The organism is Segatella copri (assembly GCF_019249795.2).
In the GTDB taxonomy this organism is placed as follows: Bacteria; Bacteroidota; Bacteroidia; order Bacteroidales; family Bacteroidaceae; genus Prevotella; species Prevotella copri_B.
In genome coordinates this window covers 2,688,015-2,745,685 of sequence record NZ_CP156891.1, presented here as the reverse complement: position 1 = coordinate 2,745,685, position 57,671 = coordinate 2,688,015, and the positions used below count along the sequence as shown (strand labels likewise).

36 protein-coding genes and 1 tRNA gene (2 of these 37 cut by a window edge) are annotated in these 57,671 nt (G+C 45.2%); 17 read left to right on the top strand and 20 right to left on the bottom strand.

Features of this window, described 5'->3' with window-relative positions:
- The 5 genes from KUA48_RS11380 to KUA48_RS11360 form a co-directional block, all read left to right on the top strand.
- On the top strand, nt 1–805 hold the 3' portion of the coding sequence (locus KUA48_RS11380; RefSeq protein ID WP_153072855.1) for a FimB/Mfa2 family fimbrial subunit. It extends 95 nt beyond the left edge of the window; 805 of the gene's 900 nt are visible here — the last part of the coding sequence; its start codon lies beyond the left edge, outside the window; the stop codon is at nt 803–805.
- A 165-nt stretch (nt 806–970) separates the two neighbouring features.
- Entirely contained in the window at nt 971–2,479 is a 1,509-nt protein-coding gene (locus KUA48_RS11375) for a TolC family protein (RefSeq protein ID WP_118201479.1), read from the top strand.
- Between the two features lie 28 nt (nt 2,480–2,507).
- Nucleotides 2,508–3,491 (top strand): HlyD family secretion protein, encoded by a 984-nt coding sequence (locus tag KUA48_RS11370; RefSeq protein WP_118150782.1) that lies wholly within the window; start codon nt 2,508–2,510, stop codon nt 3,489–3,491.
- Nucleotides 3,492–3,496: 5 nt separating this feature from the next.
- Entirely contained in the window at nt 3,497–4,660 is a 1,164-nt protein-coding gene (locus tag KUA48_RS11365) for an ABC transporter permease (protein ID WP_218432591.1), read from the top strand.
- Nucleotides 4,660–5,922, top strand: a complete 1,263-nt coding sequence (locus KUA48_RS11360) for an ABC transporter permease (protein ID WP_218432589.1) — start codon at nt 4,660–4,662, stop codon at nt 5,920–5,922. The genes KUA48_RS11365 and KUA48_RS11360 overlap by 1 nt, the downstream gene beginning before the upstream one ends.
- 144 nt (nt 5,923–6,066) lie before the next feature.
- Here the strand turns inward: KUA48_RS11360 and KUA48_RS11355 are convergent, their stop codons facing one another.
- The gene (locus tag KUA48_RS11355; protein ID WP_022120906.1) at nt 6,067–7,167 is read right to left on the bottom strand and encodes an Mrp/NBP35 family ATP-binding protein; all 1,101 of its coding nucleotides are present in this window, start codon (nt 7,165–7,167) and stop codon (nt 6,067–6,069) included.
- Nucleotides 7,168–7,336: 169 nt separating this feature from the next.
- On the opposite strand from KUA48_RS11355, the gene KUA48_RS11350 reads away from it, so the two are divergent.
- Nucleotides 7,337–9,469: a glycosyl hydrolase 115 family protein gene (locus KUA48_RS11350; protein ID WP_218432587.1), complete on the top strand. Its 2,133-nt coding sequence runs from the start codon at nt 7,337–7,339 to the stop codon at nt 9,467–9,469.
- A gap of 371 nt (nt 9,470–9,840) precedes the next feature.
- Here KUA48_RS11350 and KUA48_RS11345 read toward each other — a convergent pair whose 3' ends face one another.
- The 14 genes from KUA48_RS11345 to KUA48_RS11280 all read right to left on the bottom strand — a co-directional run bounded on the left by KUA48_RS11345 (nt 9,841) and on the right by KUA48_RS11280 (nt 35,851).
- A complete protein-coding gene (locus KUA48_RS11345; protein WP_153079366.1) occupies nt 9,841–10,857 on the bottom strand; it encodes a branched-chain amino acid aminotransferase in 1,017 nt (338 codons plus the stop codon).
- Nucleotides 10,858–11,169: 312 nt separating this feature from the next.
- On the bottom strand, nt 11,170–12,060 hold the full coding sequence (locus KUA48_RS11340) for a carbohydrate kinase (RefSeq protein ID WP_117586455.1): 891 nt from the start codon (nt 12,058–12,060) through the stop codon (nt 11,170–11,172).
- Between the two features lie 47 nt (nt 12,061–12,107).
- Nucleotides 12,108–13,259, bottom strand: a complete 1,152-nt coding sequence (locus KUA48_RS11335; RefSeq protein WP_153072859.1) for an MFS transporter — start codon at nt 13,257–13,259, stop codon at nt 12,108–12,110.
- Between the two features lie 163 nt (nt 13,260–13,422).
- The gene (locus KUA48_RS11330) at nt 13,423–15,141 is read right to left on the bottom strand and encodes a DUF4980 domain-containing protein (protein ID WP_218432586.1); all 1,719 of its coding nucleotides are present in this window, start codon (nt 15,139–15,141) and stop codon (nt 13,423–13,425) included.
- 434 nt (nt 15,142–15,575) lie between these two features.
- Nucleotides 15,576–18,053 (bottom strand): LamG-like jellyroll fold domain-containing protein, encoded by a 2,478-nt coding sequence (locus KUA48_RS11325; RefSeq protein WP_218432585.1) that lies wholly within the window; start codon nt 18,051–18,053, stop codon nt 15,576–15,578.
- 126 nt (nt 18,054–18,179) lie between these two features.
- Entirely contained in the window at nt 18,180–19,379 is a 1,200-nt protein-coding gene (locus KUA48_RS11320) for a DUF4960 domain-containing protein (RefSeq protein ID WP_218432577.1), read from the bottom strand.
- A 31-nt stretch (nt 19,380–19,410) separates the two neighbouring features.
- Complete coding sequence (locus KUA48_RS11315; RefSeq protein ID WP_218432572.1) at nt 19,411–21,084, bottom strand: RagB/SusD family nutrient uptake outer membrane protein; 1,674 nt, start codon at nt 21,082–21,084, stop codon at nt 19,411–19,413.
- 27 nt (nt 21,085–21,111) lie between these two features.
- The gene (locus KUA48_RS11310; protein WP_218432570.1) at nt 21,112–24,132 is read right to left on the bottom strand and encodes a TonB-dependent receptor; all 3,021 of its coding nucleotides are present in this window, start codon (nt 24,130–24,132) and stop codon (nt 21,112–21,114) included.
- Between the two features lie 161 nt (nt 24,133–24,293).
- Nucleotides 24,294–25,763, bottom strand: coding sequence for a GH32 C-terminal domain-containing protein (locus KUA48_RS11305; protein ID WP_218432567.1), 1,470 nt, complete (start codon nt 25,761–25,763; stop codon nt 24,294–24,296).
- 12 nt (nt 25,764–25,775) lie between these two features.
- The gene (locus KUA48_RS11300) at nt 25,776–27,719 is read right to left on the bottom strand and encodes a GH32 C-terminal domain-containing protein (RefSeq protein WP_218432565.1); all 1,944 of its coding nucleotides are present in this window, start codon (nt 27,717–27,719) and stop codon (nt 25,776–25,778) included.
- A gap of 402 nt (nt 27,720–28,121) precedes the next feature.
- Entirely contained in the window at nt 28,122–29,636 is a 1,515-nt protein-coding gene (locus KUA48_RS11295) for a substrate-binding domain-containing protein (RefSeq protein WP_218432563.1), read from the bottom strand.
- Nucleotides 29,633–31,399: an ATP-binding protein gene (locus KUA48_RS11290; protein WP_218432607.1), complete on the bottom strand. Its 1,767-nt coding sequence runs from the start codon at nt 31,397–31,399 to the stop codon at nt 29,633–29,635. The genes KUA48_RS11295 and KUA48_RS11290 overlap by 4 nt, the downstream gene beginning before the upstream one ends.
- Nucleotides 31,400–31,524: 125 nt before the next feature.
- Nucleotides 31,525–33,423: a GH32 C-terminal domain-containing protein gene (locus KUA48_RS11285; RefSeq protein ID WP_218432562.1), complete on the bottom strand. Its 1,899-nt coding sequence runs from the start codon at nt 33,421–33,423 to the stop codon at nt 31,525–31,527.
- Between the two features lie 127 nt (nt 33,424–33,550).
- Nucleotides 33,551–35,851, bottom strand: coding sequence for a TonB-dependent receptor (locus KUA48_RS11280; protein WP_215652125.1), 2,301 nt, complete (start codon nt 35,849–35,851; stop codon nt 33,551–33,553).
- A gap of 623 nt (nt 35,852–36,474) precedes the next feature.
- Here KUA48_RS11280 and dinB point away from each other — a divergent pair.
- On the top strand, nt 36,475–37,593 hold the full coding sequence (gene dinB, locus KUA48_RS11275; protein WP_218432561.1) for a DNA polymerase IV: 1,119 nt from the start codon (nt 36,475–36,477) through the stop codon (nt 37,591–37,593).
- Nucleotides 37,594–38,006: 413 nt separating this feature from the next.
- Here the strand turns inward: dinB and KUA48_RS11270 are convergent, their stop codons facing one another.
- Nucleotides 38,007–40,814: a substrate-binding domain-containing protein gene (locus tag KUA48_RS11270; protein ID WP_218432557.1), complete on the bottom strand. Its 2,808-nt coding sequence runs from the start codon at nt 40,812–40,814 to the stop codon at nt 38,007–38,009.
- A 341-nt stretch (nt 40,815–41,155) separates the two neighbouring features.
- Nucleotides 41,156–41,229 (bottom strand) — tRNA-Met (locus KUA48_RS11265).
- A gap of 260 nt (nt 41,230–41,489) precedes the next feature.
- Between KUA48_RS11265 and KUA48_RS11260 the strand changes: the two genes are divergently transcribed.
- The 9 genes from KUA48_RS11260 to KUA48_RS11220 all read left to right on the top strand — a co-directional run bounded on the left by KUA48_RS11260 (nt 41,490) and on the right by KUA48_RS11220 (nt 51,652).
- Nucleotides 41,490–43,388 carry an LptF/LptG family permease gene (locus tag KUA48_RS11260; RefSeq protein ID WP_218432556.1) on the top strand — a complete coding sequence of 633 codons (1,899 nt, stop codon included), beginning with the start codon at nt 41,490–41,492 and terminating at the stop codon, nt 43,386–43,388.
- 28 nt (nt 43,389–43,416) lie between these two features.
- Nucleotides 43,417–44,628, top strand: a complete 1,212-nt coding sequence (locus tag KUA48_RS11255) for a bifunctional 3,4-dihydroxy-2-butanone-4-phosphate synthase/GTP cyclohydrolase II (RefSeq protein WP_006849147.1) — start codon at nt 43,417–43,419, stop codon at nt 44,626–44,628.
- A gap of 112 nt (nt 44,629–44,740) precedes the next feature.
- Entirely contained in the window at nt 44,741–45,934 is a 1,194-nt protein-coding gene (locus tag KUA48_RS11250) for a pyridoxal phosphate-dependent aminotransferase (protein WP_006849146.1), read from the top strand.
- A 255-nt stretch (nt 45,935–46,189) separates the two neighbouring features.
- Nucleotides 46,190–47,026 carry a MotA/TolQ/ExbB proton channel family protein gene (locus KUA48_RS11245; protein ID WP_006849145.1) on the top strand — a complete coding sequence of 279 codons (837 nt, stop codon included), beginning with the start codon at nt 46,190–46,192 and terminating at the stop codon, nt 47,024–47,026.
- Nucleotides 47,027–47,056: 30 nt separating this feature from the next.
- Nucleotides 47,057–47,701 carry a biopolymer transporter ExbD gene (locus KUA48_RS11240; protein WP_218432555.1) on the top strand — a complete coding sequence of 215 codons (645 nt, stop codon included), beginning with the start codon at nt 47,057–47,059 and terminating at the stop codon, nt 47,699–47,701.
- Nucleotides 47,702–48,349, top strand: a complete 648-nt coding sequence (locus tag KUA48_RS11235) for a biopolymer transporter ExbD (protein WP_022120093.1) — start codon at nt 47,702–47,704, stop codon at nt 48,347–48,349. It abuts the gene before it with no gap.
- 33 nt (nt 48,350–48,382) lie between these two features.
- Complete coding sequence (locus KUA48_RS11230) at nt 48,383–49,231, top strand: energy transducer TonB (protein ID WP_118079376.1); 849 nt, start codon at nt 48,383–48,385, stop codon at nt 49,229–49,231.
- A 4-nt stretch (nt 49,232–49,235) separates the two neighbouring features.
- Nucleotides 49,236–50,201 carry a PstS family phosphate ABC transporter substrate-binding protein gene (locus KUA48_RS11225; RefSeq protein ID WP_119228802.1) on the top strand — a complete coding sequence of 322 codons (966 nt, stop codon included), beginning with the start codon at nt 49,236–49,238 and terminating at the stop codon, nt 50,199–50,201.
- A gap of 29 nt (nt 50,202–50,230) precedes the next feature.
- Nucleotides 50,231–51,652 (top strand): lipopolysaccharide assembly protein LapB, encoded by a 1,422-nt coding sequence (locus KUA48_RS11220; RefSeq protein WP_218432554.1) that lies wholly within the window; start codon nt 50,231–50,233, stop codon nt 51,650–51,652.
- Nucleotides 51,653–51,851: 199 nt separating this feature from the next.
- Here KUA48_RS11220 and KUA48_RS11215 read toward each other — a convergent pair whose 3' ends face one another.
- Nucleotides 51,852–52,019 (bottom strand): 4Fe-4S binding protein, encoded by a 168-nt coding sequence (locus KUA48_RS11215; protein ID WP_022120089.1) that lies wholly within the window; start codon nt 52,017–52,019, stop codon nt 51,852–51,854.
- A 223-nt stretch (nt 52,020–52,242) separates the two neighbouring features.
- Here KUA48_RS11215 and KUA48_RS11210 point away from each other — a divergent pair, with 223 nt between their 5' ends.
- A complete protein-coding gene (locus KUA48_RS11210) occupies nt 52,243–52,989 on the top strand; it encodes a porin family protein (protein ID WP_218432546.1) in 747 nt (248 codons plus the stop codon).
- Nucleotides 52,990–53,071: 82 nt separating this feature from the next.
- Here the strand turns inward: KUA48_RS11210 and KUA48_RS11205 are convergent, their stop codons facing one another.
- Both KUA48_RS11205 and KUA48_RS11200 read right to left on the bottom strand, forming a co-directional pair.
- The gene (locus KUA48_RS11205; RefSeq protein ID WP_218432544.1) at nt 53,072–55,210 is read right to left on the bottom strand and encodes a family 43 glycosylhydrolase; all 2,139 of its coding nucleotides are present in this window, start codon (nt 55,208–55,210) and stop codon (nt 53,072–53,074) included.
- A 118-nt stretch (nt 55,211–55,328) separates the two neighbouring features.
- Nucleotides 55,329–57,671 carry the 3' portion of a glycoside hydrolase N-terminal domain-containing protein gene (locus tag KUA48_RS11200; protein WP_218432542.1) on the bottom strand. The gene runs 78 nt beyond the window's last position, so the window shows 2,343 of its 2,421 coding nt (coding positions 79–2,421); its start codon lies off the right edge, out of view — the gene reads right to left on this strand; it ends in the stop codon at nt 55,329–55,331.

Below are 57,671 nucleotides of genomic sequence, written 5' to 3'. Positions count from 1 at the left end.
CGGAAAATCACGTGAGGCAAACGCCAATGTAACTATCCATGTGCAGAAAATAGAAGGCATAAGTCTGCTGACAACCAAAGCTGCCGACAAGCAGATGGCGCTGGGCGATGTGTGCTCCAGACTGACACTTGCCATCTTTGACGGAGAGGAGAAACTGGAGACGGTGAACCAGCTTTCAACAGACAATGGCTTCGGAACAGCCTATGTAAGTCTGGACGAAGGAGAATACCGACTGGTGGTGATTGCCCACAACGGAAAGGGAAACTGCTCTGTCAGCGCACCCGAGAAAGTAAAGTTTGCAAGCAACAAACTTACCGACACCTTCTATTATTACGGCAGGTTGAGCGTAAACGAAGAGGGCGCCACCACAAACATCAACCTGAGGCGAGCAGTTGGCGCCTTCAAGTTACATATTAACGACGAAACCATTCCCGAAGAAATCAGAAGCATCAAGTTCTATTATACCGGCGGCAGCAGCACCCTGGATGCAACCACCGGATTCGGCTGCGTGAACAGCCGTCAGACCGAGAATTTCAGTATGAAAGATGGCGGCAGAGACTTTACCGTCTACACCTTCCCACATGAAGAAGAGAAGAACATCAAGATGAGTATCAGCTTTCTGGATGCCGATGCAAAGGTGGTAAAGAGTTTTGAAAAAGCCGATTTGAAAATCCATCAGAACCAAACAACCTATACCGAGATTTCCATTGCTGACGGATTCGGTGGCGGAGACGACAGTACGGGTGGTGGAATAAGCATTACCGTAGACCCTACCTGGGGGGAGACAGAACGGGTGAATTTCTAAGAAACAGACGATTAAGGGATTACGGAAAACCAGAAGGTATGTTCTATTTTTCCACAATGCAATATAATTTTTGATTCTTAAAGATTTGATAAACAAAATTTCTTTGTCATTTAAGAATAATTCCATAATTTTGCATCCAATATTATATAATATTATAAACAAAGGATGAAAAAATATATAACTCTTATCATGCTGATGGGAGCATTGATTCCTGCTGGGGCTCAGGCACAAACGCTGAGCCTTGACAGTTGCCGTGCCATGGCGCTGCGCAACAACAAGCAGCTCAATGCCTCGAAGCTCAAGAAAGACGTGGCGTACAACATGAAGAAATCGGCACGTACCAAATATCTTCCTAAAGTAGATGCTTTAGGCGGTTACGAATGGTTCAGCAGGGAGATTTCGCTGCTGAACGACGGTCAGAAATCAACATTCAGCAATATCGGCTCTACCGTTACCGGAGGAATATCGGGAGGAGCCAGCAATCTGATGAGCCAACTTGTAAGTCAGGGAATGATTACCCCGGAGATAGCGCAGCAGATAGGCGGACTGCTGAATGAGAAACTGGGACCCCTGCAGCAGCAAGGCAATGCGCTGGGAGAGAAACTGGTAGATGCTTTCCGCACCGACACCCGCAATATCTGGGCTGGAAGCGTGATGGTTCGCCAACCTATCTATATGGGTGGAGCCATCATTGCAGCCAACAAGATTGCCGACATCGGAGAGCAGATTGCAGAGAATGATCTCGACCAGCAGACCCAGAGCACGCTCTACAGCATAGACCAGGCTTACTGGCTCGCCGTTTCGCTGAAGCAGAAGCAGAAACTCGCCATCAGTTACCGCGACCTCGTAAAGAAACTGAACGAGGATGTTCATAAGATGATTCAGCAGGGAGTAGCCACCAAGGCAGACGGACTGAAGGTAGACGTGAAAGTGAACGAGGCTGAGATGCAGATTACCCAAGCAGAAGACGGACTCGCTCTGTCGAAGATGCTGCTCTGCCAGCTCTGCGGCATTCCGATGAACCAGGAAATCACACTTGCCGATGAAGATAAGGAAACCCTGGCTTTATCAGGAACTCCTGTTGACACCGAGCAGCAGAAAGTGGCAGCACAGGATTCGGCGCTGAACACCCGGCCGGAACTCCGCATGCTGCAGAATGCGCTCGACATCTCTAAAGAAGCTACCAAAATGGTTCGCGCCATCAATCTGCCTCACGTCATGCTGACAGGCGGCTACATGATTTCGAACCCGAACGTATTCAATGGTTTCCAGAAGAAGTTTACCGGAGTCTGGAACGTAGGCGTGATGGTTCATGTTCCGGTATGGAACTGGTTCGACGGCGCCTACAAGGTGAGAGCCGCCAAGGCTGCCAGCAATATCGCCCAGATGAACCTGGATGATACGAGAGAGAAGATTCATCTGCAGATTACTCAAAGCCAGTTTAAGGTAAAGGAAGCCCAGAAGAAGCTCAACATGGCAATGAAGAACATCGCCAGTGCAGATGAGAACCTGAGATGCGCCAACCTCGGTTTCAAGGAAGGCGTGATGGAGGTTACCGACGTGATGGCTGCACAGACTGCCTGGCAGAAAGCACAGAGCCAGAAGATTGATGCAGAAATCGACGTGAAGCTGACTCAGGTTGGGCTGAACAAGGCGCTCGGTATCCTGCAGTAATAATAATAACAAATTCAGATTAAGCAAAATGTCTAAGAAATCACAGCATAACAACATATTGCTCGCTGTAATCGGTTTTACAGCAGTAGTCATTCTCGTAGGCGTCATCGGTTTCTTCACCCTGGAACAGAAGGATGACACCATTCAGGGCGAGGTAGAAGTATCAGAATACAGAGTGTCCTGCAAACTGCCGGGACGCGTAGTAGAACTCCGCGTTCAGGAAGGCGATTACGTTCATGTGGGCGATACGCTCGCCATCCTCGAAGTGCCGGAAATGAAATCGCAGGAACAGATGCTCCAGGCTACCAACGCTGCAGCCGAGGCGATGAAGGACCTGACGGATGCAGGTGCACGCAAGGAGCAGATTCAGGGCGCTTACCAGTTGGTTCAGCAGGCTGAAGCTGCCGCAACCATCGCCAAGAAGACCTACGACCGCATGCAGAACCTCTTCAACGAGGGTGTAATCAGCGGTCAGAAACGCGATGAGGCTTACGCAGCCTACAAGGCTACAGAGGCTCAGGTGGCTGCTGCCAGAAGTCAGTACGATATGGCGAAGAATGGCGCCCGCGAACAGGAGAAGCGCATGGCTGCCAACAACACCCAGGCTTCGAAGAGCGCTGTGGATGTAGTGAAGAATCTTCTGAAAGAGACCGTTCAGATTGCCCAGTGCGAGGGCGAGGTTAGCAATGTCTATCCTAAGGTAGGCGAGCTGGTAGGCCTCGGCTCTCCTATCATGAGCATCTCTATCATGAGCGATATGTGGGGAACCTTCAATGTTCGCGAAGACCATCTCAAGGGGCTGAACAAGGGCGATGAGTTCACCGCTTACGTTCCTGCCTTCAACAAGGACATCAAGATGAAGGTTTACTACCTGAAAGACCAGGGCTCTTACGCTACCTGGAAGGCAACCAAGGATAATGGCGACTACGACCGCAAGACATTCGAGGTGAAGGCCCGTCCTATCACAAAGATTGAGGGATTGCGCCCGGGAATGTCACTCATCATTAAATAACATCTATGTTTAAGAAATTATATCATATAGCCCTCAGAGAATGCGGCATCATGTGGAAGAACCCCATTTATCTCTTCTGCATGGTCATCTTCCCCATCGTGGTGGTAATTTTCTTCACCACGCTGATGAAGGGAGGAGTGCCTACCGACATGCCTGTGGGCATAGTAGATCAGGACAACTCCGCCACATCGCGCCAGCTGGTACATAAGCTCGATGCCTTCCAGACCACCAAGGTAGTGGCTCATTACGAGAACATGGCAGAGGCAAGACATGCTATCCAGAAGAACGAAATCTACGCCTTCCTGCTGATTCCTGACGGAACAGAGGCAGGCCTGATGGCCCAGAAGCAGCCTAAGATTTCATTCTATTACAGCAGCGTATCGCTGGCAGCCGGCTCCCTGCTCTTCCGCGATCTGAAAACCATCTCTACCCTGGGAGGTGCGGCGGCAGGAATGGCGAAACTTTCGGCGCTGGGAAAGACGAACGATGAAATCATGACCTTCCTACAGCCTATCGCCGTAGATCTGCACATGATAGGCAACCCATACGCCAACTACAACTATTATCTTTCGAGCGTAATGGTGCCGGGACTCATCATGCTGTTCATCTTCCTGATTACACCTTATTCTATAGGTACGGAACTGAAGTTCAACCGGGCAAGAGACTGGATGCGGATGGCAGGCAACAATCCTTATCTCGCCATTGCGGGTAAGATGCTGCCACAGACACTCATCTTCCTGAGTATCTTCCTGCTATTCGAATTCTACATCTATTATGTATTGCAGTTTCCACATCCGGGCGGCGCGCTTCCTATCATCCTGTTAGGCATTCTGAGCGTACTCTCCTGCCAGTGTTTCGGCATCTTTGCCTTCGGACTGATGCCTTCATTGCGCATGTCGATGAGTATCTGTTCGTTGTGGGGCGTAGTGAGTTTCTCCATCTGCGGAGCCACCTATCCGCTCTTCTCGATGGATTCTCCGATCCAGTCTATCGGCCAGCTTTTCCCGTTGCGCCACTATTACATGATTTACCAGATGAACATCTTCAATGGTTTCCCTATGAGCGATGCTGTGCTCCACTGGGGCGCAATGGTGCTGTTCTGCGCCCTGCCGATGCTCACTGTCTGGAACATCAAGAAGGCAATGCTGGTATATAAATACTTACCGTAATGAAGAAAAGTAGTTTATTATATAAGATTATCAATGGCATCTGGGACATGTGCTACATCTGGAAGACGGAAATGCGCAATGTTTTCCGCGATGAGGGTGTGCTCATTTTCTGCATTCTGGTGCCGCTGGGTTATCCGCTGCTCTACTCTTGGATCTACAACAACGAGGTGGTGAGAGAAGTGGATACGGCGATTGTGGACCTGAGCCACAGTCACAGTTCACGCGAGTTTATCCGCGATTATGATGCTTCACCAGACGCCAAGGTTACCTATTACTGCAACAGTCTGGACGAGGCGAAGGAACTGGTGCGCAGGCAGGCAGTTCACGGAATCCTTTACTTCCCTGCCGACTTCGATACGAAGCTGAACCGGGGCGAACAGGCGCATGTGGGAGTTTACTGCGATATGAGTCTGATGCTGACCTATAAAGCGATTTATCAGACCTCGCAGGCCGTAGCCAGCCACATCAACTCGGGCATCCAGATAACACAGGCTGGAGGATTTACAGATAGAGACGATGAGATTACCACCGAGCCGCTCGCCTTTGATGAGGTTCCGATATTCAACACGACAGGAGGTTACGGAAATGCCATTCTGCCGGCTGTGCTGGTTCTTATCCTGCAGCAGACGATGCTGCTGGGCATAGGAATGGCAGCGGGAACATCAAGAGAACTCAACAGAAACCGCGAACTCATACCGGTAAGCGAGCATTATGGCGGTATTTTCCGCATTGTTTTCGGCAAGGCATTGGTTTATTTCATGGTTTATGCCGTGATGGGAATGTATCTTACGCTGGTAGTTCCCAAGCTGTTCAGTTTTGTAAGTATGGTAACGTGGACCACCATTCTCGGTTTCCTCCTTCCTTACATTCTTTCGTGCGTTTTCTTCGGTCTGATGCTGTCGTGTCTGGTAAGATATCGTGAAAATGTGATGCTTCTGGTGGTATTTACCTCCGTTCCGTTGCTTTTTATGACGGGAGTTTCATGGCCATTGAGCAATATTCCGGGCTTTTGGCAAGGATTTTCGTGGGTTTTCCCATCCACTTTCGGCATCCGCGGGTTCCTCAGAATCAGCAGTATGGGTGCTTCGCTTTCAGATATTCTGCCGGAATTCAGAGCACTCTGGATACAAACGGGTGTCTATTTTCTGGCTACCTGCCTGGTTTTCAGGCAGCAACTGAGATCGGCAAGACTCAAGGCTGACCTTACTGCCGAAGTAGCAGAAGAAGAGGAGGAGGCGGAAGAAATCGTGGAGAATAGATAATGTACAATGCATAATTTCGGGGGTGACCATGCAAAAAACAGCTGTTAACTGTTAACCTGTTAACTCCTCTGATAAAAAAAAGCTAGGACTGCTTGAGGGCAATCCTAGCTTTTTATTTTATACCCTTATCAAATAGGATATTTACTACTTGTGTGTACTAACAATCTTGGTTGGAGCCTTCTCGGCATTTCTGCGGTTCACCACCGTTACTACGCTTTGGGCAAGGCTGAGGAATGCCTGACCGGTAATGGAATCAACCTTGGTAGCAGCAGGCGCACCATCATCACCACCCTCGCAGATGCTCTGAACGATAGGAATCTGGGCGAGCAGAGGCACATTCATTTCCTTGGCGAGGTTCTTGCAACCCTCCTTACCAAAGATATAATACTTGTTCTCAGGCAGCTCGGCAGGCGTAAAGTAAGCCATATTCTCGATTAGTCCGAGGATAGGCACATTCACCTTATCATTCTGATACATGTCAATACCCTTTCTCGCATCGGCAAGCGCCACCTGCTGAGGCGTACTTACGATAACTGCACCCGTAATGGAAAGCGTCTGGAGCAACGTAAGATGAATATCGCTTGTGCCAGGAGGCGTATCGAGGATAAAGTAATCCAACTCACCCCAGTCAGCATCAGCAATCAGCTGCTTCAGGGCAGAACAAGCCATTCCGCCGCGCCACAGAGTAGCAGTAGTAGGACTTACGAAGAAACCGATACTCAGGAGCTTCACGCCATATTTCTCGACAGGTTCGATGAGGTCTCTGCCGTCCTTGTGAACAGAATAAGGACGCTCCTCCTCCACACCGAACATCTTAGGCATGGAAGGACCGAAGATATCAGTATCGAGCAAACCCACCTTGTAGCCCAACTTAGCCAAGGCGATAGCGAGATTGGCAGAAACGGTGCTCTTGCCTACTCCACCCTTACCAGAGCTTACAGCAATGACGTTCTTCACCTGTGGCAGCATCTTGCCCACCTCAGGACGAGGAGCCGACTTGAACTCAGTAACGATTTCCACCTCTACATCTTTCGAAATATGATAATGGATGGCAGCCTCGGCCGCCTTCACCGTACTCTTGAGGAAAGGATCCGTATCACGAGGAAAGAGAAGAACCACCTTCACCTTCATACCATTGATGCTAGGCGTATCTGCCAGCATCTCGCTCTCTATGAGGTTCTTCTTGGTGCCTGGATAAATCACCGTAGCAAGCGCCTCTTCAATCAATTTTGGATATAATGTCATCATTTCTTTTTATTTATTTGGTGCAAAAGTAACAATAAATAATGTAATAAGCAAATAAAAACTAAATAATTTCAGATATTAAACACTTTTATGTATCTTTGCAAAATGCAGAAATGTGTAGTTTCAGCAAAAGCGAATCTACAACCGAACAGACAAAAACATAAGAAAAATGAAATATAAAAAGATTATATTAGGCGTTGCCTTGGCTCTGGCCTGCTTCTCTAGCCTGAATGCCAACGCGCTGACCGAAACCAAAGTGAAGAAGACGGAAACTCAGGCCGCAGCACCCAACGTTTATTGGACCGACGGCTACGGCAGAGTATCTTATACCACCAACTCTATCATTTCGCCGGTAGTAAAAATTGCCCTCAAGGAGTTTGCGGGCGATATGAAAGCCGTAACCGGATTCGATGCGAAAGAAAAATCAGGTGCTCCGATACAGATTTACCAGCTCGACCAGCTCACCAACAAGGAGTTTTCGGCAGTAGAAAAACTCGGTGCGCCGCTGCATCTTATTATCACCGCAAAGGATGCTTTCTACATCGGTACGAGGAAAGGGAAACTCATCGTTATCGGAAGCAACGCCCGCGGAACGGCTTACGCCATCATGAAACTCTCTGAGCTGGCTGGCGTTTCGCCTCTGGCGGCATGGAACGACCTGCAGCCGGCGCAGCGCAAGAGCCTCTATACACCCGTAGATCAGCAGTGGATTGAGGTTCCGAGAATAGAATTCAGAGGACTTGCCCTGAACAACAGCCAGTGGATGAAACCGCAGAACTACAGCCGCATCGCCCGTCTGATGCTGCGCCTGAGAGCCAATACGCTGTGGCAGGTAGACGGCAGGCACGAGGCTGCTTACAACAAGGCTGTGGTAGACAGTTTCGACATCTGTGTGGCGGAAAACTACAAGGTGACGGAGTTTGTGGGCAAGAAGCACAAGAAGAAACACCGCAAAACCATCGAGAATGTGAAGCTGGTCTGCTCGGATGCACAGATGGAGATGAGCAATCTCTCGCCGGGCCTGCTTCTCGAAATGCTCAACAGCAAGGATTATCTGGAGAGCAAGAATGCCCAGCACGGCAAATCGCACCGCTCTGCCGCTCACAACGACGAAGACTGTGCCTGGATAGCCAACATTACCAATCCGAAGCTGTCAACCTTCCAGCTAGCCATGATGATGAACCTGGCGTGGAATAGAAACGCCCTGAAAGCAGGTTGCAAGACGTATATCCAGAACACTCTCAACGCATTCTTTGGCGCCATTACGGGCAAGAAAATCATGCCTCTGATGGAAGAATATTACCGTCTTACCAGCATCCGCCATTCCGCTTATATGGCGATGCCTTACGGCGATACTGAGTTTCATTCAGGCGAATTCGGCAACGAACTGGAGCGTTTTCTCTACCGCTACGACCTGTTGAAGGCGAAGACTGAATCCATCGAACGCATGCTGCCTCAGAACCAGAAAGACGGTTTCTTCGAGGTTGTGAAATATCCGATATTCCTGGCTGCCTTAGTAGCCGAAAAGGAGCTGGAGGCACAGGAAGCAAGACACATCGCCCGTCCGGGACTGTTTAATAAAGACGATGAGGCGAAAGCTGCAGCGGCTGTGAGCATCGATGCTTACAGCAAACTGAAGCAGCTCAATGCCTACTACAGTCGCATCAGAAACGGCAAATGGAAGGATTTCATCCTTACCAACGGTGCAGAGATGCAGGCTCCGCAGATTCCGGGCACACTCCCGGCTGCCGATATCAAGCAGCTGAAACTTGATGCCTTCGACCGCAGCAACGATCTCAAGCCGCTCTCTGTAGTTACCGGCGACATCATTGCCAAGAATGCCTACGAATGGAGCAAGGCTACTGAATCGCCGCTTGCCCAGGCTGCCGTTAGAGGAGCCGAGAAGATTACCGTCCGTCCGCTGTTAGGTCACAGCGGCAAGGCTGTGAAATTGCCGAAGGGAGCCAGTCTGAGCTATGATTTCTACTGCGACAAGAGCGGTGATGCGCGTTTTACCATTGCCGCAATTCCTTGCTTCCTAAACGCTGTAAAGGATATGAGGGTGAGTGTGAGCATAGACCGTGGCGAACCGGTAATCTGCCAGTTGAAGGAGGTTTACAACTCAAAGGACTGGCAGTTTGACCTGTGGCGCGGACAGACGCTGAAGAGCTTCTACGTTACGCTTCCTGGCGGCAGTCACAACGTAACCATCAAGGCTTTAGACGATAATGTGATGATTGATCAGTGGGTTCTGGATTACGATGTAGACAGAGAATATTACGTATTCCCTGTTGCAAAATAAGAGGCTTTTATGATGCTGAAATGTGTTAAGAATCCTAACTCATAGCTTCTTCCCCCGCATCTCTATGACTTATGCCCCGCAAAGCACAGAGACGGGGAAAAAAGAGCGAGGGGGTTAACAGGTTAACAGTTAACACCCCCAAAATGCATGGTTCCCCCACACACATATAAAAATAAGTATATATATATTATATTATAATAAGGTACGCGCGAGGGGGAGTATCGAAAAAACAGCTGTTAACTGTTAACTCTGTTAACCCCCAGGCATAAAAAGACATAAAAAAAGCACTCCTAGGAGCGTGAACTCCTCAAAGTGCCTTGATCATAATTATATTTCTAATATTGGTTTTTACGCAATAAAGAAGTCATTGATTACTCAATAACTACGGTTGTCCAACCATGCTTGTCCTCAATAGTACCATACTGGATTCCGCGAAGCGTATCATACAGGTGCTTAGAGATAGGACCTGGCTTCTCACCGAAGTTGTAGCGCTTGCCTGTATCCAAGTCATCAATGTAGCTGATAGGACTGATTACGGCAGCAGTACCGCAAGCACCAGCCTCCTCGAAAGTATCCAGCTCATCCTCAGGAATCTGACGGCGCTCCACCTTCATACCGAGGTCCTCAGCCAACTGCATCAGACTCTTGTTGGTGATAGAAGGGAGGATAGATGTACTCTTAGGAGTAACGTATGTATTATTCTTGATTCCGAAGAAGTTGGCAGCACCACACTCATCCATGTATTTCTTCTCCTTAGCGTCGAGATAGAACTCGCATGCATAACCCTTCTCGTGAGCGATATTGTTGGCTCTGAGAGAAGCAGCATAGTTGCCACCAACCTTATAGATACCTGTTCCGAGAGGAGCAGAGCGGTCGAAATCGCGGATGATGACGTATGGGTTGGTAGAGAATCCACCCTTGAAGTATGGACCTACTGGAGTTACGAAGATAAGGAAGCAATACTCCTTAGAAGGATGAACACCCACCTGAGCACTTGTACCGATGAGCAGCGGACGGATATAGAGCGTAGCACCACTCTCGTAGGTAGGAATCCACTCCTGGTTGAGGCGAACCACCTTCTTCACCATTTCCTCGAACATTTCTGTAGGCACCTCTGGCATCAGAATGCCGCGACATGTGCTCTGCAAGCGCTTAGCGTTCTCGTCCATACGGAACACGCGCACCTTACCGTCTGGGCAACGATAAGCCTTCAAGCCCTCGAATGCCTCCTGACCATAGTGCAGACAGGTTGCAGCCATGTGCAATTTCAAATACTCATCAGAGCAAACTTCTATTTCGCCCCATTTGCCGTCGCGATAGTAACAGCGAACATTGTAGTCAGTCTGGCGATAGCCAAATGACAAATTAGACCAATCTAAGTCTTTCATAACATCTATATTTTTAATGTTCTACTAATATTTTAAATGCAAAAATACAAAATAATCTATTAATCTGCAACTCTTTTATAATATTTTTAATGAAAACGTTATCTTTTTATTCATTTCTGCCATTTTGGGGCATCATTTTACCATTTTAGGGGGGTCTTTTATTGTAATTGAGAGATTGTATTTCTGAAAATGAAAAAGCTGCACCCATTCTTCGCGAACAGGATGCAGCTTACCAACTAACATTAACTTTAAATCAACTATTCTTTAAACCTATCATTTTATATTGCTATATAACCAATAGGGGAAGCGAGGTTAACGGGTGTATTCCTCAGGAATCTGAGGCATCGCTCCATTCTGGGTACAAACGTAGGCACTTACCTTTACGGCAAGTTCGTGAGCCTCCTGAATGCTCTTGCCCTTCAGAATGCTGGCACAGAATGTGCCGGTAAAGCTGTCGCCTGCACCTACTGTATCAGCCACCTCAACCTTTGGAGTCTCCTGGAATGACTTCACACCCGGAGCAAAGACATAGCTGCCGTTTACACCGCAGGTCAGCACGAGCATATCGAGATTATACTTGCCGAGAATCAGCCAGCACTTGTTCTCGATATCCAATCCTGGATAACCAAAGAGACGGCCGATGGTAATCAACTCCTCATCGTTGATTTTCAACACATTGCAGCGCTTCAAGCTCTCGGTAATCACCTCAGGAGTATAGAAGTTCTGACGAAGATTGATGTCGAAGATCTTCAGACAATCCTCTGGAGTATGATCGAGGAACGTATAAATGGTCTTACGGCTAACCTCACTGCGCTGTGCCAGAGAACCCCAGCATACAGCTCCAGCATTGACAGCAATCTCCCTAATATCACTGGTGAACGGGATATTATCCCAAGCTACACCCTGCTTGATATCGTAAGTAGGAACGCCCTCCTTGTCGAGCTGCACCTGAACTGTACCGGTAGGATAATCTACTTCAGGCATTACATACTTCAACTTCTTCTCATCGAGAATGCGAAGGGCTGTTTCGCCCAAGGCATCCTTACCCACAGCACTCACGGCTACAGAATGCAAACCATGCTGACCTGCGTGGTAAGCGAAGTTGGCAGGAGCACCGCCGAGTTGAGAACCACTAGGGAGAACGTCAAAGAGGATTTCGCCCAAACCTACACAATATTTTGTATTTAAATTCTTTGTTTCCATAATTACACTTTATTATATACGATATAAACGATTGCGGATGATTTATATTATAACTTGCGGATATAAGTGAAGAGATAAGCGACTCCCACAGCCATGACAGCCACAGCACCAGCCTGACCGATAGCATCACTGGCAAAGCCCATAATCAAAGGGAAGACGGTACCACCGAAGAGGCCCATAATCATCAGTCCACTCACCTCGTTCTTCTTATCAGGCATAGCTAGAAGTGCCTGAGAGAAAATCATGGAGAACACGTTAGAGTTGCCATATCCCACCAGGGCGATGGCGATATAAAGCATCATCTTGCTCTCGCCTACCCACATGCCTATCATACTCAGAGCCATCATCACTACGCTGATAACGAAGAAAGTGCGGGTCTTCATCATGCGGAGGAAAACAGTACCGGTGAAACATCCGATGGTACGGAAGATGAAGTAGAGCGATGTAGCGAAGGCAGCCTCGTTCAGCGTCCATCCCAGACGCTCCATCAGAATTTTAGGAGCTGTGGTATTGGTACCCACATCGATGCCTACATGGCACATGATACCGATGAAGGAAAGCAGCACGATAGGTTTGCCGAGCAACTTGAAGCACTCGCCAAAGCCGGAAGCCTTACCCTCGTTCTTCTCCTCCTCGATAGGTGTACCAGCCAGGAAGAAGGTAGCTGCGATTCCGATAACCATATAGATTGGGAAGAGAATTCTCCAGCCTAAACCAAAGGTAGGAATGCTTGCCATGGCGCCCCACATAGCGATGTATGGAGCCAGGAAGGAAGCTATCGCCTTGACAAACTGACCGAAGGTCAATGTGGATGCCAGGTTCTGACCTGATGTCACCACCGAAACCAGAGGGTTCAGGGATGTCTGCATCAAGGCATTACCGATGCCGAGCAATGAGAACGATACGAGCATCAGCTCAAAGTTTTCGCCAAAGATGGGCAAAAGGAGTGAGATAACGGTAACAAGCAAAGACAGGAGTACTGTCTTCTTTCTACCTATCTTATTCATCAGGATTCCCGTAGGAACCGAGAAGATGAGAAACCAGAAGAATACCAGCGATGGGAACAGATTGGCTGTTGCATCATTGAGGTTGAGATCTTCCTTTACGTAGTTGGAGGCTATACCTACCAAATCTACAAATCCCATGGCGAAGAAACAGAGCATCACCGGGATGATTGATAACTTTAATGATTTATTCATAATTGTTAGCGTTATTGTTTCTATTTTGTTGGTGCAAAGGTAGCGATAAACGATACAATATATCATAAAATATCGTTCATCAGCTACCATTTTTGTTGCATTGTTACATCAGTAACACTCTTAGAAACAATAGTGTTATAGATTCAGTTCTTAACAGATGAGGTTACTTGATGTCGTAAACCTGATACTTACCCTTTCCCTTTACAGTAACCTTGTTGTAAGGCTTGCTTGGGAACACGAGATTGGTCATAGACATCTTGCCGTCAGCATCCAGTGCCTCGATGCTGCTCTTGTCAATGAAGATGCGCAGCTGGCTGATCTTGCCATAGGTTGGAGCCTTGGTGACTGCAGCGAAGTCCTTGCTGAAATCTACCTTACCGCTCTTGGTTCTATCCATTGAGAAGGTTTCTGCCTTGGCATCGTAGTTCATCACTACCTTCTCGCCCTTGTCGTTGCTCAAAGTGATAGTAGCATTTCCCTTCAGATTCACTACCATCTCGCAAGATTCTGTGAGTTTCTTGCCAGCCTTCTTGCTTCTTGCCGCAGTCATCTCTGGAGATGGAACCACGCTGCAATAAGTTTCACCCTTATACTCGAAGAGACCTAAGTCGCGAGGAATAGAGTTGCCTGAACGGTACTGCTGGGTAGGAACCTGGTTGGCATACTGCCAGTTGCTCATCCAGGCGATAGCCACGCGGCGACCTTCTGGTGCGTTATCAAAAGTAACTGTAGCATAATGATCCTTTCCGTAATCCATCCACTTGGTTACCTCAGGCTTGCTCTCGCAAGTAAACTTATAACCGTCGAAATCGCCTACGAAATACTGGGTTGCTGAACCACCGGATGGACCACCAGGATTGATGTTGCAGATGAGCATCCACTTCTCCTTATCGGTGCCACGAACCTTCAGCTTCATCAGGTCTGGGCATTCCCAAACACCGCCATGGTTGCCATACTTCTCACCGAAAGAGCTTTCAAGTTTCCAATCCTTCAAATTATCAGAAGTATAGATTTCCATGTGCTGACCGGCAGCCAGAATCATATTCCACTTCTTGATGTCCTCGTTCCAGAACATGTGTGGGTCACGGAAGTCTGGCACAGTACTGGTGATAATAGGATTTCCTTCATATTTTGTAAAGGTCTTGCCGTTATCTGTACTGTAAGCCATGCTCTGTGTCTGGTTCTCACCAGCCGAAGTGTAGAGAGCCACAACAGCACCCTTGCCCAAACCAGCAGTATTATTCTTATCCACAACGGCAGAACCGCTGAAAATGGTACCAATTGCATCTGGCTGGATAGGGGCACCCTGGAACTTCCAATGTACCAAGTCGGTAGATGTAGAATGTCCCCAGGTCATATTCTCCCACTGTGATCCGTAAGGATTATACTGGAAATAGAGATTCCATACGCCATCCTTATAGAACATACCATTTGGGTCGTTCATCCATCCGTAAGCAGGAGTGTGATGGAAATCCGGACGATACTGCTCGCGATTCTTCATATCGAAAGCATCAGAGAACTTCATCTCCTTCCAGCAAGTGAGGGCATTCAGTCCTTCCTTGCTATAATCACCATTAACATGGATATCGAGAGCCAGGCCTTTCAAGCCAGCAAACTCATCCATATAGAGGGGAACGAAATAATCTACGTGATCTTTAGCCAACTTCACATTGAGGGCTTTCACCTGCTTGTTGTCAGCAATCACCTTGATATTTGCCATCTCAGCATCCTCCTGTACAGGAAGCAAGAGACACTTCTGGTTCTGACTCTCCTGGCTGATGCGATAGAGACAGTGATTATTGCTCAAGAAGGAAGCCTCCTGGGCATAACTGGCGGTGAAACCGCAAAGAGCGACAAGCGCTGAAACAAAAATCTTCTTCATATTATAAGATTGTATATAATTAATTGTTTACTCTACTTAATTTTATATAGGATGCCTTCAGCAACTATCTTATATATGATGCCTCCAGCACGTTTTACTTTTTATATGTATCCTGAAAAACAATCCTCTTACCCGTCAAGTAATTAATTCCTACTGTATCCTTAAATTCTAACTAACCTAAAAACTAAACCCTTTTATCAACAAATACTAAAATCCTTATTATATCAACTAAACCAATCAACTATCAATGGATTAAACTGTTTTTATTTGCATGACTAAACGATTCAAGAATAACCTCTTCTCGTTTTCTGCTGCAAAATTAGTAGTTTTGCTGAAAAAAGGATTCACCTAATCGTTCATACCCTAATAAATATGTAACATGAACACATTTTTAATAAGCAATGAACACTTTTTCCTCATTATCAGGCCAAATCCTATGATTCCAAAGCTATCTTCGTGGAATAAACCAAAGTATTATGGGCATCCAAGACCTTCACGATGAATATCCCGCTGCCTATTTGAGCTATGGAACCAGACTTTTCCAAAGCAGAGAGAGATTTCAGAAGTCTTCCGGCAACATCAAAAACCTTCAAGGTATAGCCTTCCTCAACAAACTGATAATTCAATCTGCCATCTGCAACATGAAACTGTACAGCGGAAGAGGAATTCTGGACATGCAGAATGCCCGAAGATACCTTGTTGGCATCGAGCTTATAAGCCTGCAAAGACTTAACGAGTGTTGTTCCCTCGCTGAAAACCGTAGCCTTGACTGCATCCACATTCTGAGGGAAGATTCTTACTGATGCTGCATAGGTATCATTCACAAAGATATCAACAATGGAATGATCCACATAAGCAGTAAGTTTTACTTCCTCACCAGCCGCAACAGGTTTTGCCAATGTTGACTGATAGATTCCCTTAAAGACATCATCCTGCACGATACGGTTGATACCGCTGGCATCCAACTTCACTACTCCACTTACTGGAGAGTAAGTAAGCCGAACCTGCTTGTTGCCATCGCCAAAGAAGGTAAAGCCGAAATCGCTGTTGCCAGCAACAAAGGTACCATTCAGTTCCAGACTTCTTCCTTCTACAGGCGAAAGATTCTGCTCGCCATGCAAGGTAAGGTTGTTCTGAACATAAGATACCTCTGAACGCATAGCCTTCAGACCCTCGAACGGTTTCTGAACCAAATTGCCCTGGGCATCGAGGCTGATTTCGCGTGGCAAACCATAAGTGTGAGCATATCCCAGGCGATAATTTTCTGCACCAGGCAACTTATCAGGTACGATACCCAACATCAGGGTTTTGCCATCTTTCTGGAAAATGGTTGGCGACAGGAAGCCATAGCCATCCTTTGAGAAACCCGGAAGTTCCAGGGTCTTGGGAGCCTCACTATCAGGAGCAAAAGTACCGTCGCTGTTGATACAGCCGGTCCAATACAAGGTATGAACACCCAGCTTTGTGTTTAACGGAGTAACCATAAACACCCATTTGTTGCCAAACTTGGTAACGGAAGGCATCTCCCAGAACGTTCCATCCTGTGCCTTACTGGTTCCTCGGAAGAAGATGTTGCCATCGTTGCTCCACTTACCGGTGAGCTTATCGTAACGATGTAAGGTTGTGGCACCTATACCATCTTTTGAGGTACCGGCAATCATGTAGAGCTTATCACCATCACGGAAAAGGAAACAATCGCGAAAGTCATCGCTCAATCCATCAGGACGACCATTCACTATCGGATTGTTCTCCAACTTCTGCCAGCCTAACAGGTCTTCATCCTTTGGCTTAGCCTGTGAGAACATAGCCTTGGCATAATCTACACCCGTATAGAAGATATTTGGCTTGCCACCCGTCAGTTCATCATCGGTAAAGACACAACCCGACCAGCAACCTTTCTTGTCGTACCACTCTTCAGGACTGACAGCCACAGGAAGTTCCTCCCATTTATAGAGATTATCGCTCACGATATGTCCCCAGTTCAAGCGAGTCATATAAGGTCCATTAGGATTCTTCTGGAAAAACACATGATATTTTCCGTTATAGAAAACAGCTCCATGCGTTTCGTTTGTCCATGCTCCCGAAGGCATACCATGGAAAGCCGGACGCAGGATATCAGAAGCATAACGTTCCGGAGAATAAGTCAAGACAGGGGCGTTCTGAGCCTTCTCATTAATTACTTCGCTGTTGATACCCTTGAAGATTTCAAAATCATCTATCAAGCCATTATAAGTATTCAGGCAGAAAAGCCCATCCACCTTATCATCCTGGAAAGACTTGCCTATCATGAAATCTGCAGAACCACCATTCATGCCACCTTTCTGACACTTGGCTGTAGCCACCTGCACGCCATTGTTGTACATTACCACCTGCTTGTTCTCGGCATCAACGGTTACCACCAGATGATTCCACTTGTAACGCGCCAATTTGTCACTGGCTTTCAGCATCACCTTCCAGCCCTTGACATGACAGATGAACATATAGGTGCCACGGGAACCCAGGCGGAAAGCAAATCCTTTATCACCACTCTCCACCACATTCAAGTCGGAAGCCTTCAGGTTTCCGGCCATCGTAGTAAAACACTCGCCATCCTCATCCAGCCTCATCACCGGATAAGACTCAGGTGCTACCCAAAGAGAGAATGTCATCTGGCTTTGCCCATCAACAAGAGTTGGGTCTATCTTAGCCTGAAGACAGGAAGAATAGCCATCCAGTCGCCACGCATTTCCCTGGGCACCAGCCACAGAAACCGGAGCTAAGGCTCCCTGAGCCTGAAACTTCTGATTGCTGACTGATTCTATGGTAGTAGCATCAGCCGACATCTCCATAGGGAATTTTACCACCTGGGCCTGGGCATTGACACAAGCCATCAAGGCAAATGAAAGAAAGAGTGCTTTATTGAGTTTTTTCATATCTCACTTGTTTAGTTCTTGGATTTAAAACCTAGAAAGGGAAGACCCTCTTTGCGCACACAACAAAGAATAACACTCGTTAGTTTTCACAAAGACTGCCTTCCTATTTCTGTTTAATTCAATTTTTTATTCTGCAAGATAGTCGATGCAGTTCTTGGTCAAAAGCTCTGTGTTTGCCTGGAACTTGTTGCCACCTTCCTGGTTGAACTCGTATGAGCTCAAACCGATACAGAGAACTGTACCCTTGAATTCTGCTGTAGGCTGGAATTCTACGATACCCGCACAGCAATAATCGGTTACATGACCCCAGGTAGCGAGTACTGTAGAGTTGGTCAACTGCTGGAACGCATCTACTACATTCTTTCCTGCAGGAACCTTAGATGGCAAGTCGTAGGCATTGAGATCCCACATACAGTTATGATCTTCGCGGTGACCAGGACCCTCCAGAGGATAAGACTCATGGTCGTAATTGTCAACAGGATCATTAGCAGGAAGTACCTCCAAACCTGCAAATGCTGCATGTGAACGATGATCGTACTTAGGATTCTGATTGCTGCCGATTACGGCATTGGTAGTCCAATAATCAGTACCGGAACCACCTTCGCCAGAACTGAAGATGCCAGGAGCCAGCGAGTTGTCAACACGACCGATGGCAGCAGAAAGCTGAGTGGCATGCTTGGTGAGGAACAGGTTACCACCAGACTGAGCGAAAGCCTTCAACTTGGCAACAACATCGTTATCAACGATTTCTGCAGGCAACTTCTGCCAGCCGTATTCCAAACCTACACGGTCTATCTGAATCCAGATCATGCTATACTGACCACGGTCAATTTTATTCATTGCCTTGATATCAGAAGGTGTGAGTACAGCTCCCTTATCACCATAGGTTTTCTTGAACCAATCCAAGGCTTCGCTCTCATCATCATCAAGAGTAGAAGCATCATTTGAAGGAAGCAGGATGGCAACCTTAGAAGGCTCGGCATTGATGGTAACACTTGTTGAAACGCCATCAGAAACACGACCATCGTCATACTTCATCTTCACTGTATAGAGAAGCGTAGATTTACCTGGCTGCAACTCCAACACCGCAGAGTTGACCAATCCCAAACTCTCCAGGAGAGCATTGTTGCGATAAATATCCACACCCGACTTGTTTTCGTCTGTTGGCAAAGTCCAGTTCAATGTCACGGTTCTACCATCTACCTGCGAGGTCAGATTCTCTGCCTTTGGAGCCTTAACACCCTCAGGAATATCTACATCAGAGCAGGATGTAATGGCAAAGAGAGCCATGCAAGCTACTATGAAACTATATATATACTTTTTCATAATTGTCTATTCTTTAAAAATTCGTACCCGATTACTTGTAAAGTCCATTTGAATTGTTCACCTCATCATAAGGTGTAGGCAAGAAGATTTCATCCTTTGAGATAGATGCACCCTCGTAATAAGAGTGATATCTCTTTTCAGACTGCATGTACTTATTAACAGTATCAACCACATTGCCCCATCTTACAAGGTCGAACCAGCGGTTACCCTCCAGGGCAAGCTCTAAACGGCGTTCCATGCGGACAGCCTTGCGGGCATAGTCCTGAGTCCATTTGCTATCATCCGGATAAAGTCCTACCTCGTAATTAGCCTTTGTTGGGTCGAGATCCACTGGGCTATAGTCTGCATCTACACTACGCTGTGCCTTCTGGCGAACAGAGTTGATCAGATTGCGAGCCTCAGCCAAATCCTTGTTCTGCTCAATGAGAGCCTCAGCCTTCAAGAGAACGATATCTGCATAACGAATCAGGCAGAAGTTCAAGCCAGAAGCACCCCAAGGGAATCCCTGTACCATATCAGGTGAACTTGGATCGATCATGCACTTCTTATTAGAATACTCACCATAGATTTCGTAAGCACGGCACCAGTTCATATTGTAAGTATGACCACGGAAAGGCATACCCAAACGACCTACAGTGAAGTCGAGACGTGGATCTACATTGCCCTGATAATCATTAGCACCATCTACAGAGGTCTTTACGTAATGCTCAGAACCATCCAGATAAGGAAGACCATTCTCGTCTGTAGCGAATGCATCAACCAAGTTTTGGCTGCCGAGGAAGAAATCATCACCATTACCAAAGAGATTGCCCTCAGACATGGTAGTGTTCAGAAGATTGCTCCAGTTGATGTGCATATTGTTGTTACCAGTAGAGAACTGAATAGCCATCACAGACTCATTCTTATTGTTGAATGCAATCTTAGACATATCGCCATAATTGTTGTAGAGCGAATACTTGTTACTCTTGATAACAACATCACTCCACTTCTCCACCTCAGCATAATTGCCTGTAAAGGCATCCACCTTAGCCAGGATAGCGGCAGCAACATACTTATTGAATCTACCTACCTGGCTCTGAGACTCAGGCAACACGTTGTAAGCTGACTCCAGATCCTGCTTGATAAAGCCGAAAATCTGATCACGAGTATATTCATCAATGCGCTTACCGTTAGGATCCTCATTCTCTGTGAAGTAAGGAATGCGGTCGAAGATGCGCATCAGGTCGAAGTAGAAGTAAGCACGAAGCGTCTTCAACTCGCCAAGCAAAGCCTCCTTGTTGTTCACGTTATCAGCCATATCAATCGCATTCATCGCCTTGTGAACACGAGAGATTGCATAGAAATCGTTTCTCCACTTGAAGAGCGCTGTGGCATTATCGCTGGTGATATTTGAAATCTCCAACTGGTGGATATTCTGCTCCATAGAGATTCCACCACCACCCTTGAGTGCATCGTCAGAGCGAACATCAAACACCCAGTTTGTGATAGGACCGGCGAAAGACTCGTTGTTTCCGAAGAAGTGAGCCTCCAAGCCTGCGTATGCCGCAGACATCAATCCCTCAACAGAACTATCATCCAACTGTGCCTCGGTAAAAGCACCCTGTGGCTTGAGGTCTAAGAAGTCGTTACAAGACTGGAATGTGATAGAAGACCCCATAAGAGCAGCAGCCACTGCCATATATTTAATATTAACTGAGAATTTCATATCTATAATATAATTAATGTGTAACACTTAGAATTGCAAATTAACACCTACGGTAAAGGTACGAGAGCGTGGGTAAGGACCATTATCCAAACGTGCGCCATAAGCGCCCATTGGGAGTTCTGGGTCGAGACCTGAATAATCAGTAATGGTGAATACATTCTCCATCTGACCATACACACTGAGAGCAGAAGCACCGATGCACTTGAGCCAATGGCTAGGCAACTCATACTGCAATTTGATGAACTTCATCTTCAAGTAAGAACCATCCTCAACATAATAAGTTGACATGCGAGCCTCATTGTTGTTGTCATCGAGTGACAAGGCTGGGATAGAAGCACTTGTATTGGTTGGTGACCATGCGTTCAACACATCCTTGCTACGGTTTGTACTAGTACCGCCATAACTCATGAGTGTAAGCTGACGCTTGGTTGTATTATAGATATCAAATCCGAATTCACCTGTAAGGAAGGTGCTCAGGGTGAGACGCTTCCAGGTTACGTTCAGGTTGAGACCCAAGCTAAGGTCTGGATTAGGATCACCGATTACGCACTGGTCCTTGTCTGTGATAACATTATCGCCATCCAAATCACGATAGATCAAACGGCCTACGCCCTTGCCTTGCTGGGCTGAATGGTTAGCCACCTGCTCCTCGTTCTGGAAGATGCCGTCGCAAACATAACCATAGTAAACACCCATTGGCTGACCTTGCATCAAGCGGACATCACCACCGATGGTATTCACAAAATCGTTAAGCTTTACTACCTCATTCTTATAATGAGAGATATTGAAGTTACCATTCCAAGACCAGTCGCCATACAGAGGACTGTTATAACCGAGTGTCAACTCCCATCCGGTATTCTTCATATCACCCGTGTTCATCCACTTGCCAGCATTCTCACCAGCTACAGAAAGTGTTGGAGGAACGGTCAACATATCCTTGGTCTTCTTCCAGAAGTAATCGAAAGATGCACTCAAGCTGCTATTGAACATATAGAGGTCGAAACCGAGGTTGGTCTGGGTTGTTGTCTCCCACTTCAAATCCTTGTTACCTGTTGCCGACAACTTGATACCACTAACGTAACTGTTGTTTGTTCCCTCCAAATCATAGGCACCATTTCCATTATCAAAGATGTAAGTAGAGTAAGCAGCATAATTGCTAACTACCTGAGAGTTACCATTCTGTCCCCAAGCTACACGCACCTTGGCATCATTAACGATATTGTTCTTTGGATAGAACTTCTCCTGAGAAACGCGCCATGCACCAGAGAAAGCAGGGAACACACCAGAGTTCTTCTTGTTATACAAGCGAGAAGTAGCATCACGACGCAAGGTAGCAGAGAAGAGGTAACGGTCGGCATAATTGTAATCCAACTTACCAAACAAAGAGAACAAAGCCCACTGTGACTTGCCACCACCATTGGTCTGAGTGCCTTCACCCGTACCAATCTGCATATAGTCATCATCCTCGAAAGCATAATGATTTCTCCAGGCACTGATATCCTCGAAGGTATATTTGATAGCCTCAGAACCTACCAACACATTGAAATGGTGATCCTTGCAGATATCGAAGACATAGTTACCAGTATTGGTCCATGTATAAGTATCACCCTGACCATAAGCACGGCTCAAGGCATTGACATCAGCTGCAAGAGTCTTGCGGGTAAGTACCTTGTTGAAATACTGTGAGTGATCGATACCAACATTGGTCTTCAAAGACAAGCCTTTGATAGGAGTCAACTCCAGATAGGCATTGCCGAAAATACGCCAGCTGTCGTTGGAATCATCGCGACCATTATAAAGCTGCTGAACAGGGTTAGCATAATCAGATTTCAACTCTGTCATAGGGTTAGTGAAGCTACCATCGGCATTACGAACGGTAAGTCCTGGGTGCTGGCGCATTGCCAAGAAAGGAATACCACGCTCATCGCCTGTAGAAGCACCATGATCCTGGAACTTAGCTACCATCAGGTTCTCACCTACCTTTACATAATCAGAGATATTGTAATTAGAGTTCAAACGGGCAGAGTAACGACGATAGAAAGTATAGTCAATCAAACCATTCTGATTAATATAGTTGGCAGAGAACATCACACTACCCTTCTTAGAGCTGTTAGATACACTGGCAGATAGATTGTGAGTCCATGCGGAACGATACACCTGATCCTGCCAATCTGTATTTGCCAAGCCTGCGATAGGCTGAGGAGTATCACCACTACCATAATAAGGATGAGAAGGAGCGATGTTTGAATTCTTTGCGGCAGCCCAATAAGCCTGGCCCCATTCTGTAGAATTCAGCATATCGTAAGTCTTTCCCACTGTCTGCAAGCTGGCAGCATAGTTAACATTTACGGTTAGCTTTTCGCCCTTGCCCTGCTTGGTAGTGATAATGATAACACCATTGGCAGCACGAGAACCATAGATTGATGCAGAAGAAGCATCCTTCAGAACCTGGATACTTTCGATGTCGGCAGGGTTGATAGAGTTCATGTTCTCTGATGTAGCAATACCATCAACAATGAGAAGAGGGCTACCACCATTGATAGAACTCATACCACGAACTACGATAGAAGAACCGCCACCACCAGGAGCAGCATCAGTTACAATCTGTACACCAGCAAGCTTACCCTGCATAGAGTTGAGCATGTTAGGATCAGAAGCACTGACAGGTTCCTTCATATTCATAACGGATACAGCACCGGTCAAATCGGCCTTTCGCTGAGTGGTATAACCTGTTACAACTACTTCCTGCAAGTCGTTGGCATCTTCCTGAAGTGTTACCTCCATATTATCTGAAGCCTTTACTTCTTGCGTCTTATATCCAATATAAGATATAACAAGTGTGGAACCAGGAGCACATTCTACATGAAAGTTACCATCTAAGTCGGTAACAGTACCAGTCTTTGTGCCTTTCACCATAACAGATGCTCCAATGACTGTCTCACCGGTAGCATCCTTTACGATGCCATTTACATTTACCTGTTGTGCACTAGCTACGGTGCAAACAGTACAGAGCGCAGAGCTCATCAGTAATCTTGAAAGATTGTTCATACTATTATAACGTTTTAAGTTTCAAAAATTGTCATTGCTTGTATTTGCTGCAAAATTAGGGAAAGTCTGCGAGCAGAACTGTAACTTTTAGTTCTTTCACTATAAGAAATCGTACATGAAATGATTTTCTCAGTAAACGAAATCATTTTTTATCTTTGGAGCTATTTCCAAATAGCTTGGAGAGGCCACCATTTCAATTCCATATTCGTTACACTCTTTTGGGAGAATGTTTCGATACCTATCTGATCTTCAGAAGGGAAAGTTTGCAGCGTAAACACATCCTGACCGTCATTACAGAATATTTCCACGCTCGATTTGTCTACGAAGATATGCATTCGCAGCTTCCCATTTTGCGGCAACACCTGAGCATGAGCCATACGGTCAAACTTAGGAATATCCACATCAGCACAATGCGTACGGTCGATTACCAGATTATGAGAATCAGTATCATAACTGATTGTCACCTTCCTGCCGTGTCCAGAACATAGGTTCAAGCCAAAGACATTTGATTGCAGAGCTGAGAAGGTTACATCCATCTCATAGACATTACTCTTTGGAGATGCACACTTCAATCTTGCACTTCCCAAAGGCAATTTATAGTTGGCTGATACCTGCTTGCCCCTAAGCTGACGCAAAGCCTCAATAGGTTGCTGAGTCAGAAAATAACGGGAACCCACCTTTTTCAATGCCAGCTTCCGAGGCACCGACCACATGCCTTTTCCGTATTGTGAAGGCTGCTGCTGAGCATAGTCCCATGTGGCTACCCAACCTAAAGACACAACATCGTGCAGGCTACCATCATAATCGCGGAAGGTACGTGATGCATAATAATCCATGCCCTTATCAACATAGAGAGGCTCTACAGGATGATTTGCCTCCAGTCTGAATGACTTGCCATCAAAATCGCCAACAAAATATTGCTCCTGTGCCCAATTGATGGAAACCACAAGAACCCATTTCTTCACATTAGAATCACCCTCAACCGGTAATTGGAACAAATCGGGACATTCCCAGCTCTTCTCTGAATTTCCTGATGGACCAAAGTCGCTTAACCACGTCCAATGCTTCAAGTCATCAGACTCATAAAACTTCACCTTCTTCTCCAAGGCCTTAGCCACAACCATCACCCACTTATGGGTCTTCTCGCACCAAAAGACAGTAGGGTCTCTAAACTCTGTGCTCCATATATCCAACACAGGATTCTGGTCGTAAAGATAAAACTTATCGCCATCATGGCTGTAGGCTATGCCCTGAGCCTGCTTCTTGCTATCCTTAGAGAATACGGTAAGGGCTGCTATATAGGAACCCTTGCCGAATCCAGCCGTATTGTTCTTGTCGATCAAAGCTGAACCCGTAAAGCAGGAAGTGTTAGAATCCACATTCTGCATCACGTTATCTGCTGACTTTTCCTCGAAATGAACCAAGTCCTTGGATTCCGCCTTACCCCACCAATACAAGTGGTACTTGCCTTGATAATACATCAATCCGCTTGGATCACCTACCCATCCCTTGCTTGGGGAGAAATGATACTGAGGTCTATACTTCTCATGGTAAAGAGAAGATGCCTGAGCATACACACCTAAACAACCTATGCTGAAAAGCACGGTCATCAATACGTTCTTTGCTTTCATATTAATTGTTATTTAAAAGTTAGTTTTCATTTTGGCACCATTCAGAGTCCATACCTTTACTTCGGCTTCTGTCTTTCCTTTCTTGGAATATAGCTGAACCTGTACATTCTCTGCATTTTTAGGGAAGAAGCGAGAGGTGAAAGCATATTCGTCATTAACAAATCCCTCGATAACCGAACCATCTATAAAAAGATGGAAACGGACTGGAGAATTCATCGGCAAGTGCAAATTGCCTGTACGGATTTCAAGAGGAATACCCATCTGCAAAGATGATTTCGTATGATCAGCTACTAAACGTTGCTTTTTCACATCATAATAGATGAAAGACTTCTCCTTACCGCCATTTGTCTGCAGCTGGAAACCAAACTGACTGGCATCCTGAGGATAGAATACGGCATCAATCTCTACCTGACGCTTACCATCGTAGATAAGTTTCGACCGAACAAGGCTCTCTTTAGCTATACGTGATTCCTTGTCACGAAGTTGTTTCAAAGCAGGAAGCGGCATCTGGCATATCTTGCCATTTCTCAACGTCCACACTCTAGGTAAACTGAAAAGATGTGCCCAACCTTGCTGATAAGTAGGCACTTCTCTTATCTCGTCAGGAATAATAGCCATAGCCACATATTGACTATCCGCAATCTGCCATACTGACGGAGATAGTAATCTGTTGATTACCTCCAGATTTTCTGGCACCTGCTGATCCGGTACAAATCTCTCATTCTGAATGTCGCCCACCCAATATTGAGTCTGGGCTGGGATTCCGCGATGAGGCACACGATTGACGGACAGGACATATTTATCGCCCATCTTGATGACGATAGGCATCTCCCAAAAGATACCCGTATGATCTACTTGAGGATTTCCCCCAAAAAACAGCCCTCTGTAAGTCCATGAGCGTAAATCATCAGAACGGTACAGAAGCAAGGTTCCATGCTCCTCCTGATCTCTAGTCACACCAAAGCCTACAACCATATACCAGTGACCATCCATTTTCCAAACAAAGGGATCTCTCATATCAGAACGGGAAAATTCGCTCGGACAATCTGCAACGATTGGATTGTGAGCAAACTTCTGCCATACATTCAAACATGAATCCTGAGGAAAAGCGGCATTGATGGAATTACGCCTGCTTCCGCCAGTATAAATAATCTGAGGGATTCCTTCATCATTAATGAACGCACAGCCCGACCAGATACCTAAACTATCATAGCTTTTATCAGGAGAAAGAACAGGCTTACGCTCAGTCCAACTGACTAAATCCTTGCTCTCGAAATGGCCCCAGTTTATCTGTTTGAGATTAATATTGGAAGCATTCTTCTGATCAAAAACATGATACATGCCATTAAAATATATCAAACCATGCGACTCATTAGTCCAGTTGGCAGCAGGCATCAAATGATATTTCGGACGATTATAGTCTGTCATAAACCTAGAGGCAGGAATCGACAAATCAGGAATTTCCCTAACATACTTAGCCACTTCATCCTTTAAAAATACCTTTTCAGCAGACACAACATTCAATCGTACATTGTCTATCACGCCATTGATAAATGACTGATCGTACATTCCCAAAGGCCTAGACTTGAATCCCTGACAAAAAAACATCTGAAACGGACCTACCAAATCAGAAACAACACCTTTGAATGAAGCCACGTCTTTACCATTATAATATAAGGTGGAGGTTTCGATATCCAACAAAAGATGCAACCACTTAAAAGTTTCAACTTTACAACCAGCATAGACAGAAGTATTCACCTCCTTGCCAGAAATCTCAAACATCAACTTTCCATAAGAGTCAACGCTCACGGAAACAGCATTGCCATTCTTGTCCTTGATACCTATAAAGGTAGCCGTATCCGTAGGCAAAGACTCTAGGGCAAACCATGCAGACACAGAGTGGCACGGAGATGAAACCTGCGTACGAAGACTTACGGAATATCCATCGGTTCTCAAAGCTTTTCCTTTGATGCCTGCACAATAATCAACACTCGTTCTCACCGAAGAACAGGTAAGAGGATTCAGTCCCTAGCTATCAGCAAATGGATTTTGCCCATCAAAATTCCAAAGACGCTGAGCTTCTACTGATTGGAATATCAGCAGCGACATTAACACCAGTAAAGACAGATGTAATTTCGTTAATTGTTTATTCAAATGTTCTATCATACGGTTTTTATTGAATTAATAAAATTGTTTATTCTTTAATATTATTATAGTTGCTTGTTGCTGGCAAAAGTACTTTGTTTTCAACCATAACAATAAAAAAAATCGTTCCTGCAACAATAATTATGTTACATGAAACGATTTTCTTATCTTTTGCTAAGATTTTAAAGTACTTATTTTAAAGGAGTTAGAATACTATTTCCTTTTAGATAACTGTTCATTTCTGAAATCGGTAGGAAGAACGCCATATTGTTTCTTGAAACAGGAAGAGAAATAGCCCGGTAATGCAAAGCCTACTTCTGCCGAGACTTCAGCTACAGTCTTATCAGTCTGCATCAGGAGCGTATAGGCTCTCTGCAGGCGCATTTCTTTCAGGAGCTCGACAGGCGTTTTTCCTGTCATAGCCTTCACCTTGCGATAGAGCTGTACTTTACTCAACTGCATCTCGGCTCCCAAATCATCCATTTTCATATCAGCATTGCCCATATTATCAAGAATCTTCTTCTTGAAACGATCCATGAAATAACGATCACTCTCATCCAGGTGATTCAGTTCAGCAGCCCAGCCCTCCTTGTTCTCTATGAATCCACGAGCCACGGCTTTCTTCTTCTGCAGCTTCTTTCTATATACCTTATATATATAGAAGATGACAATGAGCAGAACTAGGACGATAACGACGGCAACAATAATCATCCATTGCTGGATGCGGGATACCTCTGAATAAGAATCAAGACTGTCAGAAATCTGATCCAGATTCTTCATCTTGACTTCCAAATCCTGATATTGTAGGGCGATGGCATCGCAATTTTCAGGGGTAGCAAGAAATGATTTCATCACATTATCCTTCTTATAGGGTTTACCCTGAAGGATATTCATCGCCAATTCCATAATCTTCTCGCCCTGGGTGGGATAGACATAAGAAGCAGCAAACTGTCCTCTCTTCACTCTATCCACTCCTTCCCATTCTCCAGGCATTCCATCAATGCCTACTATCAGCATCTGCTTATCAATGCCTCGTCTCTCTGCTTCCAGAAAGGCTCCTATGGCACCCAGGTCGCTATGTCCGAACACGCCATCCGCATGTTCGCCCTTATCCAGATATTGCTTCATTAACTCCTGGGCACGCTCCATCTTCCAGTTGCTTTCTAGGGTAACCACCTTGATTCCCGGATAATTCTTCATCACCTCGTGGAAACCACGATGGCGCTCAATGACAGGGGAAGCATCCTTCAAGCCCGTAATCTCAACAACGGTACCTTTTCCATCCAGTTTACTGGCAAGAAAGCGTGCTACTTCCCTACCCGCTTCTACATTATCGCCACCGATGGAAGCTGTATAATGGGGTGTCTTTACCTTTCTGTCGAAGAGGATAACCGGGATACGCGCACGATAAGCTCGCTCGATGGCAGGTGTTACATCATTCACGTTATCAGGAGCCACCACGATTAAATCTACCTTCCTGGCTATCATACTGTCTATCTGGCGAGCCTGGCGTTGCCCGTCATTCTCTGCAGTAGTAAACAGCAAATCCACATTCTTATATTGATACTGCGCCAGTCGCATCTCATTATTCACCTTCTCGCGCCAAACTCCGCTGCAACATTGCGACACACCAATCACCATCTTCTTCTGGGTGCATGAATCCAGAAGAAGAAGCATACTACTAAGTAATACTATTAATATAATATAGAGTCTTTTCATTAATTTCATACTTCTTCCATCCGTTTAAGTTCCCACCCCTCAAACTGCATGATGATGAGATGGAGTTTTGTGCCTTGGCGTAAAGCCTCAACCCTTGGAGCCTCAGCATATCGATGAATCTGTTCTACAGCCTCACGCCACTGTTTCTCGGCCTTGGTCATAGGCTTGCCATCTTCCGTGAACTCACCTTCAACTATCGCAGAGAAATCTTTCTTAGAAAGAACCTTCAATTCCAGAATGTAGCTATGCTGACTGGCATAATGGGTAAGGTCTGGCAAAAGGAAGAAATCACAATAGCCATGATTCAACTCCAACTCTGGAGCCGTGATATAATAATCATTCAGATTCAGATAAGCCATAAAGAATCCCTGCAGGTTTCGTTCAGCCTCAATGCCATCACGCACCGATGAAACCTTAGCATAGGCATCTGCCATAAAGCGCAATCCTTCTTTCCACTTACCATCGTATGCCATATCATAATAGTAATCGGTGAGCTGGTTGACATCCACATAAGCCTTTGCCTGATACTCCTCTTCCAGATAACCATAATACTGCTTGCGGACATTATTGTTTGGAATGCCCAAAATGAGCTTGGAACCACGAGTTCCCTTGATGGTCAACATGCCATAATAGAACAGAAGACTTGGGAATATCTCTGCCTTTGGAATCTGATACGCAGAAAACGACTCATAAAGCTGGGTAACAATCTGCTCCTCTTCTGCTATCTTGCGGATAATGCCCTTACGCTCTCCATCCAGCTTGTCAAACTGCAAGAGTTTCTTCATCTTGCCGTAATCGGTACGGGTATTCGGGTCTATCATCTCTTCTGGCGGACATCCGGCATCCATGTAATTGCGAAGGTAATAAAGAACCATATCACAATTAAACATACGAGTCTTTTTCTTCAATGCCTGCTTGGCGAAGCAATAGTTATCATACCATGGCTTCATATCGTTGACAATGGCATCAATATCACTATCGACAGGAATACTACCATGCTCCTTATAATAGGTAAACATCTCCACCACATCAGTGGTAGAGAAGCCCAGCATCTCATCAAACTCCGGCTTGATAGAAATGTTCCAACCTATATTGAATCCACTCGTCACATCATCCAGGGTTACAGGGCTCACACCCATCATGAAGATACGCTCAAAATTACCCTTGAACTTTTTGAAGACATCACGATAAAAGCCGTCGGCATGGGTAATCGCATGATACACATTTTCACCACGTTCGTTGAGTATGACATTCGTGAAGTTGTCATACTCATCGATGATGAGATACAGATGATACTGGTGCGCCTTGGCAGCCTTGAATATCAGTTCCATCTTTTCCTCGAAATCTTCCTGCGCCAGGATTTCTTCCATCTCTGCCTGATAATATTCTGAGTATTGACGGACAAAAGCATCAAGGTTGATGCTGAGATAAGAATTAAACTTAGTCTCAAGCTTGTCGATATTACCCGTAATCTGGGAGAAATCGAGGAACAGCACCTGATACTTTCCCTGCAAAGGAGTAGGATGCTGGCCTATCCACAGATTTCCAAAAAGACTCTGGAACTTGTGGCTCTGCGTACAGTCATAGTAAGAATAGAGCATACTCAAGAATATGCTCTTACCAAAACGACGAGGGCGGATGAAGAAGAGATTGCGAGGCTGCTTCTCCAGCTCCGGGATAAACATCGTCTTATCCACATAATATAGATTCTGCTCTATTACCGTAGCAAAATCTGCCACCCCATAAGGTACTAGTTTTACTTGCTGTTCCATCATGATCTATCTTTTAAAAACTTATCTGTGTGCAAAGATAGCATAAAAAAACGAAAAAGCCACAGTTTGCGTTTACAAACTGCGGCTTTTATTATATTTTTTCCGAAACACTCGATTTTACGTGATTACAAGCCGAGCTTATGAACCTTTAGGTTCTTGAACTCAGCCTTGCCACCCTGGGTATAAAGCTTCAGATTCTCGTATGGAGCTACAGGGAAGACGAGATTGGTCATGGCGATGCGACCGCCATCTACGAAGAGCTCAACAGATGACTTATCTACGAAAATATCAACATGATAGGTCTTCTTGCCATCCTCGCAAAGACTCAACGGAGCCCAGGTAGCCAGAGCGAAATCGTTCTTGTAGTTGATGGAGTTGGCGATGCGGGCAGGCTCCTTGCCTTCTGCAGCACGCTGCTTGTCCCAAGCCAACTCGATATCGTGAGGAACTGCCTGCTTGCCGAAATCGGTCAAACCGCTCTCTGTCCTATCCATAACCACCTTGCCCTGCTTCATATCAAAGTAAATCATGGTGCGCTCACGCTTATTGTTTGAAATCTCAATACCTGCAATACCGTTGGCATCTGGAGTTACATCGGCCTCGATCTCGAAGGCACCATTCATATTGGCAGCAACACCCTTCAGATCCTTGGCATCGGCAACAGAAGCATCAGCCAAATCCTTGGTTTCTTTTCTCAAAGCATATACTTCAGGAGCTACATTCTCTGAAACATAATACTTGCCATTCTTCTCGTAAAGTTTCAATTCTCTTGGCAAACCGTTGGCACCACGGTTCTGCTTGAACGGAGTGAGGTTGGCATACTGCCAGTTGCTCATCCAGGTGATTCCCAATACTCGGTCGCCTGTATTTGAGAAGGTAACGGTAGCATAGTGATCCTTACCCCAGTCGAGCCACTTTACTTCGTTGGCATCAGGACAAGTAAACTTCTTGCCATCGAAATCGCCTACGAAATACTCGGTAGCGCTGCCACCAAACCAGCAGCCTGGATTGATATTCATCGTCATTACCCACTTCATCTTCTTCTTATCACCATTTACAGGCAACTGGAAGAAGTCAGGACACTCATACTGACATGGCTGCTGACCTATACCTTTACCGAAAGCACTAACGTAATTCCACTTCTTAAGATTCTTTGACTTGTACAAACGCATCTCCTTATCAGCAGAAACAATCATGTACCAGCACTTTCCCTTTTCATACCAGAATACCTTAGGGTCGCGGAAGTCCTTCAAACCATCGAATGGAGTCAACACTGGGTTGCCCTCGTACTTGGTGAAGGTGCGACCATTGTCGTTGCTGTAGGCGATGCACTGCACCTCATCGTGGTTCACACTGTTGTTGGTATAGATGGCGATGATGGCATTCTTGCCAAAGCCAGCAGTATTCTTCTTGTCGATGACAGAACTGCCAGAGAAGATATGACCTACAGGGTCGCGAGCGATGGCTGGATCGAGGTGCTCCCAATGAACCAGGTCCTTGCTTACGGCATGTCCCCAGTGCATGTTGCCCCACTTGCTTCCGTATGGGTTATACTGGAAGTAAAGATGATACTCACCATCCTTATACACCATACCATTAGGGTCGTTCATCCAGCCGTAGAGCGGAGTGAAGTGATAAGATGGACGATAGTAATCGGTGTTGGTAGTATCAAATGTATCGCTGAGTTTGAGCAAGTTGAGAGCCAAAGCATCCTTCTTCAGACCAAGAATCTTGACTGTAGCAGTCTTACCCTTGCCCAAAGCGAAAGGCACATAGTAATCAGAACCATTCTGAGCCAGGCGAACGTCCATCCAGGTATCATCCTTAGAACCTGTATCGAGCAAAACCTGGGCCTCATCCTTCTCTTCCTGGATAGGGAGAAGAAGATACTTGGTAGGATTCTCCACCTTAATGATAGTAGTATCACCCTTGTGTTCGATGTTCATCTTCTGTGCAAAGGCAGAAGTTGTAGCTGATGCCATCAACATGAGGCAGGCAGCCTTCATCATATTGTTTGTTCTCATTGTACTATTATTGTTAATCGTTATTGTTTATATCTATAACGTATTATTGTTTGTCTTATTACCGACAGTCCTATACATTATATTATATATAGAAGCTGTCGATGATGTTTATTGATATTTATATCGCTTAGAACTTCAGCGAAGCTGTGAATTCAACAGTGAATGGACGAAGATAGCTACCCGTCATAATCTGATTCTTGATTCCCTTTGCCTCATCCTTGGTAATCAGCTCGGCACCTGCGATACTACCCTTGGCACCAGTCTGATTGAGGAAGTTGACTACGGTACAGCCGAGAGCCAAGCGCTTGGTTGCCTGCCAGTTCAAACCTCCGAAAGTCTCCCAGTGACCGTTGAAGTAATATGCCTCGTTGATGTTGGCGTAGGTCTTGCTGAAGTAACGGAAGCTGGTCCAGAGCTTGATGTCCTTGGTAATCATGTAGCTTGGGTCCAACTCGATGAGGATCTGAGGAATCTCGGCTACGATATTACCTGTGGCATTGATGTTGCCAACATAGCCATCGCTGAAGGTGATGCTGGTTTCATACTTCTTGTAAGTTGGCTTCTGATAAGTGAAGAGGAAGTGGAAATCGAATCCCTTAAATGGATGAGCCACAGCGTCGGTTGTCCATCCCCATGTCTGGATATCGTAAGTCAAAGGAGCTGCCTTGATCTCACTGCCATGCTGCAAGTTCAGAGTTGAGTTGTTGTTGGTCTTTGATATGTAAGAGAACAACGATGTCAAACTCAACCATGAGTTATTGTAGTAGATACCTGCACGACCGAGTGGCACAGAAATCTTATCCGTATTTGGCAATGCAGCTGGGGCAAAAGCCTCGAACTTAGGATGCTGAACGATGTAAGTGAAATCGCCAGTGAAGCCAAAGTTATCGGTCAACTTATAAGTTGCTGCTACAGAGAAATCGTAGTTCAACCAGTTGTAACTCAAGTCAGCCGGAGCAATCTTAGTCTTATCTGGTGCCGTAGCACCGAGATAGTAATCGGCAAAACGGCCTACGAATTCACCCTTTGCATTCTTCACTGCTGCGTTTTCACCCTTCAGCTTCTGCCACTCCAGACGGGCACCATAGTAGAGATTCAACTTGTTGGTGACATCCCAATCGTGAGTGAAGTAGAGAGCCAGCTTGTTTTCGCTTCCCTTGTAATACTCAGAGGCGTTCTTGTTGAAATCGTAGAAGTAGCTGTCGCGCTTGTTTGCATCCCAAATTCGCAGGGCATAACTTCCATCAGCAGGTACACTCTGGTCATACATTGTTGTATTTGAGCAATAATCAATATGATAGAACCACTCATTCACGCCGAGGCGGAAGGTGGATGTACTGAATTTCTTGCTAAGTTCGGTGGTGAAGAGAGCCTCATCAATCTTACCGGCATTGAGACAGGACATACGGGTCTGAACATACTGACCATCGTAAGCCTTAGTCTGTCCGTTGATGTCGCGATACATATAATTATATACGCCCTTGTTGGCATCGCTCTTCAAATCGATGATAGACATTGGTGACTGGAATACAAAAGCACCGCGAGAATGATCGTACTTCAAGGTAGCCTTCCAGTTCAAACCGTTGTCAAAACGATAGTTGTTCATCAGGGTTACCTCGCTTGTCTTGTTCAGACAGGCATCATAGAGAGAAGTCTGCTTCAACTCACCAGTACGCATATCACGATAGGTCATATCATTATCTACAGGAAGATAAGAGGTAGTTCCGAGCTTGAAATCGCCATACTCCTTTACGCTTCCATCGCCTACATAGATGAATGGAGCACCCGAAGTAGCGTAATTATATACGCTATGGCTGTTGGCATATCTATACATGGCAGTAAACTCACCACGGTTGCCGTTATACTTCTTGGTAAGGAGCGCCTTGTAAATCTGAGTACGATCCTGGTAAGGAGTTGACTTGATCTTGAAGGTTCCCGGGTCGAAATCCTGATACATGTTAAAGCTGTAATACCAGTCGCTTCCCAAATCGCCATTCATATTCAAAGAGAATTCCTGCAATCCGAAGTGATTGCTCTTATAGTTCAGAGTACCATTGAATCCTTTCTGACCCTTCTGGGTGAAAGAGTTCACGGCATAACCGATATTACCGGTAGTGATAGCTGTCTCTGCAATCTTGAGCAATCCCTGATGGCTCAAACTTGCATCGCCACGCCAGATGGTATTGACAGAATGAGGATTGGTTGCATAAGTTACAGGTAAGCCATTCTCCAATACGTTAACATCGGCAGAAGGCAAACCTATCTGAATCTCACGAGGTCCATTCGCACTGGCTGCATTAAGCATTACATTACGATTACCCTCTTCCTTAGCACTTGAATTATCATCCTGTGCAAAAGCTGCTGTAACATTTACCAATGAAAGTGCAAGCATCATAGCTGCGCTCTTTCCATTTAAAAAGTTGTGCATACTTAAAATTTCTAATTTGTTAATCCTATTTTTTATTTCTGCTGCAAAGTTATATATAAACAGGTATAATGGCTTTAAAAATCTCTACATATAATAACAAATTCCGTTCATTGCAACATAATTGATATAGCATGAACGGAATTTCACACTTTTCTGCTAGTTTCTACTTCTTAACTAACTCTTTTCTATTTCAGACAAAGGGAGTCATATAGATCACTACAGACAATTAAGAGCGTGTCATGATATACTTGAGTTAATGAGTTCAAGTGCTTGAATCAGTAAGGTCAAGTGCTTGAGTCTGTGAGGTCAAGTGTTTGGTTCAGCTTACTCAAGTGGTTCCGTAAACTATCGGAGACGACTTGTTAAATTAACGGAGACGACTCAATAAGCTATCGGAGACGACTCAACAAGCTATCGATGACGACTCCGGAAGCAGACGCAGATAGCTTCGTTGACTAACGCAAGTACTTGAGTTGGCTAACGCAAGTACTTGCGATGCTCAACGCAGCCTATTTCGATGGACCATGTAGGCTAATACCCAAAAACGTTAACGAACAATAAAAAACAGCTTAGATTTTGTGGAAACGCATCTTTTTTGTACTTTTGGAAAAAATAAGGCAGGAATGACTGAGCGAAAGATCATACATATCGACATGGATGCCTTCTTTGCTGCGGTAGAGCAAAGAGACAATCAGGAACTTCGGGGCAAACCGGTAGCGGTTGGCTTCGACGGACCTCGTGGTGTGGTTTCTACAGCCAGTTATGAGGCAAGGAAGTATGGCGTTCACTCGGCGCAATCCATCGCTCAAGCCAAGCAGCGCTGCCCTAACCTCATCATCGTGCCCTGCCGGCATGATTATTATGCTAAAATATCCTATCAGATACATCAGATATTCCAGGAATATACCGACCTCATCGAACCCATCTCCATAGATGAAGCCTTTCTTGATGTAACGCAGAATAAGAAAGGGATAGAACTGGCGGTGGATATTGCCAAAGAAATCAAAACCCGTATCAAGGAAGCAACCGGACTCACCGCCTCGGCAGGTATCAGCTACTGCAAGTTTCTCGCCAAAGTGGCTTCTGATTACCGCAAGCCCGACGGCATCTGCACCATTCATCCCGACAAGGCGCTCGATTTCATCGCCCAGCTTCCTGTAGAGGATTTCTGGGGTGTGGGCAAGAAAACACTGCAAAAGATGCATTTTATGGGTATCTTCAACGGAGCTGACCTGAGGAAAGTATCCGAAGAACATCTGGTAGAAATGTTCGGAAAAGCCGGACACATCTTCTATGATTTCGCAAGGGGGATAGATGAACGACCTGTCATCACCTACCGGGAACGGAAATCGGTAGGCTGCGAACAGACTTTCCTGGAAGATATCTATCTAAAAACGGCTGTGATTATCGAACTGTACCATACTGTACTCGAACTGCTGGAGCGCATCGCCAAAAGCGGTTTCGAAGGAAGAACCCTGACGCTGAAGGTGAAGTTTGCCGATTTCACCCAGATAACACGAAGCATCTCGCAAGAAAAGGTTCTGAAAAAGAAGGATGATATTCTACCTCTTGCCAAACGGCTGCTGAAACAGGTAGATTACTCCTCGGCTCATCCCATCCGCCTGCTTGGTCTGTCCGTAAGCAACGCCTCATCAGAAGAAGCCAGGAAGCAAGATAAGGAGAACAGCAGTTTCAAGCCCGAATACAAAGAACTGGAACTGGAATTCGAAGATTGGGAATAAGCCCCTTTAAAAAGCTATAGTATGCCCGCTTAAAAAGTAACAAACCAGATAATACGCGAAAAGCAGCTGTCAGACATCCCGTCTATACAGCTGCTTTCTCTCATTACTAGTTATTTCCCAAAACAAAACTTTTTACCTTAAAGAAAACTACTTACCTTAATGAATACTCAATCCTATAACCTTAAAACATAAAACCTAAAAACCTAAACCTATGAAAATGCAACTACTTCTGCATGAAACAATTTATAAACTTCTAAATTCTGGTGCAAAGATAGTAAGTTTCAGCGAAACCCAGCTGTAATTATCGTTCAAATAGTGACAAAAATGATACAATGTACCTTTTATGCTAGGAAATGAACGATTTTTATCCATATATTCACAGATTTTACACTTCAGGTATAGCGTATTTCTCTCTATTTCATCACATTACCTACATCACCAGGTAACATTCCATACTCTTCCTTGAAACATTTTGTGAAGTAAGACGGCGCAGAGAAGCCCACTTCATAGGCTACTTCAGAGACACTCATGCTACGGGTTTCGAGCAAACGCCTAGCCTTGGCAAGGCGAGCCTTACGGAGTAAGTCAACAACAGAAGAGCCTGTCATCGCCTTCACCTTGCGATAGAGCTGCACACGGCTTAAGCCAATCTGCTGTCCCATATCCTCAACTCCAAACTCGCTATCAGAAATATTCTTCTGAATAATGGCTTGAAGCTGCTTGAGGAACTGCTTGTCACGATCTTCCAGATGAGCCTCAGAAATCTCCTTCTCAGCCTCTTTAGTCCCCTGATAAAGATTCTTCAGGAGCTGACGCTGTCGCAAGAGATTCTCGATACGGGCGAGAAGCACCTTGCTGTGGAATGGTTTGGTAATATAGGAATCTGCTCCATGCTCATAACCCTCTGCGCGATGCTCCTCCAGGTTCTTCGCAGTGAGCATAATAACAGGGATATGAGAGGTAGCCGTATTCGTCTTCAACTGTTCTGTCAACTCCAATCCGTCCATAACAGGCATCATCACATCGCAGATTACCAGGTCAGGCACCTCTTTCAAGGCGACAGCCAGCCCCTCTTTACCATCAGCAGCCTCAAGAACAACATACTCATCCTGCAAAAGTGTACGCTCATACTGACGGATATCGGTATTATCATCAATAACCAGAACAGTAGGACGATTGGTATTCTCGCTTACCAACCGCTGAACTTTTCCACGACTTCTGTCTCCATCGTCAATATATTGCAAAACAGATTCATCTATAACATTCTTACCAGTTGACGCAGAAGCATTTACAGAGTTATCCACAATATCCATATCATTGTGGACAACTTGTGAATCACCCTCCTGCTCACGAGGAATGACAACGATAAAATCAGAGCCCTTTCCCAGTTCACTTTCTACCCTAGCCTCACCATGATGCAACTCTACAAATGATTTCACCAGAGCCAGACCGATACCCGTACCGCTGGCAGCACCCTTGGCCTGGAAGAAGCGTTCAAAGATCTTATCAGCCTCATCCTGCGAGATACCCTTGCCCGTATCTTTCACATCAAGACGGAGATTGGCACCTTCATCTTTCAGCGAAACAAAGATTTCGCCACCAGCAGGCGTATATTTCAAGGCATTGCTCAACAGATTGAACACGATACGGGAAATCTTATCCTGATCGGCTATCATTTCATGGCTGCCTTTCAAGTCATCAACATCCAGATGCAGTCTGATCTGCTTGCGCTCGGCAGTAAGCTGGAAGTCGCCCACCCACATCGTCAAGGTCTTCACAATGTCGAAGCGATAGAGTTTCAGTTCCATCTTGCCATTCTGAATCTTACGGAAATCAAGAATGTTACTTACCAACTGTTGGAGAGCAAGGGCGTTACGCTGCACCATCTTCAAGAGTTCGCGGCTCTTGCCCTTGATGCCGGAATCTTCAAGCAGCATCTCTACCGGGTCGGCTATCAGGGTTAAAGGCGTGCGAAGTTCATGACTGATATTGGTAAAGAATACCAGACGGGAATGAGTGAGTTCCAAGACCTCCTCATTCAATCGTTTCAATTCTTCATTCTTTTCACCCAATTCTACATTCAGTCGCTTCAGTTCGCCATTTGTCTTAGCCAATGTTTCGTTCAGCCTCACCTTTATCAGATAACCTCTGAAAATTAAAGCCGCAGCTGCGAGGCAAACAAGCAGGAACAGACACAGACCTATGAGCATGACTTTCTGTGAATTATAATCAGACAGATACTGGTCTACCTGCTTATGCAAAGTCTTCAGATTGTGCGCCTGACGCTCGGCATCTCTAGCCTCCATCAATGTAAGGGCAGCATTTGCCTGGGTTATGATAGAAGTGCTCAGATAATTGTCGCGTTCATAAGGCTGATGCTTCAATATCTTCATGGCAAGCGCTATGACCTCGTCACCCTTGGTAGGATAAAGATAAGAGGCTTCGAAAATACCATCGCGCACAAGTTCCAAACCACCACCTTCGGTAGCCATGCCGTCTACTCCGGTATACTTATAGTTACGCTTTACCCTCATCTGGCGGGCAGCCACATAAGCTCCCCAGGCAAGACAGTCATTATGGGCAAAGACATAATCAAAGTCCTGTGTCTGTTTCAATATGCGTTTCATCGCCTGGATTCCACCCTCTTCTTTCCAGTTTCCTTCCTCCGAGGCTACAACCTGTAACCCCGGATAAGGCTTGATAGCATCCATAAAACCACGATGACGCTCCAAAGCAGGCGAAGAGCCCTCCAAACCACTGATTTCAACGATGCGGCCCTTTCCCTGAAGCTGCTGGGCGATAAAAGTTCCCATCGATTTACCTATAGTATAGTTATCGCAGCCGATAAATGCCGTATACTTATCAGAATTGGTCTTCCTGTCATAGAGAATCACAGGAATACCTTTATCGTAAGCACGCTCTACCGACTTGGATATAGCACTCAGCTGATTAGGAGATACGATAAGCAGATTTACGCCCTCATCGATAAACTGGTTAACTTGCTTATTCTGCAACACATTATCATCGTTGGAAGAAGCCAGTTTCACGATAAGCGAATCGTTGAGATACTCGCCCATCTTCAGTTCATCATTCAGTTTATCGCGCCAGACATCTTCCGAACACTGGGATACGCCAATGACAAACTTCCTAGGCTTCTGAGCACAACCGGTCAGCAACACGATGATCGCTACATATATAATAAGGTGTAATTTTCGTTTCATACAGCTTATACAATTTCTTTGTTTATAAAGAAGGGGCATTCAACAAATGCCTAAAAATAAAACTTTACCGCTGCAAATATACAACTTTTTTTTTGTATTTTAGCCCCATTGGTCAGTTTTTTACAAATATTTTATTCTGAAAACACCAAGAAAAACATAGGAAAATCTTTCATATTTATCTTTTCCACACCAGTTACCAACATGGAAAACATCTGATAGCCAACGAAATAACATAGTTATCAACACATATGTGGATAACTTATCTATAAGAAGTGAATAAGTGTGGAAAAGTTTAGAGCATAAAAAAGACATCAACTAAAAAGTTGATGTCTCTCATCTTGTAGCGGGAGGGGGCCACGATCCCTCGACCTCCGGATTATGAATCCGACGCTCTAACCAGCTGAGCTATCCCGCCATCCAAGCAATTGATTTCTCATTTGCGGGTGCAAAGGTAATACATTTATTTGAATTGAACAAATTTTTCGGCAGAAATTTTCAAAAAAAGTTTTATTTTCTCATTTTTCTCACATTCCAGCCCCACTTTCACCTAATTATATATATAAAAAAAACGAAAAATAAAGGTTTTCTTATTTTTTTATATTACCTTTGCACGCTGAATAACAGACCTGCTATTATTTTAAATAAAGAAAAGGTCTGAAACAACAGAATATTGAAATGCTTAGAATTAAGAAATTAGACATATTTATTGCCAAGCAGTTTGGTCTCCTTTTCATGGGAACTTTCTTCATCTGCCAGTTTGTGCTGATGATGCAGTTCTTATGGAGATATATTGATGAACTCATCGGCAAGGGACTCACGATGGACGTGATGGCTCAATTTTTCTGGTACATGGGTCTGATGCTCGTACCACAGGCCCTGCCTTTGGCTATTCTCCTGTCTTCACTCATGACGTTCGGCAATCTCGGCGAGAGTACGGAACTTACAGCCATCAAGGCTGCAGGCATTTCACTGATGCAAGCTTTCCGCTCACTCATCGTCATCACCATCATCATCATGTTTGGCTCATTCTATTTCCAGAACAATGTGGGACCTAAGTCGAACATGAAACTGGCACAACTTCTGATTTCCATGAAACAGAAAAGCCCGGAACTGGAAATTCCGGAAGGAATCTTCTATGATGGTATTCCAAACTGCAACCTTTATGTGCAGAAGAAGGATTTGAAAACCGGAAAACTTTACGGCATTATGATTTACCGCATGACCGACAGCTATGAAGATGCCGCAATCATATTGGCAGATTCTGGCATGCTCCAGAGTACAGCAGAAAAGAAGCATCTTGTTTTGAGCCTCTACAGTGGAGAATGGTTTGAGAACATGCAAAGCAGCGCACTTGCCAATACTGCTGCCGTACCATACAGACGAGAGACTTTCGTTTCCAAAAAAATCATTCTCGACTTTGATGGAGACTTCAGTATGACCGATGCAGCTTCGCTTTCAGGAAATGCGAAGGGTAAAAGTCTGGAAAAAATCAACCACGACATCGATTCGCTCAACCAATTATATGATTCAATCGGAAGAATCTACCTGAACGAAGCCAACGTGAGATTCTATGGAGGTGCACAGCGCATCAACAAGAAGGACTCTCTCATAGAAATCAAGAAGGGCGAAAAGCTCAATTTCGACACCTTATATAATAAGTTGCCACAGGACAAGAAACTCATGGCGGTAAACCAGGCACAGTCTGCCGTACAACAGGAGCTTTCTGACCTTGATTTCAAATCGATGTCAACGAGCGATGCAGACTACATGATAAGACAGCACAAGATTGAGGCTATCAACAAGTTCACTCTAGCCCTTTCGTGTCTCATATTCTTCTTTATCGGAGCGCCATTAGGAGCCATCATCCGAAAAGGAGGACTGGGTTTCCCTGTCGTCATCTCCGTACTTGTGTTCATCGTCTTCTTTATCCTCGACAATACAGGATACAGAATGTCAAGAAGCGGAATGTGGGCCATCTGGTTCGGTAAAGGTCTTGCACCGGCAGTATTGACGCCTTTGGCTATCTTCGTAACCTACAAGGCAACCAATGACTCTTCCGTATTCAATATGGATGTTTACAAAGAGTTCTTCATGAAACTGCTCGGTTTACGACAGAAACGCCATTACTTCGGCAAGGAAGTCATCATCACCGACCCGGACTATCAGGCGGATGCAGAGAAACTGGAAAGAATCAACCAAGACATCACCTTATATAATAAGGAACACAAACTGGTTCATCTTCCAAACGTCATCAATGTATTCTTCAAATACGAGCCTGATCATGAGATAGAAAGAATCAATGCAGAATTGGAAGAGGTAATAGAAGATTTGACCAACACCGCCAACAAGTATATCCTGCACGACATGAACCAATATCCGGTTCTTTCTGTCAAGGCACATACACGCCCATTCGAGCGGAAATGGCTCAACATCATTGCAGCCATCATTTTCCCAGTGGGCACACTGCTGTACTTGAGAATGTGGCGATTCCGACTGCGCTTGTTCCGTGACCTCAAGGTCATCAGCCAGACCAATACGGACATCATCCAGCGGATTAGAGAACAGAAAAAGTAAAATGTAACTATATAATAAGGTATCAAACATGTCAGAAATCAAATTAAATAGCATCGAAGATGCAGTAAAAGACTTCAAGGAAGGAAAGTTCGTCATTGTTGTTGATGACGAAGACCGCGAAAACGAAGGCGACCTCATCATTGCCGCAGAGAAGATAGACGCAGAAAAAGTAAACTTCATGCTGAAACACGCAAGAGGTGTACTCTGTGCCCCTATCACCCTGAGCCGCTGCGATGAGCTCGACTTGCCTCATCAGGTTTCAGAGAACACCTCAGTATTGGGTACACCATTCACCATAACAGTAGATAAACTGGAAGGCTGCTCTACCGGTGTTTCTGCACACGACCGTGCCGAAACCATCAAAGCACTTGCTGACCCGAATTCTACCCCACAGACTTTCGGCAGACCGGGTCACATCAATCCGCTCTACGCACAAGATAACGGAGTATTAAGAAGAAGCGGACACACAGAAGCAGCCATCGATCTTTGTAAAATGGCAGGCCTCTATCCAGCAGGCGCACTTATGGAAATCATGAATGAAGACGGCACCATGGCACGCCTGCCTGAACTGATGAAGATGGCAAAAGAATGGAACCTCAAGGTTATTTCTATTAAAGACATGATAGAATACCGGCTCAAGAAAGAATCACTCATCGAAGTGGGCGAAGAGGTTGACATGCCTACAGAATACGGCCACTTCCGCCTCATTCCATTCCGTCAGTCTAGCAATGGTCTAGAACACATGGCACTCATCAAGGGAGAATGGAAAGAAGACGAGCCTATCCTGGTCCGTGTTCACTCTTCTTGTGCTACTGGCGACATTCTGGGCAGCAAGCGTTGTGACTGCGGTCAGCAGCTCCACAAGGCCATGCAGATGATAGACGAGGCAGGAAAGGGAGTTGTTGTCTACATGCAGCAGGAAGGACGCGGCATCGGTCTGATGAACAAGATTGCAGCCTACAAGCTTCAGGAAGAAGGCTACGATACCGTTGACGCCAATACCCATCTCGGTTTCAAGCCAGACGAGCGCGACTATGGTTGCGGTGCACAGATGCTCCGTCATCTCGGTGTACACAAAATGCGTCTGCTCACCAACAATCCGGTAAAGCGCGTAGGTCTCGAAGCATACGGTTTGGAAATCGTAGAAAATGTACCTATCGAAGTTGTACCAAACAAGTACAATGAGCGTTATCTCAAGACCAAGAGAGACCGCATGGGGCACACTTTGCACCTCGGATAATAAAATTATGTTATTATTTCAATACAAAACATGAAATAATGCTCAATTTTCTTCCGAAAAAGAAATAATTTGCTTACTTTTGCACACGATAAACAAATATAAGAATAAAATTATGGCACAATTATCTGATCGTTTAAACAGATTGGCACCTTCAGCAACGCTGGCGATGTCACAGAAGAGTAGTGAAATGAAAGCTCAAGGTATTGATGTAATCAACATGAGCGTAGGTGAACCAGACTTCAACACTCCTGACAATATTAAACAGGCAGCAAAGAAGGCTATTGACGAGAACTATTCCCGTTATTCACCAGTACCAGGTTATCCTGACTTGCGAAAAGCAATTGTAGCCAAATTAAAGAACGAGAATGGTTTGGAGTACACTACCAATGAAGTAATCGTTGGTACTGGTGGTAAGCAGTGCGTCTGCAACGCTGTATTGGCACTCGTAAATCCAGGCGACGAGGTTATCATTCCTGCACCATATTGGGTAAGCTACCCACAGATGGTGAAATTGGCAGGAGGTACTCCGGTCATTGTGAATGCCGGTTTCGACCAGGACTTTAAGATGACAGCAGAGCAGTTGGAGAATGCCATCACAGAAAAGACCAAGATGCTCATTCTCTGTTCTCCAAGCAACCCTACCGGTAGCGTATACTCTAAGGAAGAATTGGCTGCACTGGCAGAAGTTCTCAAGAAGCATCCTGAAGTATTTGTGTTGGCAGATGAAATCTACGAACACATCAATTATATCGGCAAGCACCACAGCATTGCTCAGGAACCGGGCATGAAGGAACAGGTTATCATTGCCAATGGTGTATCTAAGGCTTACGCCATGACAGGATGGAGAATCGGCTTCCTGGCTGGTCCGGAATGGATCATCAAGGGCTGCAACAAGCTCCAGGGACAGTATACCAGCGGGACATGTTCTGTAAGCCAGAAAGCAGCAGAAGCTGCCTACACACTCGACCAGAGTGCAGTAGAGGAAATGCGCGTAGCTTTCGAGCGCCGACGCAACCTGATTGTAAAGTTGGCTAAAGAGGTTCCAGGTCTTGAGGTAAACATGCCACAGGGCGCCTTCTATCTCTTCCCTAAGTGCAACAGCTACTTTGGCAAGAGTAACGGTGAAAAGACCATCAACAACTCAACCGATTTTGCCATGTACCTTCTCGAAGAGGCACATGTAGCCACCGTAGGTGGTGACGCATTCGGTGATCCAGACTGTTTCCGCATGAGCTATGCAACAAGCGACGAGAACATCGTTGAAGCTATCAAGCGCATCAAGGAAGCTTTGGGCAAATTGAAATAAAAATGGCTTAAACACCATTTTCAAGGGTCAAAATGTAAGAAAAATGCGAGATATTGGTATAAAATAAGCCAATATCTCGTTAAAACTTCTTAATTAGGCTGATAGTAAACTTTAATTTATTATCTTTGCCAATGCAAAATAGATAACCCAACTGTGTTTATTGACAAACGACACATTCAAGGTCTACGAAGCGAGAAAGAAAAAAAAAGAAAATATTAATAATTTATTAACTAATAATTTAAAAAAAGTAAAATTATGGCAACTACAAAACAAGCAGCCCCAGCTAAGAAGTCTGAGGGCTTTCAGGGAGTAAGAGGCGCATTCTGGATCATCGTGGTATGTGCTATCATCGCATTCACATTGTTCTTCACATGGTTCGGAAATGACATGCACTTCCAGGATCCAGGTGTACAGGATCACCCAGCAGACATTTGGGGTACTATCTACAAAGGTGGTGTAATCGTACCAGTTATCCACACATTGTTGCTCACAGTGTTGGCAATGACTATCGAGCGTTGGTTGGCTCTTAAGACCGCTACAGGTACAGGTGCTCTTCCTAAGTTCGTTGCAAACATCAAGGCAGCTTTGAACGCAAATGATTTCGCTAAGGCTGAGCAGCTCTGCAACAAGCAGCGCGGTACAGTAGCTAACGTTGTTATGGCTTCTTTGAACGCTTACAAGTCTATGGAGTCTGGTGCTAACGCATCTTTGAAGAAGGCTCAGAAGGTAGCTAAGATTCAGCAGGCTCACGAGGAGGCAACTCAGTTGGAGATGCCAACTTTGACAATGAACTTGCCTATCATCGCTACAATCGTAACACTTGGTACTTTGACAGGTCTTCTCGGTACTGTAACCGGTATGATCAAGTCATTCCAGGCCATGGGTGAAGGTGGTGGCGCTGACTCAGCAGCACTTTCTGTAGGTATTTCTGAGGCGTTGATCAACACCGCATTCGGTATCTTGACATCATGGTGTGCCGTTGTATCTTACAACACATTCACCAACAAGGTAGATAAGTTGACATACGCACTCGACGAGGTAGGTTACTCAATTGCTCAGACATACGAAGCTAACCACGCAGAAGAGGCTTAATTTTTGCTAACCCTTTAAAATTTTATCGCTATGGGTAAAGTAAAAATTAAGAAGAGTGACATCTGGATCGACATGACGCCTATGTCAGACGTTATGACCCTGCTGCTTACCTTCTTCATGCTCACCTCTACTTTCGTAAAGAATGAGCCAGTTAAGGTAAATACACCAGGTTCTGTGTCTGAGATTAAAGTGCCAGAGAACGGTGTCTTGACCATCTTGGTTAGTCCTGAAAAGGACAAGGCTGGTAATCCTACCGGCGAGGGCCAAGTATTTATGAGTATTGATAATACTGATCAGTTGGGAGCTACACTGAGCACAATGACAGGTACATTCGGCGTGTCATTGAACCCAAAACAGATTGAGACATTCAAGAGCGAAGGTATGTTCGGCGTACCTATGAGCGACTTGAGTACTTATCTGACAATGAACGCTTCTAAGCGTCCACAGTATCTCCAGACTAAAGGTATTCCTCTCGACAGTATTAAGGGCGGTATGAGCGAGTTCCAGCAGTGGGTTGACGCAGCTCGTAACGCAAACGAAGACATCAAGATTGCCCTGAAGGCAGATGCTTCTACACCTTACAAGACCGTTAAGAGAGTGATGAACGAACTCCAGGATATGGACGAGAGTCATTACTATATGATTACACAGTTAAAACAACAGGGGGACGAATAAATGGCAAAGAAAGAAAGCAAACAAAAGAAAATGAATGTCCGCGTAGACTTTACGCCTATGGTGGATATGCTCATGCTGCTTATCACGTTCTTCATGCTGTGTACATCTTTGAGCAAACCTCAGACTATGGAGCTGACTATGCCAAGTAATGATGACAACCAACCAGAGGACAAGAAGAACGAAGCTAAAGCTTCTGAGACTGTGACACTCTACGTTACAGCAGACAACAAGATTTATTATGGTGCAGGTATTCCTAAGTACGATGACCCATCATGGATCAAGGAGACTACATGGGGCAGCCAGGGCATCCGTAAGGTCTTGAGAGAGCACGCTACAGAAAACGGCACACGCCCTGTAGAAAGAATCGCACTTGCTGTCAAGGAGTTGAACATGGACCGTCAGAAGAATCCTAAGCAGTATCCTGATAGCATCTATCAGAAGAAGTTGAGCGATTTGAAGGCTGGTAACTTGAAGGACGGAAAGATTCCTACTCTTACCATCGTCATCAAGCCTACCGACAACGCTTCTTACAAGAATATGGTTGACGCTCTCGACGAAATGCAGATTTCAAACATTGGTACTTACGTCATCGATAAGATTAACGCAGACGACGAGAAACTTCTCAAGTCTAGAAACGTTAAGATGTAAGATGAGTAACAAACAATTTTAAACAAGAAAGAAATGGCAAAAATAGATCTTTACGATCCTAAATGGGTCGATATGGTTTTCGCCGGAAAGAACAAGGAGTATGGTGCATACCAGCTCCGTAAGGGTACTTCTGGTCGAAACATCAAGGCTCTTCTGATCTTGGTCATTGCTGCAGCTCTCGTGGGTGGATTCTTGGCTTGGAAAGTCATCGAACAGAAACAGGCCGAAGAACAGCAGGCATATATGGAAGCTATGGAGTTGGCTAAACTCCAGCAGCAGGCTAAGAAGGAAGAAAAGAAGAAGGAGCCAGTGAAGCCAAAGATTGAACCAAAGAAGGAGATACCTGTGGCTCGCGAAACTCAGAAGTTTACCGCACCTGTCATTAAGAAGGATGAACTCGTAAAAGAGGAAAACCAGGTTAAGCAGATGGATAAACTGGATGAAAAAGTTGCAGTCGGTACTGAAAACAAGGAAGGTGTGAAGGACCGTACAATTGAAGCTGTAAGAAGTGAGATTGCAGTAGCAGCCCCACCTCCACCACCAGCTCCAAAACCTGAAGTTTCAACTAAGGTCTTCGATGTTGTAGAGGAGATGCCTTCATTCCCTGGTGGACAAGGCGCCCTGATGTCTTACCTTGCAAGCAACATCAAGTATCCAGTAGTTGCACAGGAGAATGGTGTACAGGGTCGTGTTATCGTATCATTCGTGGTAGAGCGTGATGGTTCTATCTCTGATGTTAGGGTAGCTCGTTCAGTTGACCCTTCACTTGACCGTGAAGCACAGCGTGTCGTTAAGAGCATGCCTAGGTGGAAACCAGGTAAGCAAAACGGTTCTGCTGTACGTGTTAAATATACTGTACCAGTTGTATTTAGATTGCAGTAATAGAATGAAAAAAACATCTTATATTTTTTTAGGTATAGGATTAACAGTACTATCAATGGCTTTCTTCTCGTCATGTGGCGAGAAGAAAGCCAAAGATGGTAGAACTGATACTCCTACTTCAGGCACAATTGAATTTGTGGCTGACGAGAGTTTGAGTCCTATCATTGACGAAGAAAGAAGTCAGTTTGAGTATGAGTTCCCGAAAGCTAAACTCAAGCCGAAGTATACAGATGAAGTCACCGGACTTCAGATGATTAAAGATTTCAAAACAGCGCTCTTGTTCACTACACGTAATTTGAAAGATAGTGAAATCGCCTACTTGAAGTCTAAAAGCAATGTAATTCCTTCTGTTTTCCCTATCGGTTACGATGGATTGGCATTTATTGTAAACAAGCAAAACAATGATACTTGTATTACGGTAAAAGATATCAAACGTATCCTTACAGGTAAGGCAACAAAATGGAGTGATATTGTGAAAGGTTCTAAGAGAGGCGACATCGAAGTTATTTTCGATAATACCCGCTCAGCAACAACCAATTATGTAGTAGACTCTGTACTGCACGGAGCTAAAATGGGTGCAAAAATCATGGCCGCAAAAACTAGTAAAGAGGTTATCGACTATGTGGATCAGAACCCAGGCTCAATCGGTGTAATTGGATCTAACTGGCTCAACGACCGCCGTGATTCAACCAACACTACATTTAAGAAGAATATTCATGTCATGCGAGTATCTATCAAAGATGTGGCAACACCATATAACAGCTGGCAACCATATCAGGCATACTTGCTGGATGGAAGATATCCGTTCGTCAGAACATTATATGCTATTGTAGTTGACCCTCACAAGGCATTGCCTTGGAGCTTCGCAAACTACATTTCAGGCCCAAGAGGTCAGCTCATACTGTTCAAAACCGGATTACTTCCATACAGAGGTGACATCACTATAAAGACCGTTAATGTAAAACGCTAAGAAAGAGACGCATATAAAAAAGTAGAATTATGAAAGCAATTAAATATTTAGTAGCAGGTTTGCTCGTCATGGGTTTGGCAACACCTGCAATGGCACAGGATGTCAACTATAAGGACATGCTGAAGCCTATAGAGACAACATTGAAGGCTGGTAACGCTGATCCTAAGGCTTTTGCCAAGGAAATCAAGGAATACCAGAAGGAGTTCAAAAAGGATCCTAAGGCATTGGTTGCTTTGGGTAACCTTCTTGCAATGAACAAGAACTATGATCAGGCTAACGCTGTTGCTGATGCTGTCATCGCTAAGTTCAAGAACTATGGTGACGCCTACATTCTGAAAGGCGACATCTATGCAATGCAGGACAATGGTGGTGAGGCTGCTACATGGTATGGTCAGTGTATGACAATGGATCCTAAGAATCCTCAGGGATATATCAGCTATTCTAACGTTTACCGTAAAATTGACCCACAGGCTAGTGCGGAAGCTTTGAACAAGCTGAGAGAAATCAACCCTAACTACCCTATCGAGGCAGAAGCTGGTCACAACTTCTTCAGCGCTGGCAACTTCGAGAAGGCTTATGAGTATTTCTCAAAGGCTAAGCCAAACACACTTGAAGAGCATACTCAGTTCGAATATGCTTTCACTGCTTATATCGTTGGAAAGAAGGAAGAAAGTTTGAGCCTTTGCGAAAGTGGTATCCAGAAGTTCCCTAAGGATGCAGCTATGCAGGTTTTGGCTATGCGCGCTGCTGTTGACGTAAAGAACTTTGAATCTGCTCTCAAGCATGCAAACATCGTAATGAACACCGATTCTATCAAGAAGAATGCTAGTATCATTTCTTATTACGGTTTGGCTTTGGCTGGCAACAAACAGTATAATGAGGCTATTGCTCAGTACCAGAAGGCATTGGAGATGAAGGCAGACGATCCTAAGCCATTGCAGTACATCTCTGAGGCATACAAGGAGTTGGGCGATGAAGACAAGGCTTTGGAGTACAACCAGCAGTACATGGATAAGAATCCAAATGCAGCTCCTACTGACTTCATGAAGCTTGCTGAAATCTATGTTAACAAGGCTAAGAAAGATCCAGCTAAGAAGATTGAGAACATCGACAAGGCCATCGGCGTATACGCTAAGTTATCTGAGAAGTATCCTACATTGAAGACATTTGCAAAGCTTCAGGAGGGAAACACAGCTTTCCAGAATGAGTTGGATGACAAGGCTATTGCTGCTTATACAGAAGTAATCAATGAGCTGGAAGCAAAGCAGTGTGATGAAGATGAGCTCAGCTACCTGAAGACATCTTACCAGTATATGGGTTTCATCTATACCTACGACAAGCAGGACTTCAACACAGCTAAGCCATATTGGGATAAGCTTCTGAAGCTTGATCCACAGAACAAGTTGGCTAACGATGCTTACGAGAAGGCTGGTCTCAAGCCAGGTGAATAAGCATAACATTAACTACAACATATTGGGGATTGCATCAGTTATTGATGCAATCCCCTTTTCGTTTCTATGATATATACTGGAAGCAAATAAAAGGATATAACGATAAAACAAAATCTTTAAACAATAGAAAAAGAAAAGAGCGATTCCAAAGGAACCGCTCTCAATGTTTTATGTAACTAAAAGTATCTATCCTTATAAATTAAGGAAGACTGATTGCCTCGTTAGGGCAAACATCAGCACAAGTACCACACTCTGTGCAGAGGTCTGGGTTGATTGAATACTTATCGCCCTCAGAGATTGCACCTGATGGACACTCATCAATACATGTACCGCAAGCGATACAATCGTCACCAATTACGTATGCCATAATTATTAATGTTTAAATGTTTATAATGTTTTTGTATAATATGCTTTTAATTTATCTTACTTCATAACATCAGGTATATTACCTAATAATTATGGTGCAAAGATAATAATAATTTCTGAAATACCTACAATTAGGTATAAGAATTTTCAAGAATTAGATTAATTTATACATAATCGAAATAAAACGGAAAGCAATATGAAGAGGAATATTCCGTTATAAATATATGAAACAGAAACTATTGACATTCATCATTAGCCTTGCCATCACAATCCAGGCTGGCGCACAGGAAAGAACGGTAGAAAACCGTCCTTATACCGATTTGCGCCCATTCCACTTCGGTGTATTAGTAGGCACCCACTTCCAGGATATAGAATTCCAGAATGCAGGACTGGTGACTTATCTTGATGCTGACGGCATTGAGCAGCAAAGCTGTGTAACAGTAGACCAGGACAGATGGGATACTGGATTTACAGTAGGTGTACTAGGAGAATTCCGCCTCAACACCCACTTCCAGCTACGCATAGCACCAGCCATGTATTTCGGTACCCGACATCTCTCCTTCTACAACATGCTGGAAAAAGATGGAGCCGGTAATCCAATCCAACAGAAACAGGAGATGAAGACGGCTTACATTTCCAGTGCCCTCGACCTGATATTTGCAGCACAGAGATTCAACAATCACCGCCCATACATCATGGCAGGAATCAACCCGATGATGAATCTGAACAGCAAGAACGAAGATTATATCAAACTGAAGAAAACAGATCTGTTCCTAGAACTGGGATTGGGGTGTGATTTCTATCTGCCTTATTTCAAACTTCGCCCAGAACTGAAGTTTATGTATGGAATAACAGATACATACGATAAAAATCACATCAAAAATATAAAAGACAAGAGTACACTTCCATATACTCTATCAGCTAAGTCAGCACATAGCAAGATGATAGCTCTTACATTCTATTTCGAATAATCGAACAATATCACATAAGAAAAAGAGGCAGACTCCCCACAGCGAGAGTCTGCCTCTTCTAATTTATAAAGAATAGATATCTTTACTCAACAACTTCCCATGTAAAAACACAGCCGTTCTTCATGCCGGCATCAGCACCTTGGTAATCTGCAGAATAAGGACTTCCATCTATAGGATTCTTACCCACATAACGCTGAGTCTTCAGAGAAAGCAGCATGCAGCGGTTATAAAGCATATCCTGCCATACAAACTCCTCTGCCTTGGAAGAGTCGGAAGTCAGACGAACATCACCAGATAAACCAGCACCAGCAATATAAACATATCGTCCGTCAGCCGTCTTCAAAGCAATCTTTCCCTTACCTCTATCCTCCACAACAAACTTCACCTGAGTTCTCATGTCCTTTCGGTTACTAGAACTATGCATCAACCCATGTCCGGTAGCATCCATTAAACTTCCATCAGCGAGATTAGAGAATCTTATGGTCTTGCCTATAGGCAGATTGGCAGTTCTGTCTGCCAACGGCTCCTCCACCTTGAAATCATCAAAATCAGCCACACCGCCATTCAATTCCTTCTTGTTGAAAGCATAAAGTGCCACACGTACACCCTGGAAGGTCTTCAACTGATAAGGTGAAAGCATCTGCTCACCGATATTCTCCCAGTTCTTACCATCCAGAGAATAGGAATATTGCAACTGGCTCTTATCGTAATCACCCCAAAGTCGCAACCATACTACCTTACTTTTAGCCAACGGCTTCCAAACTTCCTTGTTGGTATTCTGATCATAACATCTCAAGTTCAACCCCTTATCCGTCTTGACAACGCCCAATGAAGCGTATGGCGCATTGATGGCACCCAAACCAGCCTCATCACCTACCTTCAAGCGGGATGCATCCAACTTTACAGATGTATAAGAAACAGGTCCGATGGCACGCTGCGTCAATGTATTCTTTGCCCAAAGCAGTTGCTTGGCAGGCATGGAATGCAAACGGAGCCAACCTTTTCGCTCCTTATTCAGCGACCACATCTTGTCATTCGGATTATGATTCCATTGCCAAACCGGTTTAAAAGTTTTACCCGAGAAATCATCACATCTGTCGTATGGAGCCTGTGGTGTCTTTACCATATCATTCGGTTTGAACCAGGTACGAGGAGAGCGCCCCAGGTTCTTCTCCAATCCGAAGTAAGGCCAGCCGTCAACCCAAGTGATAGGGGACAGGCACACCGTTCTTCCCACGGCATTGAAGTCCTGCATCGAAACGCCCCACCATTTTCCGTCAGGAGCCTGCACGATGCCACCCTGATGAATGGTAGCACATCCCAGGTTCAGACCATTAGGCTTGTTGTTTTGGAAACTGAAACCATCTTCCGGCAAAGGCCGACCGATTCCCATGTTACCTACGCTCCATCCAGCAGCATAACCATACGATTCACGCTCGCTAATTACGCAGGTTTCATAAGGTCCCCAGATACTCTTACTTCGGGCACACTGCATACGGCCCATCGGTGAATAATCTGCAGAGAGGATATAGTACATATCATTGATTTTATAAACATGATGTCCCTCACCCATCGCATTGCCTTCCGGAATCACCACCTTGCTGCTGCCCTCTACCGGGCCACTCAAATCAGGCTTTAACTCCGTAACGGTCACGTTGCCATACTTGTGCACGGCATAAATCTTGCCATCCTCATCAAAGAGCACAGAGAGGTCGTAGATATCGCCATTAACTTTATGATGCGTCCAAGGACCCTTGGCACTGTCCGAGATATACACCTGCAATCCATGTCCGTTGATATTAGAGAAGATATAGAACTTTCCGTTGTGATAGCGGATGGCAGGTGCCCAGATACCCTGTCCGTAAGCTTCCTTGCCATTGCGGAGATTAAAATCATCAGAATCATCAAAGCGGTCGAAGCAATAGGAAGAGAACTCCCAATTTACGAGATCCTTGGAATGGAGAACCACCAGTCCCGGCACACTGTGCATCGTGGTACCCGCCAGATAGTAATCCTCCCCTACTCTGATAATATCAGGGTCAGAAAACTCATCATAAAACAAAGGGTTTGTAAAGGTACCATTACCATTATCTGCCGACCAAGATTTCCCATTCAAAGTCTGTGTCAGAACATTCTTGGCTACAGATTTTTTCTGCGCCGCAGCTCCCAAAGAAGCGCTCAAAAAAGCGATGCAACAGGTTGCAAATAATAATTTCTTCATTCTCATTTATAGGTCTAAAAGATTATTATAAAAAATATTGCCACAAAAGTACGAATAATTATCCAACCAGAGGTGGACAAAATGATACTTTTATGGCAACAAATGTAATTTTAGGACATTATTTAATCAGATAAGTCTTTCCTGGTTCTGTTTCCAAGTCATATTCATATACGTCAGGAATAGGAACCTTCACTCCTTCTGCTATCCGATGCTGTTCCACTACAGATTTCACTTCTGCAGATGCAAAAAGGATATTGGGACATGTTCCTTCTGCCTTCTTCAGCTTTTTCGCCTTCAGCGGTACGTATGAACGGAGACGCAGGATGCCTCCGATGGTGGAACGAATCTTCGCCTTCATCAGTCTGCCATTCTTCCAGTCCATATCCACCACAAAGCCGCCACGGGCGCGAAGTCCCTTTACGCTTCCTTCTTTCCAGGCATCAGGCAAGGCTGGCAAGAGATGCACGGCTCCATCATGACTCTGCAGGAGCATTTCGGCGATACCGGCTGTTACTCCGAAGTTGCCGTCAATCTGGAATGGCGGATGGGCATCGAAGAGATTCGGATAGGTTCTGCCATCAGGATATTCCTTTGCCTGCGCATCAGATGGCAACAGACGAAGCATATTGCTGATGATTCTGAAAGCATGATTGCCATCGAGCATACGTGCCCAGAAGTTCGTTTTCCAACCCAGACTCCAGCCCGTAGCCTGGTCGCCACGATGCTTCAGAGTGGTGGCAGCAGCATGGAACAGTTCCGGATGAGAGAAAGGAGAAATCTGATTGGATGGATACAATCCATAGAGATGCGAGATATGGCGATGTTCATTCTTCGGATCATCCGCATCCACAAGCCACTCCTGCAACTGTCCGTACTTTCCTATCTGCATCGGCGGAATCTGCGAAACCAGCTGCTGCATCTCCTTGCGCTCAGCCTCATCAACACCCAATATTTCAGAAGCCTTCACGGCACTGGTCAAGGCATCGAAGGCTATCTGGTTATCCATCGTGCAACCAGCCGTTACGGCAGTTTTCTTTCCTTTAGGTCCCTGTTCCGGACTCACCGACGGCACGGTTACTTTCCATTCTGTGCCTGGCAACTTCTGCATATAGTCGAGATAGAACTCAGCAGCACCCTTTATCACCGGATACCACTGCTTGAGGAAAGCCTTGTCGCCCGTATAGAGATAATGCTGCCAGAGATGGGTAGTGAGCCAGGCTCCGCCATTCGGAAACATGCCCCACTGCGCACCATCCACCGGACCTGCTATGCGCCAGATATCGGTGTTATGGTGTGCCATCCAACCACGACAACCATACATTTCCCTAGCCGTCTGTGCTCCCGTTACGCTCAAATCCTTAATCAGCGAATACAGAGGTTCCGTGGTGTTACCGAGATTCGTTACCTCGGCAGGCCAGTAGTTCATCTCCGTATTGATGTTGATGGTATATTTACTGTCCCAAGGTGCATTTTTGCTGTCGTTCCAAACGCCCTGCAGGTTTGCCGCCTGTCCACCAGGCTGGGAAGAGGAGATGAGCAGATAGCGACCATAGTTATACATCAGCGCCACCATCGCCATATCCTTGCTGCCCGCAAATTTCTCCAGGCGCTGGTTGGTAGGCAACGAAGCATTGATATCGGTTGGCAAAATCAGAGAAGAAGTAGCGAACTGCTTCTGGTAAGCCTCCACATGACGTTTCTCCAACTGTGCATAGCTCATTAGTTTCACCTTATTTATATAGTCAGCATTGCGCTGGGCTGCATTGCCCGACACATCGTGATAGTTCACAAAATTAGTGGCAGCACTCACGATGATGGTTGCCTCGGTGCCATCCGTCCTTACATCTGCCACACATTCGGCAGTGAGAGCCGCCTTGATGCCTTCCTGGTCTTGGGCCTTCACCTTCAGCATAACCCCTGAAGGCGTTTTCTGAGTCTGATGTTCAAAAGGCGAATCCAGGGTAACATCGATATTCAGGGCACCCTTTCTACTCGCCTTGATGTGGCAAACAATGACGCCATCAGCCAGCGAAGCAAAGGTAGTACGAGTATATCTTACGCCATCCATCACGAAAGAAGTCGTGGCAATCGCCCTCTTCAAGTCCAGGTCGCGCACAAACTGCCCAGCCTTTCCCTGATTCTTCATGCTGATGTGCAGATTTGCCATGGGCAGGAAGCGCATACCATGAGGACCAGGTATGAAGGTCTGGTTGATGAGAGCAGCCGCCTCCTCTTCCCTGCCATTGAAGATGAGTTCCCTCACCTTTGGCAGATTCTCCAGGGATTTCTTACTGTTGTTGTTATGGGGACCGCCACTCCAGAAAGTCTCCTCATTCAACTGGATATTCTCGTCCGTGGTTCCGCCATACACCATACCTCCCAGATGTGAGTTTCCGATAGGCAGAGCCTCCAGCCACTGCTGGGCAGGGGCGTTATACCAAAGTCGGGTACTATTATCAGA

Excerpts from the sequence above, each read along its gene's own strand:
- KUA48_RS11210 (WP_218432546.1), top strand. The coding sequence starts at position 52,243 with ATGAAACAGAAACTATTGACATTCATCATTAGCCTTGCCATCACAATC.
- KUA48_RS11345 (WP_153079366.1), bottom strand. The coding sequence starts at position 10,857 with ATGAAAGACTTAGATTGGTCTAATTTGTCATTTGGCTATCGCCAGACT.
- KUA48_RS11360 (WP_218432589.1), top strand. The coding sequence starts at position 4,660 with ATGAAGAAAAGTAGTTTATTATATAAGATTATCAATGGCATCTGGGAC.
- KUA48_RS11255 (WP_006849147.1), top strand. The coding sequence starts at position 43,417 with ATGTCAGAAATCAAATTAAATAGCATCGAAGATGCAGTAAAAGACTTC.
- KUA48_RS11325 (WP_218432585.1), bottom strand. The coding sequence starts at position 18,053 with ATGAAAAAACTCAATAAAGCACTCTTTCTTTCATTTGCCTTGATGGCT.
- KUA48_RS11310 (WP_218432570.1), bottom strand. The coding sequence starts at position 24,132 with ATGAACAATCTTTCAAGATTACTGATGAGCTCTGCGCTCTGTACTGTT.
- KUA48_RS11350 (WP_218432587.1), top strand. The coding sequence starts at position 7,337 with ATGAAATATAAAAAGATTATATTAGGCGTTGCCTTGGCTCTGGCCTGC.
- KUA48_RS11260 (WP_218432556.1), top strand. The coding sequence starts at position 41,490 with ATGCTTAGAATTAAGAAATTAGACATATTTATTGCCAAGCAGTTTGGT.
- KUA48_RS11215 (WP_022120089.1), bottom strand. The coding sequence starts at position 52,019 with ATGGCATACGTAATTGGTGACGATTGTATCGCTTGCGGTACATGTATT.
- KUA48_RS11335 (WP_153072859.1), bottom strand. The coding sequence starts at position 13,259 with ATGAATAAATCATTAAAGTTATCAATCATCCCGGTGATGCTCTGTTTC.
- KUA48_RS11330 (WP_218432586.1), bottom strand. The coding sequence starts at position 15,141 with ATGAAGAAGATTTTTGTTTCAGCGCTTGTCGCTCTTTGCGGTTTCACC.
- KUA48_RS11240 (WP_218432555.1), top strand. The coding sequence starts at position 47,057 with ATGGGTAAAGTAAAAATTAAGAAGAGTGACATCTGGATCGACATGACG.
- KUA48_RS11230 (WP_118079376.1), top strand. The coding sequence starts at position 48,383 with ATGGCAAAAATAGATCTTTACGATCCTAAATGGGTCGATATGGTTTTC.
- KUA48_RS11370 (WP_118150782.1), top strand. The coding sequence starts at position 2,508 with ATGTCTAAGAAATCACAGCATAACAACATATTGCTCGCTGTAATCGGT.
- KUA48_RS11290 (WP_218432607.1), bottom strand. The coding sequence starts at position 31,399 with ATGGAACAGCAAGTAAAACTAGTACCTTATGGGGTGGCAGATTTTGCT.
- KUA48_RS11375 (WP_118201479.1), top strand. The coding sequence starts at position 971 with ATGAAAAAATATATAACTCTTATCATGCTGATGGGAGCATTGATTCCT.
- KUA48_RS11295 (WP_218432563.1), bottom strand. The coding sequence starts at position 29,636 with ATGAAATTAATGAAAAGACTCTATATTATATTAATAGTATTACTTAGT.
- KUA48_RS11340 (WP_117586455.1), bottom strand. The coding sequence starts at position 12,060 with ATGGAAACAAAGAATTTAAATACAAAATATTGTGTAGGTTTGGGCGAA.
- KUA48_RS11355 (WP_022120906.1), bottom strand. The coding sequence starts at position 7,167 with ATGACATTATATCCAAAATTGATTGAAGAGGCGCTTGCTACGGTGATT.
- KUA48_RS11250 (WP_006849146.1), top strand. The coding sequence starts at position 44,741 with ATGGCACAATTATCTGATCGTTTAAACAGATTGGCACCTTCAGCAACG.
- KUA48_RS11220 (WP_218432554.1), top strand. The coding sequence starts at position 50,231 with ATGAAAGCAATTAAATATTTAGTAGCAGGTTTGCTCGTCATGGGTTTG.
- KUA48_RS11315 (WP_218432572.1), bottom strand. The coding sequence starts at position 21,084 with ATGAAATTCTCAGTTAATATTAAATATATGGCAGTGGCTGCTGCTCTT.
- KUA48_RS11270 (WP_218432557.1), bottom strand. The coding sequence starts at position 40,814 with ATGAAACGAAAATTACACCTTATTATATATGTAGCGATCATCGTGTTG.
- KUA48_RS11225 (WP_119228802.1), top strand. The coding sequence starts at position 49,236 with ATGAAAAAAACATCTTATATTTTTTTAGGTATAGGATTAACAGTACTA.
- KUA48_RS11320 (WP_218432577.1), bottom strand. The coding sequence starts at position 19,379 with ATGAAAAAGTATATATATAGTTTCATAGTAGCTTGCATGGCTCTCTTT.
- KUA48_RS11305 (WP_218432567.1), bottom strand. The coding sequence starts at position 25,763 with ATGAAAGCAAAGAACGTATTGATGACCGTGCTTTTCAGCATAGGTTGT.
- KUA48_RS11285 (WP_218432562.1), bottom strand. The coding sequence starts at position 33,423 with ATGAGAACAAACAATATGATGAAGGCTGCCTGCCTCATGTTGATGGCA.
- KUA48_RS11280 (WP_215652125.1), bottom strand. The coding sequence starts at position 35,851 with ATGCACAACTTTTTAAATGGAAAGAGCGCAGCTATGATGCTTGCACTT.
- KUA48_RS11245 (WP_006849145.1), top strand. The coding sequence starts at position 46,190 with ATGGCAACTACAAAACAAGCAGCCCCAGCTAAGAAGTCTGAGGGCTTT.
- KUA48_RS11235 (WP_022120093.1), top strand. The coding sequence starts at position 47,702 with ATGGCAAAGAAAGAAAGCAAACAAAAGAAAATGAATGTCCGCGTAGAC.
- dinB (WP_218432561.1), top strand. The coding sequence starts at position 36,475 with ATGACTGAGCGAAAGATCATACATATCGACATGGATGCCTTCTTTGCT.
- KUA48_RS11365 (WP_218432591.1), top strand. The coding sequence starts at position 3,497 with ATGTTTAAGAAATTATATCATATAGCCCTCAGAGAATGCGGCATCATG.
- KUA48_RS11205 (WP_218432544.1), bottom strand. The coding sequence starts at position 55,210 with ATGAAGAAATTATTATTTGCAACCTGTTGCATCGCTTTTTTGAGCGCT.